Origin of the sequence: Affinundibacterium macrobrachii (assembly GCF_014652415.1) — a bacterium.
Taxonomy (GTDB): Bacteria; Pseudomonadota; Gammaproteobacteria; order Burkholderiales; family Burkholderiaceae_D; genus Undibacterium; species Undibacterium macrobrachii.
Genome location: NZ_BMYT01000001.1, coordinates 807,401 through 865,071 on the forward strand (window position 1 = coordinate 807,401; position 57,671 = coordinate 865,071).

Here is a 57,671-nt window from a genome sequence, read left to right on the forward strand (position 1 = left end):
CCATAGCCTAGCCACAACCAAAATCCTAAAACCAATGCGGGAATCATCAAGATGGTCATAAAGCGGTACAACTTACGTGCCATTAGCAGCAAACGTTCAATGCTGGGTTGATGAGTTTCCATCGCCAAATTGACAAAAATACGCGGCAAATAAAATAAACCGGCAAACCAAGAAGCGATAAACACGATATGAAATGCTTTAACGTAGAGCATGTGTGACCTTATTTCTGACTATATTTCTGTTATTGGCGAACTTCACCATGACCAAAGACCACGTATTTCAAAGAGGTTAATCCTTCCAAGCCAACGGGTCCGCGCGCGTGCAGTTTATCATTAGAAATGCCGATTTCCGCGCCGAGCCCATATTCAAATCCATCTGCGAATCGAGTCGATGCATTTATCATGACCGATGCCGAATCGACTTCGCGCAAAAATGCCATGGCACGACTATAGTCTTCGGTGATGATGCACTCGGTGTGCTTGGACGAATAGCGGTTGATATGTTCGATTGCTTCCTTCATATCAGCCACCACTTTGATTGCCAAAATCGGTGCTAAGTATTCGGTAGACCAATCAGCTTCTTGCACCTCTGCCAAATAAGGATAAGCGTGTAGGATTTGTGCTGCTTGTGCATCACAACGCAATTCTACTTTTTCAGTCAAATAACGCTCGGCTAACAAGGGCAAAACCTGTGGAGCAATTGCTTCAGCCACCAATAGGGTTTCCATCGTATTGCAGGTACCGTAGCGATGGCATTTTGCATTAAATCCTATATCGATGGCTTTTTGCAGATCTGCTTTATCGTCGATATAGACGTGGCAGATGCCGTCCAAATGCTTGATCATCGGCACAGTCGCTTCGCGCATCAAGCGTTCTATCAAACTTTTGCCACCACGCGGCACAATCACATCCACATATTCTGGCATGGTAATCAAAGCACCAACCGCAGCGCGGTCGGTGGTATCAACCACTTGCACCGCTTGTTCCGGCAAACCAGCGGCAGCTAGTCCCTCTTTCACCAATAATGCCAATGCGCGATTACAATGAATAGCTTCGGAGCCACCGCGCAAGATGGTTGCATTACCACTCTTGATACATAAACCCGCTGCATCCACCGTCACATTCGGTCGCGCTTCATAAATAATACCGATCACGCCCAGCGGCACGCGCATTTGTCCAACCTGTATGCCAGATGGGCGATATTTCATATTCGAGATTTCGCCGATGGGATCAGACAAGCGGGCAATTTGTTCTAGGCCTTCTGCCATCGTAGCAATCGCTTTATCGCTCAAGGCAAGGCGATCTAACATCGCGGCATCCATGCCTGCAGTTTTTGCGGCGGCCAGATCGAGTTCATTGGCGGCACGCAAAGAAGCGGCATCACGACGAATTGCTGTAGCTATAGCAAGCAGCGCTTTGTTTTTGGTGGCTGTGTCGGCCTTTGCCATCGCACGTGATGCTAAGCGCGCTTGCTGGCCTAGGGTTTGAATATAGATGGCGACGTCGCCAATATTTTTTTCAACGCTCATGTTTAGAACACATTAAATCAATTTGTTTAAATGACCCGCTATCGCCGAGCTTCACAAAATTGCTTTTTGGGATGCAGCGCTAGGCGCTCAGCGCAGCAATATGTCGATATTGCGAGCATGAGCAACAATGCGATGCGCCCAAATAAGCGATTTGGCGAAGCGTTAATTTGCTTTTGCTACGCGCAAACCCAGATGCAATAAAGCATCCCAAGCATCACCAGCAAATTTTGGCGCACGTAAGCCCTTCACCATTTTGTCGATTTGCGCAGCGTCTTGTAATGCTGCTTGCAGGGTCGCCAAACTCACACGACGTAATGCGGGTTCCATGAGTTTTTCTCTTGGCCCCCAGATACGGTACTCTTTTAAGAGTGCCCCCAATGGGCGTCCTTGTGCGACGCCGGATTTTAATTTGAGTAAGGTGCGTAGCTCTTCTGCCATCGCCCATAAGACCAAAGGTAGCGCTTCGCCCTCGCCTTTGAGTCCATCTAACATTCTGACCAAGCGTGCCACATCACCAACCAGCATCGCTTCGTTAAGTTTAAACACATCATAACGAGCGACGTTTAAGACCGCATCGTGAATCACGTCAAAACTCAATTTACCTTGTGGATGTAGCAAACCGAGTTTTTGAATTTCTTGATGCGCTGCGAGTAAGTTTCCTTCCACCCTATCCGCAATAAACTCCAAGCTTTGACGATCTGCGCTTTGGCCTTGTGCCGCCAATCGTTGTCCTATCCAATTCGGCAAGGCAACGCGTTCAATTAAAGGGATGTCGATATACACAGCAACCTGCTGCAACATCGTCACCCAAGCTGCTTTTTGCGTTGCCCAATCAAGTTTGGGCAAGGTAATTAAAGTGATGTTATCGGGCGAGAGATCACGTACATATTCTTGTAAAGCTGCGCCGCCGTCTTTACCAGGTTTGCCTGTAGGAATACGCAAATCAATCAGCTTTTTGTCGCCAAATAAGGATTGTGATTGGTTCGCAGCGAGCAGTTCGCCCCACTTAAAATAGCGTTCTACCGTGAGAATTTCGCGCTCTAAAAAACCTTGTGCTTTCGAGACTTTACGAATTTTGTCAGCGGTTTCTTGGACTAGCAAATGCTCATCGCTGGAGATAACATACATCGCCGCCAAACCTTTGGCGAGATGGGCATCAATAGCGTCGTAGCGTAATTGCATATTCTGTTTTGACTTTAGTTTGCTTAGTCTGCTTTGGCAGAAGCATCCATCTTCACAACGGCGAGACGACGCATAATCTGCTGGACCAATTCTGATTGCATATCGCGATACAACAAAGCTTCTTCCGCTTCTTTCGCGAGGACTTCATTTTCTTTAAAACTGAGATTGCGCTTCAAGCTAATCGTGGTTGGTTCTAATACTTCACGTCCGGCTTTATCGCGCAAACGAAATTTTAAGTTATAGATCAAATTAAATTCACGCACACGACCTTGGCTGTTCAGTGACAAGATCGTCTTATCACGCGACTCACCTAACACATCCAAAATCACATCCGCAACCGTCGCTTGAGAAGTGACTTCCGTTTTGCCGTTCGCACGTAGATTGCGTTTGAGTTCACCACCTAAGGCGGAACTGTCTGGCAAGCCGACGTAAATGCTTTGGAATGGAAACGCGACTGCGCCGCGCAGCGCGAAGCCGCACGCGCTAAGACCCATGATCAGAACAAAATAACTAACAATTTTTAGAAAACGCTTTATGCTCATGAGGCTTTCACTCTACTTAACAACTGGGATTTCAAACTCCCTTCTCCCGCAAGCGGGAGAAGGGTCGGGGATGAGGGTGGTTCAGCCTAGAATAAAATTATTGAAAACAAAAGACAGGGGCTTTTCACCTTCCTATGTTTTTCGACGACTATTTCAATTCTGAACCACCCTCACCCTAACCCTCTCCCGCTTACGGGAGAGGGGACTAAACATACGATATCTCTACGTACTCAGCATATCTGCGGCAATGCCGATTAAAGTTATAGCATCAAACTCAAACAACAATATTCACCAACTTACCCGGTACAACAATAATCTTCTTCGGTGCACCTTCGATAAAGCGCGCCGCGCTTTCATTCGCTACTGCTGCCGCTTCTATCGTCGCTTTGTCAGCATCTTTCGCTACCTTGATACTGCCGCGCAATTTGCCATTCACTTGCACCATCAATTCGATTTCATCTTGCACCAAAGCCGCTGCATCGACTTGTGGCCAAGGAGCGTCGATGATGTCACCGAGGTCGTTTGCGTAGCCAAGCTCATTCCATAAGGCATGTGTGATATGCGGACAAACTGGATATAAGCCGCGTAACAAAATACCAAAGGCTTCACGCATCGCGGCGGCGGAACCCTCTGCTTCTGACTTGAACGATTCAATTGTATTCAACAATTTCATCGCGCCAGAAACCACCGTGTTGTACTGCAAACGATCGTAATCGCCATCGATTTGTTTCAAGGTGCTATGCACTTCAAAACGTAACGCTTTAACGTCTGCTGCGTAGTTTGCTGCAGGGGTTGCGCCAGCGGCTATCGTCGCAGAGAATTTCAAGGCCGTCGCCCATAAGCGACGCAGATAGCGTGATGCGCCTTCCACACCACTGCTACTCCATGCGGCACTTTGATCTGGTGGGCCTGCGAACATGGTGAACAAACGCGCCGTATCTGCACCGAATTGACTGATGATATCTTTTGGCTCGACTACATTATTTTTGGACTTGGACATTTTCTCAATGCCGCCCATTTGCACAGGCTGTCCATCACTCTTCAAACTGGCGGAAATTGGACGACCTTTGTCATCATGCTGCACTTCCACTTCGTTCGGGTAGAACCATACTTTTTTACCGCTTGCATCTTCACGGTAGTAAGACTCATTCAACAACATACCTTGCGTGAACAAGTTCTTGAATGGCTCATCAATTTTCACCAAGCCCATATCACGCATGGCTTTAGTCCAGAAGCGCGCATACAACAAATGCAAGACCGCGTGTTCGACACCGCCGATGTACTGATCCATCGCCATCCAGTAATCGTTACGTTCATCGACCATCGTCGTCGCATCAGGGCAGGTATAACGCATGAAGTACCAACTGGAATCAACGAAGGTATCCATAGTGTCAGTTTCGCGATGCGCTGGGTTGCCACATTTTGGGCACGGCACGTTCAAGAAACCAGCATGCGTTTTCAATGGGTTACCAGAGCCATCTGGAATACATTCAGTCGGCAATACCACTGGCAAATCTTCGTAAGGCACAGGCACATCACCACAGTCATCGCAATGGATGATAGGAATTGGTGTGCCCCAATAACGCTGACGAGAAATGCCCCAATCACGCAAACGCCATGTGGTTTTCTTTTCGCCTACACCTTTAGCGACCAAATCAGCTGCAACGGCGTCGACGGCTGCTTTGTAGTTCAAACCATCGTATTTACCAGAATTGACCGTCACGCATTTTTGTTTATCGCCATACCATTCTGCCCAAGCATCGGTGGTAAAGCTCTCGCCCTCAACGGCGACGACTTGTTTGATCGTGATACCGTATTTTTTCGCAAACGCGAAATCACGTTCATCATGCGCAGGAACGCCCATCACAGCGCCATCACCATAACTCATCAAGACGTAGTTGCCGACCCAAACTTCAACTTGTTCACCAGTCAATGGATGCGTGACAAATAAACCTGTAGGCAAACCTTCTTTTTCTTTGGTCGCCATTTCTGCTTCTGTGGTACCACCCGCTTTGCATTCTTCAATGAATGCGGCCAATTTTGCATTGTTCTTTGCCGCGACAGTGGCAATGGGATGCTCTGCAGCGACGGCACAGAAAGTCACACCCATGATGGTGTCAGGACGTGTGGTGAAGACGTACATCTTACCGTCTTGTACCAATGCGCCAGTTTCATCTTTGATCTCGTGGCTGAACGCAAAACGCACACCTTCGCTCTTACCTATCCAATTGCGCTGCATGGTACGAACTTGATCTGGCCAACCTTCGAGTTGATCAATGCTAGACAAGAGTTCTTCCGCATATTGCGTGATACCAAAGTAGTAACCTGGAATCTCACGTTTCTCAACAATCGCACCAGAGCGCCAACCGCGACCATCAATCACCTGCTCATTCGCCAATACGGTTTGGTCGATCGGGTCCCAGTTCACTACTTGTGTCTTTTTGTAGGCAATGCCTTTTTCCAGCATCTTCAAAAACAACCATTGGTTCCAACGGTAGTAATCTGGATCGCAAGTTGCCACTTCACGTGACCAATCAAATGCCAAGCCCAAAGGCTGCATTTGCGATTTCATATCTTCGATATTGGCGTAAGTCCATTCTGCTGGGGACTTTTTGTAGGCAATCGCCGCATTTTCCGCTGGCAAACCAAACGCATCCCAGCCCATAGGCATCAAGACGTTATAACCCTTCATGCGTAATTGGCGCGCCAGCATGTCGTTGATCGTGTAGTTACGCACGTGACCCATGTGTAGTTTGCCAGATGGATATGGCAGCATCGAGCAAGCGTAGTACTTCCCTTTGGGGAAACGTGGATCGTTTTCTACCGTTTTAAACGCGTTAGTTTGTGTCCAATGCTGTTGGGCGGCTAATTCGACTTCTGCTGGGCTATATTTTTCTTGCATGACAATTCGATTGAAGAAATAAGTGAAATTGGTAAAAGATGAAGGCTACATTAACCTTAGATTATAAGGCTAAAGCGCGATGATATGAGGGAATACGCTGAGAAAAAGCCAGCTTTAACTTACTTTTTCAGGTTAGTGATGGGTGATTGCGAAGATAATTGCGAAGTTGCTTGCAAAGCTGATTTGGCGGAACTCGCAGCGGTCTTTGCTTCTGTCGCAAAGCCAATTTTATGCAAGCCATGCGCTTGCGCAGCAGACATAACTTGGGCAATTGACTCATATCGGGTTGACTTATCTGCACGCAATAAAATTTCTGGTTGCGGTTTTTGTTTTGCACTCAACTCAAAGCGCGAACCGATTTGTTCCAATGTGACTAACTCTGCATCCCAAAATAATTTACCCTCAGGATCAAAAGACAAAGTGATGGTTTTCAAATCTTGCGGTAAGGCTGACGATTCTGCTTGTGGTAACTCTAAGCGTATTGCATGATTGAGCAAAGGCGCAGCAATAATAAAAATCACTAACAATACCAACATCACATCGACCATCGGTGTGACATTAATATCGGCCATCGCCACCATCGGTTTACCAGAACGGCCACCAACACTTTTGAATTGACCAAATCCCATCAGTCAGACCTCAATCAATTCGCTTTGGTTAAATACGCGTGCAAATCGAAGGCGAAGCCATCTAATTCAGCGAAAGTAATTCGATTAACACGATTGAATGCGTTATAAGCAAGCACAGCTGGAATCGCCACGATCAAACCTAAGCCTGTCATGACTAGTGCTTCACCAACCGGGCCAGCGACAAGATCAATTTGAATCGCAGATGAGCCCGATACTGCAGTCAACGCGTGATAAATGCCCCACACAGTTCCCAGCAAACCAATGAAAGGTGCGGTAGCGCCAATTGAAGCTAGCAAAGTCAGTCCTGACTCTAAACGCACGGTGACGCGATTGAGCTCTTCTCGCAACACTCGCGTCACTAGATCACCAACATCCGTTTTTGCCATCAATGATTTAGCTCGGCTTGCTGGATTAACTGCTTGCAAACCTTGTTTTGCCAGCGGCGTATAAATGTCTTCTACATCGAGCGCATCTAGCAAGGTAACAGCATCCTCAATACTTGGTGCACTCCAAAACACTTGTAAAGCATGGGTACCACGTCGTATGCGCCAAAAAGACCAGGCTTTCGAAAAAATAGTAAACCAACTAATCAAGGACATCAAAATGAGAAAGACTGCAACGGCTCGACCTAACTCATCAAGTTGCATCCAATATTGGCTTAGTGTGATCGGCATAAACGAATCTCAACTTCCGTATTAAATTCAGTTCAAACCAAGCACATCGTACATATCGAACAAACCGGTTTGCTTATCCGCGAGGAAGCGTGCTGCACGTAAGCTACCGTGCGCGTAGGTCACACGACTAGACGACTTATGCGTAATCTCGACACGCTCACCAATTCCCGCGAACAATACAGTGTGATCGCCAACAATATCGCCACCACGTACCGTCGCAAATCCTATCGATGATGGATCACGCTCACCTGTTACACCTTCACGCGAAAATACGCCAACTTCTTTCAAATCACGTCCCAAAGTATCTGCAATAACTTCACCCATTTTTAGTGCAGTACCGGACGGGGCATCAATTTTGTGGCGATGATGTGCTTCAATAATTTCGATATCGTAGCCATGCGAAAAACTCTTGGCGGCCATTTCTAATAACTTCATCGTCACGTTAACACCAACGCTCATATTGGGTGAAAACATAATAGCGGTCTTCTTTGCCGCTTCAGCGATTGCAGCTTTGCCAGCATCATCAAATCCCGTGGTACCGATGATCATTTTAATACCGTGCTCGGCACAATATTTCAAATGCTCTAAAGTACCTTCAGGACGCGTAAAGTCAATCAAAAACTCAGCATCCGCCAAGCCTTTTGCTAAATCAGATTCGATTTGAATAGCGGTCGTTTTACCTAGCGACAATCCAGCATCTATACCCAAAAATGCAGATTGCGGAGTATCCAACGCACCAACAAGTTGCGCATCATCCGCAGCGACGATCGTTTCGATCAACATTTTACCCATGCGGCCAGATGCACCTGCCACAGCGATTTTCATACTAGACATAATTTTACTCAGTGAATTTTTAGCTTGTTTATTAGCTTATTTTTTAGCTGATTTATTGGCTTATTTTTTCTTAGGTGCTTCTTCTGTAGGCATCGATTCATTACGTGATGTAATTGCCGAACTCGTAATGTGCGCGAGATATTCTTTTTCAGTTGGCAAATTACCACCTTCAAAACGCGCTACCGTATTGTCTTTGAAGAAAATCGCCAAACGACTAGAGATCACTTCACCATTCGGTTTCAACATACGGAATGGATAATCCCAACGATCTTCGTGAAACATATCGGTCAATAAAGCAGTGCCCAATAAGAAACGGACTTGCTCACGTGTCATGCCTTCTTTCAATTGAGACACCATTTCTTGCGACACGAAATTACCTTGTTGAATCGAAATTCGATACGGCGAAATAAAACCAAACAACTTTTCAACACCAGTTGGCTTAACGATTTGTGTTCCTTTGACAGCATTTGCATCTGCTTCTGCAATTTCTGCTTTCTTTGTCGCACAACCAGACAGCACGACACACAAGGACGCCATGCCAACTAAAGCAAATCGATGAGAGATCTTTGTAAAACGGGTGAATTGCATAAACTACCTCAATTTTTCAAGCAAGAATGTCGAACTGGGAAACTTCATATAAGATAGCAGAAATTTCTTACGCAGCTCCAAAACCCGATATCATAAAGCACTTAGCCTTCTTTTGAATGAAAACATGACAAATAACACGCCTGACCTAAAAGCGAGCGGTTTAAAAGCGACTCTGCCACGTTTAAAAATCTTGGAAATCTTTCAAAGTAGCACAGTACGCCACTTAACTGCGGAAGATGTGTATAAGATCTTATTAACAGAAAACATGGATGTCGGTTTGGCGACTGTCTATCGCGTGCTAACGCAATTTGAACAAGCAGGTTTATTGCATCGCAATCACTTTGAATCGGGCAAAGCAATTTTTGAACTGAATGAAGGTTCGCATCACGACCACCTCGTTTGTTTAGATTGTGGTCGCGTCGAAGAATTTTTTGATGATCAAATTGAAAAACGTCAACATGCCATTGCTGAAGAGCGCGGTTTTGCCATTGCTGAGCACTCATTAGCTTTGTATGGAAATTGCACCAAGAAAGATTGCGCTAACAAGAAATAACTTGTACGCATCCAGAAAAGACAAAAGCGGGAAAAATCCCGCTTTTGTCTTTTCTACCGATGAAATTGATTTTTGCTATTTACTCGACAAAATCTTCAATCTTTAGAGAAGCTTTTCATCTACCTCAACCGCACTCAAGTCTGGGCTGGTTTTTGCTTACGATTAGCACGCACTTTACCAACCACATTTCCCACTGTATCGAGCACCTTTTTTGCATTAAATGGTTTAATAATATAGCCACTAATGCCACTTTTAACTACTTCAGATACAACTTCTTGGTCTGTACTTGCCGTCACCATTAAAACAAACACGTCTTGCATCACCATTCTGATGCTCTTTAATGCTTCGATACCACTCACTTTGGGCATCACCACATCTAGCAAAATAATGTCGGGCTTCAATCTAGTTGCCATTTCCAACGCAGCATCTCCATCCAAAGCCTCGCCGATGACGTTATATCCATCGTGACGCAAAATCACACGCAAAGTTTCTCGTGTCATGTCATTATCATCAACGATCAGCACAGATATGTCTTTATTGTCAGCCATTTTTTATACAAGATTTATGTTTAATCCAAGTGTGTCGAAGCTATCGACTCACTAACTCATCGTCGCCAATACCTTACAGTAGCTGACCCAAATTAAATACACCAATTAGTCATTAGAAAATTAATGATTCAGCGCATTTGATAAAAGTTTAGCAGTAATATCAACAATTTGAATTACTCGCTCATATGCCATCCGCGTTGGGCCTATGACCCCGAGAGTACCAACGATTTTACCATTGACTTCATACGGCGCAGTAACGACGCTCATTTCTTCCATCGGCACCAACTGCGATTCGCCACCAATAAATATTCGAACACCAGACGCATTACTTGATACATCCAGCAACTGCATCAATCCACTCTTTTGCTCAAACAAATCAAAAAGACGTCGCAAAGAACTCATATTCGACGACAAATCACTAACATTGAGTAAATTACGCTCACCTGAGATCACCATATCTTCGGCATTTTCTGCCATTGCCTCACTGCCCGCTTGCAATGCAGCATGCATTAGACGATTCATATCGCCTTGTAACTCACGTAATTCGCGCTTAATGTTGACCCGCGCCTGATCAAAACTTTGCCCGCCAAAATTTTGATTTAAATAATTTGCCGCTTGTATCAATTGAGTTGGCGTATAGTCAACATCGGTCAGTAATAAACGATTATGCACTTCATCGTTGGGAGTAACCACCACCAACAAGATGCGTTTTTCTGATAATCGTAAAAATTCAACCTGCTTAAACACCGATTCTTGCCGTGCCGTCATCACGACGCCTGCAAACTGCGATAAGGATGAGAGCACTTGCGCCGCATTGGCAATCATTTTTTGTGGCGAACCAGCAATAATTGACGATGGCATACGCGCGCCCAATGCATTCTCCAAAACAGTTTCGTCGAGCTCTTGCACGGTCAGTAATTGATCAACAAAAATGCGATAACCACGTGGGGTTGGAATCCTACCCGATGAAGTATGCGGACTCGTGACAAATCCCATGTCTTCTAAATCAGACATGACATTGCGTATCGTTGCTGGAGACAATTCCAAGCCCGAAATTTTGGAAAGTTCACGTGAGCCTACTGGTTGGCCATCTGCGATGTACCGTTCCACTAAGGCTTTTAATAAGGTTTGAGCGCGATTATCTAGTTGCATAGTTTTATTTTAGGCTAGCGGCCTCACAAACGGATCATTTTTTGCAAACCTCCAACAATCAATACGCAATTAACTTGAGTTCTCGCAATAATTCTTGCATATCGCGCACGATCAAATCCGGTTTGATGTTCGCATGCTCGCTCTCTGCCAAATTAATGCCCTTTCGATTTACCCATGTCGCCAGCATACCAACTTGCTGTGCACCGACTACATCCAAGCGAAGATCATCACCCAGATACATCACTTCCGCTGGATTTAACTGTAATTTTTCTAGCATTGCCAAAAAAATCCGTGGATCTGGCTTGGCACAGCCAAATGTATGCGCTGCTAACGATACAGAGAAATGCGTATCTAAACCTATAGACTCAAGATCAGCAAATCCGTTAGAGATGGATCCTAAAATGAAGCGTTGTTTTAAAATTCCAAGAGCTGGCATCACATCCTCATAAAACGTAACGCGATTCCGCGCATCGGCAAACACCTGCATCGCCTGATCTGCCAACTCTGGATGTGCATCGAATTCAGCAAATACTTGCTTTAGCAGCGTATGTCGCAAAGCCCATAAATCGTAAGAAAAACGATGCTCGGTCTTTTGTAAAATTTGTCTTTTTTCTCTTAACGCTTCAATTGAATAACGTGTCGTCAAGGTTGGCAATTGCTCAGCGATCCAATCATGCAAGCTTGCCTCGGCTTGCTGAATTACCGGTGCGACTGGCCACAAGGTGTCGTCTAAGTCAAAAATAAGTGCCTTGATCGTCATTTAAATCGCCTAAAAGAAAACCGTAAGTTCATGCATCAAAACAAGCGAGTGTAACCGAAGCGCCGCTGCCTATGCGACTCAATGCAAGCTAGTTTGATTCAATCTGACTTGATATGATTTGAATTGATAAAAATGCTTCAATGCGATTGAAATCAGTTCACATACAATATCAATCCAAACTCACGACTCTTGCCCAATTTAACTCCCCCGCCATTTATGACTATTCTTATCCAACAAGCCAATGCCAACGATGTAGAACGAATTGCTCCTGTATTTGACGCTTATCGCGTGTTTTACCAGCAACAGAGTGACCTTGATCTCGCGCGTCGATTTCTATTCGAGCGACTGAAAAATCAGGAGTCCATACTATTCTTCGCAAACGATGCATCTGGACAAGCTTTAGGCTTTGTACAGCTTTACCCCAGCTACTCTTCAGTCTCGGCACAACGCCTTTGGATACTGAATGACTTATATGTCCACCAATCAGCTAGAAGACAAGGGATCGCCCGAAAATTAATGGATAGAGCGCGAGATTTTGCCATCAGTACCAAAGCCAAAGGTTTGTTCCTTGAAACAGCGCACGACAATTATCAAGGTCAAAGCCTCTACACCGCATTGGGCTATCAAAAAAACAGCGAGTATTATTATTTTCTCGACTTACGTACCTACTAGGATACGCCAGAGACAAAGAATGCTTGAACCAGCACCAAAAGTAACGCGACCGGCAATTTGGTAAGTTCCATCAAAAATAAAATAGAAGAACTCAAACCAAACAACAGAACATATACATTCACCAACAATTTCTGCAAAGTGACTGAGAATTGGCTAAGAAGTCGCTGAGAATAGTGTAATCTTAAGAATTATTTAAACTTTGTTCCTACTCTATGACAACGATATCTAAAACCATAGCTTTGATCGGTAAGTACAATGCGCTTGGTATGGGAGAATCGTTAAATGAGTTAGCAAACTCTCTTGCCGATGCTGGGCATGTGGTTGTTTTCGATACCGACTCAGCACAAAATCTCGCTTTAAATAATTTCCCGGCCTTATCAGTTGCCGATATCGGTCGAAGTGCTGATGTGGCGATCGTACTCGGTGGTGACGGAACCATGCTAGGAATTGCACGGCAATTAGCGCCATACGATGTTCCCTTAATTGGAATTAACCAAGGTCGTTTGGGGTTCATCACGGATATCCCACGTGATCAAATGATTTCTGTGGTTGCGCACATCTTAAGTGGCAAACACATTGCGGAAGAACGTCGTATGCTGGAAGCGATCGTAGTGAGAGACGGCGAGCAAATATTCAGCGGTGTCGCGTTCAATGACATCGTACTGTCGCGCGGTGCAGGCTCTGGCATGATTGAATTGCGGGTCGAAGTCGATCAGCATTTCATGTACAACCAACGCTCTGATGGCTTAATCGTATCAACCCCTACTGGTTCAACTGCTTATGCTTTATCTGCTGGTGGTCCACTGCTACATCCTAGTTTAGGTGGAATTGCAATGGTTCCGATTGCGCCACATGCACTCTCGAATCGCCCTATTGTCTTACCAGACACAAGCGTGATCAGTGTTGAAATCGTTGCTGGGCGCGATGCTAGTGTGAATTTCGATATGCAATCCTTTGCCAATCTTAATCACAAAGATAAGATCATCATCAAACGTTCGACACATCATATTACTTTCTGGCATCCAGAGGACTGGAACTACTACCACACCTTGCGCGAAAAACTGCACTGGAACGAATACCCTTCCGTCGAAGGCGCGCTGAATTAATTCAGCGTCGCAAAATCTTGTCCCGCAAAGAACTGTAAATAAATACAGTGTTTTATCACACCCAGTACCTAGCACTACGGTAAAATATACCCACAAGTTGATACACTCACTTTAAATAATTTCGCTTATTCACCAATACTTCGATTTGATCCTATGCTTCGTACGCTTGCTATTCGTGACTTTGTTATCGTTGATGCGATTGAACTTGAATTTTCTGCTGGCTTTACCGTCTTTACTGGCGAAACTGGTGCTGGCAAATCAATTTTGATTGATGCACTAGCACTCACTTTAGGTGGTCGAGGTGATGCTAGCATGGTCAGAGAAGGTGCGCAAAAAGCGGATATTTGTGCAGAATTCTCTTGCAATAGCGCTGCTCTCGATTGGTTGAAAGAACATGATTTTTCTGCTGACGATGAGCAGCTATTGATTCGTCGAGTGATTGACAATGCCGGTCGCTCAAAAGCCTACATCAACGGCATCAATGCAACTGCAGCACAACTGCGGGAACTTGGTGAATTGCTGGTTGATATTCACGGCCAACATGCGCATCAATCTCTATTAAAAACCGAAGCACAACGCCAACTTCTCGATATGCAAGGCGGTCTGCAATCGCTCACAAACGAAATTGCTCAGCGCTTCAAACATTGGCGCAGTTTGGCAAAGCAAAGAGAAGAATTTGAGCAAAATGCAAAAAATATTTTGCAGGAACGCCAGCGCCTAGAATGGCAAGTTGGAGAACTAGATAAGCTACAGCTCAAACAAGGCGAGTGGGAAGAAATCAACCAAGAACATAGTCGCTTAGCGCACGCCGCCAGTTTATTGGAAGGCGCGCAAGAAGCTGCCGACGTTCTCGCCGAATCCGATCACCCAATATTGTCGCAAGTTTCTTCCACCCTACAAAGACTCAATAAACTAGTCGAGTTTGATAGCAAACTAACGCCAATTGTTGAATCACTTGAATCCGCCAGAATTAATTTACAAGAATGTGCTTATGCACTAAACGACTATATTGGTCGAGTTGAACTTGATCCAGCGAGATTAAAGCAAGTAGAACATCGGGTTGAAACCCTACACAGCACTGCGCGCCGCTTCCATGTCGAACCTGAGGGGTTGATTGGCGAACTCGCCAGTTTGCAACAACAACTTCAACAATTGTCAGGCGCGTCCGATATCGCGTCCTTAAAAAAACAAGAAGAATTGGCCTACCAAGCCTACCTAAACGAAGCGCAAAAGCTGAGCAAAAAACGCCAAGCATTGGCGCAAGAATTAGGACAAGCGGTAAGCGCAGCGATGCAAGACTTGAGCATGGCAGGAGGACGCTTTGCGATTCAATTAGTCAGTTGCGAACCAAGCTCGACGGGATTAGAAACGATCGAATTTATGGTTGCCGGACACGCTGGCGTGCAGTTACGACCACTGGCCAAAGTCGCTTCAGGCGGTGAGCTAGCGCGCATCTCTTTAGCCATTTCGGTGATTACTTCCTGTGCCACGGCAACGCCAACGCTGATCTTTGATGAAGTCGATAGCGGCATAGGCGGCGCGGTTGCTGAAGTAGTAGGACGTTTATTGAAGCGACTTGGGCAAGATAGACAAGTGTTATGTGTAACGCATCTGCCGCAGGTTGCAAGCCAAGCTAATCAACATTTTGAAGTGAGTAAAACACAGGAAAATAATCAAACCTTTTCCCAAATTACGGCGCTTGATAATAAGCAAAGAGTCGAAGAAATCGCAAGAATGTTGGGCGGTGTGGAAATTACCGCGACTACCCGCAAACATGCACGCGAATTACTCGCTTCATAAAAATAACGCAGCTACAAGATAGAAAGTTCAGAATGGCATTTCTTAAAGAACCTGATTATTCTCACGGTAAATTAGTCAATACCGCAGTCGTGCTGATCAACCTCGGAACACCCGATGCACCAACACCGAGCGCAGTAAAGCGTTATCTCAAACAATTTTTATGGGATCAACGTGTGGTAGAGATCCCACGCGCAGTTTGGTGGATGATTTTGCATTTAATTATTCTGCCATTTCGCTCAAAAAAATCAGCAGAAAAATATGCGACGATTTGGACCAATGAAGGCTCGCCTTTATTAGTTCACACCCGCAAACAAGCCATGCTGTTGAAAGGCTATTTGGGTGAACGCGGACACGAAGTAAATGTGGTGCATGCAATGCGATACGGCTCCCCTTCGATTCCCGACGTTTTGAGTCAACTAAAAACCGAAGGCTATGATCGCATTTTAATCCTTCCTGCTTACCCGCAGTATTCAGCGACAACTACCGCATCAAATTTTGATGCGGTCACCCAGCATTATCAACAAACGCGCAATGTACCTGAGCTACGTTTTATCAAGCATTATCACGATCATCCAAGTTATATCCTCGCCTTAAAAAATAAAATCCTGCAATCATGGGAGCAAAATGGCAAGCCAGAAAAACTGGTCATGAGTTTTCACGGCTTGCCCAAAGCCTTTTTGATGCGCGGCGACCCTTACCATTGCGAATGCTATAAAACCGCACGTCTACTGGGAGAACAATTGGGGCTAAGCAAAGAAGATTATGTGGTCACTTTTCAATCACGCTTAGGTCGTGCTGAATGGCTACAGCCCTACACAGAGCCAATTGTACAAGCACTAGCAAAACAAGGTGTAAAACGTATCGATGTGGTGTGCCCGGGATTTTTGGCTGACTGCTTAGAAACTTTGGAAGAAATTGCGATGGAAGTGCGTCAAGCGTTTTTAACAGCGGGCGGACAAAGCTTTCATTACATTCCTTGCTTAAATGAGTCCCCAGATGGCTTGCGCGCTTTAGCAGAAATCACCGAGCAGCATTTGATAGGATGGCCAACCATGATGACAAACAGCATGAGAGAAGAAGAGAAACAACAAGCACTAATTAGCAAAGCAGAAGCGAAACGTCTCGGCGCTGCGCAATAGCTCTCATGCATAGCACGTTCGTCATTGGCGATGTCCAAGGTTGCTACGATCAATTAGTCGAATTGATTCGCCTAATCGATACGGTCGATCCTCAGGCACGTTTACTATTTGCGGGAGATCTTGTTAACCGCGGGCCAAAATCATTACAGACGCTACGATTGATCAAGAATTTAGGATCTCGCGCTGATAGTGTGCTGGGCAACCATGATTTACACTTGTTGGCACTTGCGAATCAAGTTCGTCCCTCACATCGTAGCGATACCTTAGACGAACTTCTTGCAGCAAATGATTGCAAGGAATTATTAGACTGGTTGCGCCATCGACCGCTCGCCATCGATGTTGATCAACACCTATTAGTGCACGCGGGCGTGTTCGTTAATTGGACAAAATCTCAGACCCTCGCATTGGCACATGAGGTCGAAACACAATTACGCGGCGAGCATTACCTTCACTTGCTAAGTAGTATGTACGGCAATACACCAAAGCTTTGGCACGACCAATTGCAAGGAGCAGATCGCCTGCGCTGCATCATCAATGGCTTAACCCGCATGCGCTTTTGTCACGCCGATGGCAGTATGGATTTTGATGTGAAAGAAGGGGCTGAAAAAGCACCGCAAAACCTGAGACCGTGGTTCGATCTTGCCCAGCGTGCCACAAAAGTTTGCACCGTCGTCTTTGGACATTGGTCGACACTCGGATTAATTCAGCGTGACGACTTAATTAGTCTCGATACTGGATGCGTATGGGGCGGACAATTAACGGCAGTCCGTTTAGAAGACCGACTTGTATTACAGGTGAAAAGTCCGCAACATCAATCACCATTCTGACTTCAATGCGCAACGGATTTGACTCAAAAACCAAGAATCTTACAACGATACGCCCAGAGCTTTCGCCACCAATTCTCGAGAAACTTGTGCGACTTCTCGACGATGTGCTCCCTCGGTGGGAATCATTGGCAGTTGTATCAATTCTGCTGTCATCACATCTGACTGCAAAATCAGTTTCATACTTTCTGCAAACGTCATTTCGCCAATAAAATCGGCAGCTGGATGCAGCTGCCCTTGTGCATCCACATAGCGTAAAGCGAACGGTAAAACAGGCACTTCTGCTTCGATCGCTGCTTCAAATAAATTGGCATGAAATGGCAATATGCCGCCTTGCGCGCCGGTTGTACCCTCGGGGAAAAATGCAATTCGTTTATTGTCGCGTAGTTGATGCACCAATCCCTCATAGATGCGTCGAACTTCTCTTTGTTTTCCACGCGCCAAAAAAATTGTACCCGCTTGCGCACTGAGCCAACCTGCAATCGGCCAAGCACGAATATCTGCCTTGGCAACAAAGTGACAAGCCTGCCACGAATTAATCACAAAAATATCCAGCCATGACACATGATTCGCAATAATCAAAGCATGATCGGGAATCTGGCCTCCACTTTGGTCAAGCAAACGCACTTTCACTTCGCACAAAGTAAGAAGTTGCAAAGACCAGCGCTTAACTAAAGCCTCGCGTTTAACTGCCGCAACAAATGGAAAAATCAAGGCACACGTTAATACGCCCACGAACACATGCAAAAGTACACGGATAAATCGCAATTTAGGCATGCATCACCAAACCAATGAAATAAGGAAAACCATCAACAAAAAATCCCGCAAGTCTTACAACTTGTGGGATTTTCTTGAAACACAATTAAAGAGAGTTGTACGCAATTCGGCCGTGCACAATCGTCGCTTTGACGACAGCGGGCAATTCATACCCTAAGAAAGGCGTATGTTTACCTTGACTAACCAGCGCGTCTGCACGTACCGCCCATCGCGCATTCGGGTCGAAAAGGCATAGATCAGCAGCCGCTCCCAATTTAATTTGGCCACCAGCCAAACCAACTAATGCCGCTGGATCATGTGTAATTTTTGCGATTGCCTGCTTTAAGCTAATCGCCCCGCGACTATCATCGGCCCATTTGACTGCCAATGACAATAACAATTCCAAACCAGTTGCGCCCGCAGAAGCTTCAGCAAATGGCAAAGCCTTTTCATCATCATCAACCGGGGTATGATCTGAACAAATAGCATCAATTGTGCCGTCTGCCAATCCTAACAAAATCGCATCACGATCGCGCTGACTCCGTAGCGGTGGCGTTAGACGCGCATTAGAATCAAAATAGCCGATATCGTTATCGGTCAAATGCACATGGTGAATACCAACATCACAAGTTAAGGCGAGTCCTTCTTTTTTCGCCTGACGAATCAGTTCTAAACCTGCCGCAGAAGAAATACGGCATAGATGTACTTTTGCGCCTGTCGCACGCATCAACTCAAACAAGGTATGCATGGCAATCGTTTCCGCCATCACGGGTACGCCAGACAAACCCAAACGCGATGCTAACGGACCACTGTGTGCCACGCCACCTTTACCGACAAAGGCATCTTGCGGGCGCAACCAAACGATATAGCCGAATGTTGCGGCATAAGATAAAGCGCGTTGCAGCACATTGGTATCGACGATTGGCTCTTCCGCTTGCGAAAAGCCCACACATCCAGCTGCGGTCAATGCTGCCATTTCAGTCAAATTTTGCCCTTGCAAGCCGACCGTCAAAGCGCCCAAAGGATACACATTCGCCTTGTGCTGCATCTTGGCTCTTTGCTTTAACATTTCAACCAAGCCAGCCTCGTCGAGTACCGGATCAGTATCTGGAGGACATACCAAACTTGTCACACCACCACGCATTGCTGCTTGCAACTCGGATTCCAAGGTTGCCTTGTATTCAAAGCCAGGTTCGCGCAAACGTGCGCTTAAATCAACCAAGCCAGGTATGACCACCAAACCATTCGCATCAATCGTTTGTGTCGCGACAAATGCTGCTGGCGCATCGCCAATTCCGACAACTTTTCCAGCATCGATGAACAGATCTTTCACTGCATCTAAGTCACTTGCAGGATCGATCACTCGGCCATTTTTAATATGAAGATTCATTTAGCTTCTTTCCGAAAATTCTCGTCTTATCTTGCTGTTCGTTTTTTCTTGATCTACTGGGAAGACTGACTTAAGTATTGCTGCCAGAAACAATACTCATCACCGCCATCCTCACCGCAATGCCGAAGGTCACTTGCGACAAAATAACGGCCTGCGGACCATCTGCTACTGCAGAATCAATTTCCACACCGCGATTCATCGGACCCGGATGCATCACAATCGCATCTGACTTCGCTAATGCCAAGCGTTCTGGCGTTAATCCATATTGCTTGAAGTACTCTTGAGTCGAGGGCAATAATGCGCCATTCATACGCTCATTTTGGAGTCGCAACATAATCACGACATCCACGCCCTTCAAGCCCTCATTCATATCAGTGAACACACGCACACCCATTTGTTCTAAGCCACCCGGCAACAAAGTGCGCGGACCAATTACACGCACTTCGGCAACACCCAAGGTCGTCAACGCATGGATATCAGAACGCGCCACTCGGCTATGCAAAACGTCACCGACGATTGCTACCGTCAAATTACTAAAATCTTTCTTGTAGTGACGAATCGTGTACATATCCAACAAACCTTGGGTTGGATGCTCATGACGACCATCACCGGCATTCACCACATGGACATGACGTTGTTTTGTATCGTTCAAATGTTGCGCGATCAAAAATGGCGCGCCCGATGTCGCGTGGCGAACCACAAACATATCGGCATGCATAGCGGCCAAATTATCTATCGTGTCGAGTAAGGATTCTCCTTTACTCGCGCTGGAGGCTGCGATATTGAGATTAATCACATCAGCAGACAATCGCTTCGCCGCAATTTCAAACGTTGTTCTGGTTCGCGTTGAATTTTCAAAAAACAAATTGAACACACTTTTACCGTGCATCAATGGTACTTTTTTAAGCTCGCGTTCACCAATACTGACAAAAGATGAAGCCGTATCCAAAATTTGAGTAATGATTTTTTTCGGCAAACCGTCGATACCCAACAAGTGTTGCAGTTCGCCGTTCTTATTTAACTGTGGATTTTTCATCTTTAGTCTTCAAGTTATGTTTGATCAAAATATTGTTGCAAAATGACGGCAGCCGCTTGATCATCGATTCGTTCACCCTGCTTAGCGTGCAACACGGCGGACGAATAACGTTCATCAACCAACACGACCTGAACACCGTAACGTCCGTGTAATTGATTAGCAAAACGTTGACAACGCGTCGTCATTTCATGTGCGGTGCCATCTTGGTGCATCGGTAAGCCAACTACACACAATACTGGCTGCCACTCATGAATTAAGCTCGCAATCGCCACGAATTTACCGTCATTACTCGGTGCTTGAATAATCGTTAAAGCTTGTGCTTGACGCATCAAGGTATTGCCAACCGCGACACCGATCCGCTTTAGGCCAAAATCGAAGGCTAAAATTGTTCCACTGACATTGGCGTTATCGACAGTCGCCATCAAGCATGCCCCGCTTCGGCAGCTAACATCAAAGGATCAAAGCCCAGCAACTTCATCGCAGCATCAAAACGTTCTTCCACTGGCGTATCAAACATCACGCTTAAATCCGCCGGTACGGTTAACCATCCATTGGCCAGAATTTCTTTTTCCAATTGACCAGCATCCCAACCAGCATAACCAATACTTAGCAAAAGTCGTTGCGGCGCCTCACCAGCGGCGAGCGATTCCAAGATATCGCGCGAAGTGGTAAATGAAATTTCATCACTCACTTTTAATGATGAAGAAAACTTACCAACGTTCGCATGCAAAACAAATCCCCGGTCACTTTGAACCGGTCCACCAAATAAAACGGGGCGTTGTCCCAATGGATGGGAGTTCGGAATAATTTCTAATTGCAGGTCAATACGATCAAACAGCTCGGCAATCGTCATATCAGTTGGACGATTAATCACCATCCCCATCGCACCGCGTGAATTGTGTTCGCACATGTAAATCACGGTGCCACCAAAAATGGGATCCGCCATACCAGGCATAGCGATCAAAAAATGGTTACTCAGATTCAGTGCTTGCTCATTCACGACTGCGTCAGACAGGTTCATCCTTCGTTGAATTGCTTTTTCTAAAGTATCAGAGAAATCATGTACGAGGAGTTCAATTTCCTCGTCATCAAATTCTTCTTTAGGGGAATTTATTTGTGTTCGCTTCTTCATCCCGATATTTTATCAGTTTTAGTGTGCTTTTATGATCTGTGCTATGGTCACGGGCTAGGCTAACAGTGACACTTCTCTTTCCTATAAAAAACAAATCATTGGTTATTTGAAAATATGACCTATACAAAAAGCTTATTCTGGTTTCGTCGAGACTTAAGGCATTTTGATAATGCCGCCTTATATCAGGCATTAAAACAGTCGAGATCTTGCTATTGCGTATTTATTTTTGATACAACAATATTGCAAGCTTTACCAAAACAAGATCGCCGTGTTCAATTTATTCACCAAAGCGTACAAGAGCTACGGGAAGAACTAAAAAAAATAGGCACACATCTGATCACCTTACATGGTGATCCAGCCCTTGAGATTCCGCGTCTAGCGGCAAAGTTAGGTGTCAATGCTGTTTTTGCTAATCGTGATTATGAACCAACTGCCATCGCGCGCGATCAGCAAGTTCGTCAGCAATTAAGTCAATTCCAGTGCGACTTCATCGACTACAAAGACCAAGTTATTTTTGAACAAGGTGAGGTTCTGAGTCAGGCTGGGAAACCGTTCTCGGTATTCACACCCTATAAAAATGCTTGGTTAAAAAAATTAGCCTCAGAAACCGAAGGCGGAGCTGACTTTTATTTTCAATCCTATCCTGTCGCAAAATACGTCGACAACTTTGCAGAATATGTGGAGTCCCCCTTTCCCAGCTTAGCTGAATTAGGGTTTGAGGAACTCGATCAAGATGCATTGAAATTACAAGGTGGTATGTGCGCAGGTGCGACATTGCTTGATGACTTCCTGACTCGTATCGATCGCTATAGTCATGCGCGGGACTTTCCAGCGATTAAAGGTCCATCATATTTATCGGTACATTTACGCTTCGGTACAGTTTCAATCCGATATTTAGTAAGCCAAGCAATGCGGCACATTCGAACGGCGAGCGGCAACGACGGTGCCAGCGTTTGGCTATCAGAACTGATTTGGCGCGACTTCTATTTTATGATTTTGTATCACAATCCACGCGTAGTCGGAAATTCATACAAGCCAGAATACGATGCGATTCAATGGGAAAGCGGAAGCGAAGCGAAGCGCTTATTTGAAGCGTGGTGTGAAGGTAAAACGGGTTATCCCTTAGTCGATGCCGCAATGCTACAGCTAAATCAAACTGGCTACATGCATAATCGCTTGCGTATGGTCGTGGCCAGTTTTTTAGTCAAAGATCTTGGCATCGACTGGCGTTGGGGAGAAGCTTATTTTGCTTTGCATTTAAACGATTTCGACTTATCTGCAAACAATGGCGGTTGGCAATGGGCGGCATCCACTGGTTGTGACGCTCAACCTTATTTTCGGATCTTTAATCCGATCACACAATCGGAAAAATTCGACGCAGAGGGTAAATTCATACGTCGCTATTTGCCGCAACTCGCTAAACTCAATGCAAAACAAATTCATGCACCTTGGAATACTAGTCCTATCGAATTGCGTGCTGCAAATATCCAGTTAGGCGTCGATTATCCGCAACCAATCGTCGCACACGATGTTGCCCGCCTGCGAACATTAGAGCGATACAGCGTCGTGAAAAAAGTAAGTTAAACAAACCATAAAAAAACGCCTCGAAATTTTCGAGGCGTTTTTCTAAGTATCAAACTAAAACGTAATTTGACTTATTGCATCTGCTATCAGCTGACTAACTCCGTTTGCTTATTCACAAATCCACTAATCGCTGCCAACAAATCATCTTCGCGATAAGGTTTACCAAAGTACTCATTAACACCCAATTCAGCCGCATAGTTGCGATGTTTATCTGCGGTACGTGAAGTAATCATGATAATTGGAATATGATGAGTTCTTGAATCGCTGCGTACGTTGCGCGTCAAATCGAAACCATCCATACGTGGCATTTCAATATCAACCAACATCACATCTGGCGTGATTGATTGCAACTGTTCGAGCGCATCAATACCGTCTTTCGCCAACACGACCTGATAACCTTCACGCACCAACAAACGTTGCGTGACACGACGCACGGTCAAAGAATCGTCCACCACCATCACGATATGATGGGTACGCAAACCTTGCACTGGTTCGACGTTCGCTGGTGTTGCCTGCGTCTCCACCATTTCCGCCACGGCACCCATCTCTGGATTAGCGCTGTCAATGTGGGCGTCTGGTAATTTAGCACGTTCATGTTCGATCTTCTGCGCCAATGGAACTGGATTTAGAATCAACACGATATTGCCCGAACCAAGCACCGTCGCACCAGCAATACCAATCATACGCGCCAATTGCGGCCCAACGTTCTTCACCACCACCTCGCGGTTACCAATAATTTGATCAACGTGAATTGCAACACGTTCATTGTCGCTCTTCATAATCAAAATCGGTGTGTACTGTTGGGTGTCTGGCGTCGCATCACGTTCGCCCAACATACTTGGTAAGTAGTGTAAAGGCACGCGATTACCCTGCCACACAATCGCACCATCGTTGTAAGCACTTGCAAGTGCAGCGGACTTCAATTGCTGAACCTGTTCAACCAACACTGACGGCACCGCAAATGTTTTTCCACCTGCATTCAAAATAACTACTTGCGTGACCGCCAACGTCAATGGCAAGTGAATCGTGAAATGTGCTCCCTGCCCCTCGACAGTGCTGACCGAAACACGTCCACCCAAGGAGGCCGCTTCAGAACGCACAACGTCCATACCAACGCCACGTCCAGCTAATTCAGTGACTTCACTTGCAGTCGAGAAGCCAGGCTCGAAAATCAGATTGACGACATCCGATTCATTGACATAATTTTCGTCTGTCAACAGACCAACATTTTTCGCTTTCTCACGAATTCGATTGATATTCAAACCTTGACCATCGTCGGTGAAGTGAATAACAACCTCGTTACCTTCCTGACGAATTTCAATCAATAATTCACCAACTTCACTCTTACCACGTGCGATACGGTCTTGACGTGCTTCGATACCATGCACAATCGCATTACGTAACATGTGCTCGAATGGCGCAACCATTTTTTCCAAAACGCTACGGTCAATTTCAACAGAAGTACCGCGAATATCCAAATTGACACGTTTATCCATTTCCTTCGCGGTCTGACGCGCAATTCGGTACAAGCGTTCTGACACACTGGAGAATGGAATCATGCGGACGCGCATCAAATCTTGCTGTAACTCACGCGTTAATCGCGCTTGTGCATTCAAATCGATCGTTGCGCCTTCGATCGTACGATTTAATGCCGTTTGCACGGTAGCAACGTCGCTAACGCTCTCAGCCATCATCCGCGTTAATTCTTGCAAACGTGTAAAGCGGTCAAATTCCAAAGGATCGAATTCACGATCGCCTGAGAATGCCATACGTGAAGTAATCTGCGTCTCAGCTTGAATCTCTACTTCACGCAATTGATCACGCAAACGACTGACGTTTTCGGTCAACTCGGATAGAGACGCTTTTAGAGTATCAACTTCGTTTTCCAATTTAGAACGTGAGATAGAAACTTCACCGGCCTGATTCACCAAGCGATCCAAAATATCGGCACGTACACGTACCAAGGGAACTGGAGCGTTGCTCGCCGCGCCAACAGCCGTCGGCGTTTGCGGCATTGCTTGTCGTAAAGCGCGAGATACAATCGCTGGTTTTGTCGTTGCAACAGCCTCGACAGCTGGAGATTGAGCGATTGGCGCTTGCGCGTCGATCACTTGATCTACTGCTGGCTCAACTTCAGGCGATGTTTGATCCAATACTTGCGTCGGCACGCTAGTATCTTCATTAGATACTGCTACTACGGGCTCAGAATCTTGTGCTGAAGCACTTGGTTCTGCAAGTTCAAATTGATTTAATTCCTCGGTTGCTGACAAATTATGCAAGTCAGCTTCAGGCATCACCTGTATTGCCAAATCAGGATTTTGCAATCGCTCAAATAAGTGCATCGCATAATCGTGACGAGACAACAAATCTTCCAACAATGGTTGACGAATCGTGCTACCGGTGTGCATCAAGTTTTCGATGCGCGTTTCCATGTCATGCGTATGCTGACCCAGTTGCATCGCGCCAGCCATCCGCGCACTACCTTTTACCGTATGCATCAAACGCAAAATGGATTGAGGAATTGCATCATCATCCGGACTTTGCTGCCATGAACGCAATAACTGACCGATCATCGGCAACAGATCATTACCTTCTTCCAAGAACACTGGAAGTAAATCGTGATCAATCTCATCGCTAATTTTCAGCTCAATCTCTGAACTGGCACGATCTATCACAGCTTCTTGTTCTACATAAGCTGGAACTACTGTCGGCGTGATCAGCACAGGCTCGTCAGTGTTGTCTTCAGCAAGGAACTCTTCAGAAACAGGTGCAAGCTCAGGCACTTCTGCCGCAGTCACAGATGCTTGTTCCATTAAGGCTGGCTCTGCTTGAACTTCTGCCTCTACTTTTGCTTCAAGCTCTGCTTCAGCTTTTACATCATTTTCTAGCTGAACAGCATGTTCTTCCAATACTGGCAAACTGTCTTCTTGCACTGAAACAGCTATAGTGGATGGCTCTTCATCTATAAGCTCAATAGCCGAAATACTGAGTTCTTCAATATTTTCTACTGGCTCTGATGATAGTAACTCTGCTGCTGAATCAATCTCATCCGTTTCTATTGCAAGCAATAGCACATCTTGCTCAATTGCGTCTTGAATTAAGGATGTTTGCTCCGAATTTTGCTCGGAATTTTGCTCTGCGATTTGTTCTGAAACTGTTTCCGATACTTGTTCCAATTCAGACTGAGAATCGAGTAAAACCGGATCAAGGCGCTCATTTGTCGATGTAATGAACTCGCCATCATCACCAACTTTTGATCGCGCAATCACTTGTTCTAACAAGTGTGCTAATTGTAGGTTTTCTTGTGGAGCACGCTCTGCCATTTCCGACAAGGCAAACTTCTGCAGCATCCCTTTTACGCAATCGACAGCATGATCCAACAAATCAAATTCATTTGGCTCTAAATTGACAGGATGGCGCTCCAATCGTTGCAAGACATTCTCTAAACTATGCGCCAACTCTTGCACGGCGAACAAGCCAACCGTCGCAGAACTACCAGCTAATGAATGGGCAGCGTGAACAGCATGGCGAGAAACTGGGCGTGTTGGCTCATGGCGCCACTCTGCAAAATCTTGCGCAAGGAAACGCACAATCTCGTCGGTCTCTGCCATATAAATCGTATGTAATGGCAGACTAATTTCAATTTCACCAATTCGCTTCGTGTTATCAGCTTCGTTGGCGATTGGCATCGAGAAGTCAGGGAATTCAATAATCTGCGCCGTCTGTTGACGTGCAATATTGGGTTCAACTTCCGAAGTGGATTCTGGCTCGGAAGACGCTTGCAGATGCTCTTCAAGCTCAATCTCGCCATCAGTCACTTGCAGTGAATCTGATTCCCTCATTCCCACTTCAGGCGCCAAGTCTGGATTTATTTTTTGCTCAAAGTACTCAATTGGTGGCTCATTCAAATCTTGAGTTTCGTCCTGAGTATTGTCTTGAGCGTCGACTTGAATTTCGTCTTGAGATTCATCTACGTTCGCCAAAGAAATTGACTCAAGCTCTTGCGCTCCAGCTTGCTCGAGATTGCTAATTGGCTCAAGCAGGTCTGAAGTATCATCTGCCAAATCTAGCTTAGACTGTTCTTCAAATTCAAGAATATCATTCGACAAATCCAATGCCGGTAACATGACTTCAGAGGCAGGTTCAAGCGCATCTAGCTCTTCAGAGACATCTGTGAGCAATTCTGATTCTGGTATGTGAAGTTCCGGTATCTGGAGCTCTGCTTCTTCATCTGCAGGCAATTCCAATGCAACCGCATTGATTACTTCCTCGGTCACCTCACCCGATGCAAATTCCTCTTGCGAAGCAGAATCAATCGCAGGTGCAACAGCATCAATACTGAAATCCAAACCTTCTTTGACGCGCAGGGCCGCCGCAATAATTAAGTCGGAATTTCGATTCGAGCTACCTTTAGTTTTCAGCTCCTCAACCCAAGCATCCATTTGTTCTGTCGCGTACTCAAGCAGCTGATACAAGGCTTCTGTACCCGCACGCGATTCGGACAGCCACAAATTCATGACTTGTTCTATGTTCCAAGCGCCTTCACCGAACACCATCAAACCAACCATGCGTCCACTACCTTTTAAGGTATGGAAAGAGCGGCGTAGACGAATTAAGTACTCTTGGTTGCTGGTATCGTGTCTTGAAAGTGGAATGTTCTCACGAACTGCTCCAAGCACTTCATCGGCTTCCATCAAGAAGATTTCCAATAGCTCCGCATCAATTTCGGCTTCTGTTTCTGGAAGTTCTTGACTCAACTCGATAGCAGGAGCACTTTCTACATGAGTAGTCGCAGCGACGATTTCATCGAGCGCAGCTGCTTGACTTAAGTCCGCTTGAGCTAGTAGATCAATCGCGGTCTTTGCGCGCGCACTCGCCTCACTGTCATCTAACAAGGCTGCATACGAGCGCTCATGATCAAGTGAATCTTTTAATTTTGCTTGCAAATCAGAATCTTCTGGCGCTTCAACTAAGGAGGCTAATAAACGTTCAGATTCCTTTTGTTGCTGAATCAAATCTTGTTCTGCAGTTGCTTGCATCGCCTGAGGATTCGCTTCCAGCTCAATCGATGGCAATAGCTCTTTTTCTGGCGCTTTTTCTAATAGCTTCGATTGAAATGAGCCCGTTGCGGAATCAAAAACAAAGCGTTTCTTCGCCAATTCAGGCTGATTCTGCAAAGTCTCAATGAAGAATGATAAAGCACCGACATTTTGTGCAACCTTTTGGTGTAACGCATCTAAATCGGTAGGCGCTAAGTCACTATTACCATTCGCAAAAGAGTTCACTAAACCACGGGTATGATTAACCGCAGCTAATGCATCATCCTGATCCAAGATGGCTAAAGCTCCTCCTAATTGCGCCAAAATACCATCAACGGGAGCCAAAATCGCCGTATTGGAAACATCTCGAAAATGCTCATCTAATGCTTTTTCTGCTTGCTTCAAACTAGACTGCATTTCATTGACCAACACGCCCATGGTTTGACGCTGTTGCACCTCGCGAGAAATTTCGCCTATCCAAGTCACTTGGGCGTCTGGAATCTCACCGCTAACGACGGACAATAAGCGACCAGAAATTTCATCTGCACGCGCAGAAAAATTCGCTGGCAAGTGCGTAATTTGCTCTAAAGAGTTTTCCAAGAACAGTAAGCATGTGGCCAATTCCAAACCCATACGCTCTTTGTCTTGCGCGCGCACGGCATGGCTAGCGATACCATTTAATTCTTTTAATAGCTTAGTTAATGGTGGCGTTTGCAGGTTGACACCGAGATCCGCCAACTCCTTCATTTTTTGAAAGAACTTTTCGGATAAAGACATATCTCCATTTGAGATACGTCCCCACAAATTTTTGATATTGGCTAAAAGTTCCTTTGCACTTCCCAATACCTCGGGAGAGATTAAGCCATACCGTTTTTGGTCGTAATCCGTTGGTACATGGTGATCCAACTGATACGCTTTACGAATTTGAGTCACGAAAGCAGAAGGCTCACGAACTTGCGCAATAAAAAATAAAGCGTCTCGTAGCAATCGCTCAGGAATGCTACTATTACCTTCGACCAAACGACGAATCTGTAGATTAATCCGCCCCCAAATTTGCTTGATATGACGCTCATCTTTGGCATCAATCGATGCGGTAGATTCAGCAAAAGCGCGCATCACCAACCAAAATGCTTTTGATTGCGAAGTTGTTTGCGCTTGTTCAATCTCACGAATCAACAAACTCATTTGATTCGATGCTTCCAACTTTGCTTCGGGATTTTTGCTGGTTAACACCGTCAGCAGCAACTTCTCAAAACGCAAACGAATTGCACCGTAAGTGATTTCCGATACCTTGCCTGAAAGTGTCATCTCAGGAATTTTTTCCTGAACTGACAAAGAAGGAAAGAACAAATCTGCGGGATGGATGCGCTCAGCACCCTTTAATTCCAGCAAGGCGCGATACTCTGGAAACAAACGTACTGGCTGCTGAGGATTTCCAGCCAACAAATCTTCGAGATATCTAAGCACTGCATAAAATGCTTCGGTCATGTATTGAACAGCGGTGTCAGATACTTCTAACTTGCCGGCTTGCATACGTTCAATTAGCTCTTCAACTGTCTCTGTGACAATTGAAACACCCTCAACTTCAACAATTTGCAAAGCGCCATGCGCCTGATGTAAATAGCTTTTCGCCTGCAATAAAGCGGTCGATTGCGCATCAGCCTCCTGATTAAGCGCACCACTCAACAACTTACCTGCACTGGAAAGTGCTTCCCTTAATTCCGTCATGACCCAAGACAAGGGAGCAATATCAAATTGCTCTTGTCCTGAATCCAACGTTTTAGAAGAACCTGATGTCATTCTTAAACCCCGCGAACTCTTTGAGCGGAAGACAAAGTCTTCCGCGTTACGTGCATAATCAAGCTAACAACTGAGTAGCTTGCTGTCGAAAATTAAGCGGTCACTCGGAATCGTGATACTGAGTTTTTCAATTCTTCCGCTAACTTAGACAAGTCTTTAATGGAGAGAGAGGTTTGTTGGGTACCGTTCTGTGTTTTTTCGGTAATCGTCAAAATGTGTTGAATATTTTGCGCAACGCCGTTCGCGGATGTTGCCTGCTGTTCTGTGGAAAGTGAAATACCTTGAATCAGTTCCGCCAAGCGGTTTGAAACGCTACGGATCTCAGACAAAGCGGTACCCGCCGCGTCTGACAATTTAGCTCCTTCAACCACACCCTGTGTTGATTTTTCCATCGCGGCAACCGCGTCATGAGTATCTGTTTGAATCGTACGAACCAACGCACCAATTTGTTTGGTCGCTTCCGCTGAACGTTCCGCGAGACGCTGAACCTCTTCCGCAACAACCGAGAAGCCTCGACCAGCTTCACCCGCAGATGCCGCCTGAATCGCCGCGTTCAACGCCAAAACGTTGGTCTGTTCAGTAATATCGGAAATCAATTCTGTGATCTCACCAATCTCTTGTGAAGATTCACCGAGACGCTTAATACGTTTAGAAGTTTCTTGAATTTGCTCACGAATCTCGTTCATGCCCTTGATCGTGTTTTCCACCGCTAACGCACCTTGCTCAGCAGCAGCAACTGATTGACGCGCAACCTCTGCGGATTCATTCGCAGAGCGAGAAACTTCGGTAATATCGTTTGCCATAGTGGTAATCGCTTTACCTGCATCAACGATCTCGCGAGCTTGTTGATGAGAAGCTTCCAACAATTCATCTGAAATATTTTGCGCTTGAGAAGAAGCGGTTGTAACTTGTACCGCAGTTGTCGTAACACGACCTACCAGACCACGCAACTCTTCCACCGTGTAATTAACGGAGTCAGCAATCGCACCAGTAATATCTTCTGAAACCGTTGCTTGAACTGTCAAGTCACCATCCGCCACTTCTTGCAATTCATTCATTAAGCGCAAAATCGCAGCCTGATTTTGTTCATTAACAGCGTTCGCTTGTTCCTCTTGTTTCTGCGCCAATTGCATTTGCGCATCGGCCTCGAGACGACGTTGATTCGCCTCTTTCGCACGATTACGACTATCTTGCAACAACACAACTGCAATACCCGCTGCAGATACCAGCGCAACCGCTGCAGATAGCATCAAGAACCAGAAAGATAAGTTCGTTGAGTCTTGTTGTGCAGTGTAGGTTTTTTCCAATGTTGAAATTTTTTGTTTGAGATCTTCGTTCTCATTAAAAATTAACTGTTCAGAATTTTTCGCCGCAATAAACTCGTTATTTTTTGTCAAAATACTATCAACACTCTTTTTATAATCCACGAAAACTTTTTGCAACTCAACCAGCAATGAGCGAATAGCAGGGTCTTTCACGGCTGCCAATTTATTAATTTCACTCCCATTCAAGAAACCTTCAACCAATTCATAGAAAGTATTCGCATCTTTACCCAACAAGAAAGCCTTCTCTGGATTAATACCTTCAGGAGTCATAAATTCACTTGCGCTTCGAGCCAAACGCTGCGTCAACATAACTAACTGACCAGACGCGAAAATCGCCTGCGGAGATGCGCCGCCCTGCACTTCTTTGGTAGAAATATCACTAGTCAGGCTTTCCAAAGTCGGTGATAACAAGTTCATGTTTTCAAGATCTTCACGGAAACTCGCCAACTCTTTTTTCGTTTTGGTAATTGTTGTCGCGGCTTTATTAGAGTTTGCCCAAGCCGTTTTAGTAGCTTTCAAAATCGGTTCAACCGAAGAACTTGGCTTCGACACTGAACGCCCTTTGTATTCACCACCATTGAGCAAAATATCCAAGTTTGCATTAATCGTCTTTTGGCTCTCATCCAACTGAGAGAACGCGGCTGGTTTACCGTAAATCGCATTTGGCGCAGCTTTACCAATACGCTGGGAGTGCATCAAAATCTCACCAGAAATCTGTGCTTGAGTAGAAATTAAGGCAGATTGACTTGCGTTTAAATAAACGAACAATGCACTTAAACCCAAAGAAATCGCCATCGCACCAAGTAAATAACGAACTTGCTTTTGTAGTGGCAAATGTCCAATTAATGGCAAGCGAATATCGCGACCTGTCTCTAGCGCGTCGCCAATAATTGTCGCATCTACGCGATTGATCGTGCTATCAAAGTTTGGCTCTTTTTCAAAATTTAAGTTTGGCTTTGCTTCAGGCTCAGCAAAATCTTGTTCTGCGACCATGCGAACATTGTGGGCTTCTTCTATCGTTTCAATTGGCACAATCTCATTCTCATTCGATGCAACCGGTGTTTCTGAAGGCTTATTCGCAAAGTCTAGATCTTGGACTTCTTGATCCTCAGTCGAATGTGGTTGGTTATTCAATGCCATTACAAAATCTCCTAAACGATTGAAAAGCTAGGCTTTTTCTAAATTACTATTCCGTCAAATGCGTATTTGATACTTAAATACTTATAATCCGATTTGCAAAAACTCTTGATCTTGAACTAAAGACGAGAGGCTTAATTGCGACCAAATCTGACCATCTGAATCTAAAAAACGATTGATAATCCAAGTTTTTTTTTGCTGATCTGGCGTATTCATCGCTTGCTCATCAATCAGATCCATCTCATCCGCGTTACGCAGACCCAGAACTTTAGAAACCAACAGTCCACTATTGAAGGACAAAGAATTGGAAAAAGCCAGGATACGACACGACGAATCCACTGATGTAGGTTCACTTCCCTCAAAAAGCGAATAATCGATCACGCTCGTCAAACTGCCTCGCACATTCGAGAGACCGAGATACCAAGACTTAGTAAGCGGAACTTTCGTCAAATTACCAGCAGAAACAATTTCACCTGCCTCGCGTAAGTCAATCAAATACTTGTTCTTACCAATTTGTACACCTAGTTGATTTGCACGTATGTGAGCGCCTGATTTTGCAGCCTGCATTCGCTCCATCAACTGCGATTGGAAATCTCGCAATCGAGCGCGCCGAGTTACTGACGGCGACACCGCAGTCTCAGTACTCGTTATCGGTTTTTCGCTTGTGTTCTCTGTCATAAAATGACTCACTTAACCAAGCGCAGCAATTTTTGCAAGTAACTCTTGAGGATCAATTGGTTTCACCAGGTAATCTCTGGCGCCTTGACGCAAACCCCAAATCCGATCAGTTTCCTGATTTTTGCTAGTACAGATAATCACAGGAACATCTTGCGTGTCTGGATCACGAGAAATCGCGCGTGTAATTTGGAAACCATTCTGACCAGGCATTACGACGTCCATCAGGATTAATTGCGGCTTATCTGCTTTTATTTTCGCGAGCGCATCTTCGCCATTTTCAGCAGTGGAGACCGAGAAGCCATTTTTCACCAAGATATCAGTCAAAAAATAACGCTCAGTTGGAGAGTCATCAACGATCAGAATTTTCTGTATTGCCATATTCAACCTCAAAAAGTTTTTTGAATTTAACTAGAAATAGTCTCAGTGGTGTACTTTCGCACCGTCTTTAACAGACTATCTTTTGTAAAGGGTTTTGTGAGATATTCCTCAGAACCAACCATCGCACCACGAGCACGATCAAACAAACCATCTTTTGACGACAGCATGATGACAGGTGTGTCTCGAAACTTAGCGCTCTTCTTAATCAAAGCACAAGTTTGATATCCATCCAAACGTGGCATCAAAATGTCGCAAAAAATAAGATGTGGATGGGTATCATTAATCTTAGCAAGGGCATCAAAGCCATCTTCCGCTAACACCACTTTATAACCAACCTGACCCAAAAAGATCTCAGCAGATCGACGGATAGTACTACTATCATCAATCACCATAATTCTTAAATTTTCATTGCTAATGGATGTTGACATGCGACAATCTCAAAGTGGAAAAAATTTTACTATTCAGCACTTTATCAAAGTTTATCAAGCTTGCACCAACTTTTACGCGTTTCTTCACGACGAAACAACAAAGAAGCCTAGCGAGAGAATGAAAGGTAAGTAAATAGAGGGTTTTCCCTAGCCATTAGATGCAAACTTTAGCGTTTTTTATACCGGAACCATATCAAAGTCATCTTTTCTTGCACCACATTCAGGACAAGTCCAGTTCAATGGCACATCTTCCCACTTTGTCCCTGGCGCTATTCCATCCTCAGGCATACCCGCTGCCTCGTCATAAATCCAGCCACAGATAAGACACATCATTGTTTTATATTCCACGAGACAAATTCCTTTTTAATAACGACTTTCAGTTGGTGTTGGAGTAACATCAGCATTCTAATTTTTTCGAGATATATTTGAAAGCAATCTCCTTGAAAAAACTTGCTGAGAATAAAAACAACAACAAATCAAAATTGCTTCAACAAATAAAATTAGCGACGAATTTGAAATATAAACACTGACACCATTATAAAAATGCTCATGAACTAGTTTATATACCAGATATACCACCAAGTACACAGCCCCTCTTTTTTACTCTTCACGCAACGAGCAAATCCCTATGTCAAACAATGAAACACTATTCCAACGCGCTCAAATCACAACTCCAGGCGGAGTCAATTCGCCAGTACGTGCATTTCGCTCGGTTGGGGGCACACCAAGATTTATTAAAAAAGCACAAGGTGCGTACTTTTGGGATGCAGATGACAAACAATATATTGATTATATAGGTTCATGGGGACCTGCGATTTTAGGACATGCGCATCCAGAAGTGATTTCAGCAGTACAACAAGCTGCAAGCTTAGGACTTAGCTTCGGTGCACCAACGGAAGCAGAAGTTTTGATGGCGGAGGAAATTTGTAAACTGGTTCCGTCTATTGAGCAAGTTCGCCTAGTTTCAAGTGGCACTGAAGCAACAATGAGCGCTCTGCGTTTGGCACGCGGCGCAACCAAGCGCGATAAGATTATTAAGTTTGAAGGTTGCTATCATGGCCACGCCGACTCACTTTTAGTGAAAGCAGGTAGCGGCTTGCTTACTTTTGGCAATCCAACTTCTTCAGGCGTGCCAAACGACTTCACTAAACACACCTTGGTACTCGACTATAACGACTGCACACAGCTAGAGAACGCATTTAAAGAATTGGGTGATCAAATTGCCTGTGTAATCGTGGAGCCTGTTGCCGGCAATATGAATTTAATTAAAGCAAGCGAAGCATTCCTGCAAACAATGCGCCGCCTTTGCACCGAATACGGCAGCATCCTGATCTTTGATGAAGTCATGTGTGGCTTCCGTGTGGCACTTGGCGGAGCACAATCAATTTATAACATCACACCAGATTTGACTGCCTTAGGAAAAGTAATTGGTGGTGGACTGCCAGTCGCTGCATTTGGTGGCAAAGCTGAAATTATGGCGCATTTAGCCCCCTTAGGTGGCGTCTATCAGGCAGGCACCTTATCCGGCAACCCTGTCGCGGTCGCCGCCGGCTTAACCACATTGAAGCTCATACAAGCTCCTGACTTTTACACAAACCTAACCAACCAAACACAAAAGTTAGTTGATGGACTCAATGAAGTTGCGAAGGAACTCAATATAGATTTCTGCGCAGATGCGATTGGTGGCATGTTTGGTATCTACTTTTGCAAAGACGTACCAAGCAGCTTCAAGCAAGTGATGCAAGCAGATGCTGATAAATTCAAACAATTTTTCCATGAAATGCTCGAACTTGGCATATATCTTGCTCCATCCGCGTTTGAAGCTGGATTCGTGTCTGCGCAACACTCAAATAGCGTGATTGAAACGACAATAAGCGCTGCGCGTATCGCTTTGCAAAAATTGACATGTAAATAGATTTTGTGGAAAGTTTCTCTACGTTATTAGATGTGTTAATTTTTGAAAAATTAAGATAAAACCCTATAGATCTTCCTATGTTTGACGATAATTTTCTGATATCTTTCGCCCCAACATAAGTTTGACCTTTTTCCGAGAAAAACATGTCATTAAATCTAAAAACAATTAGTCTTGCGATCAGCTTACTCTCTTTAACAGTTTGGGCACCTGTCCAAGCACAAACACAAACATTAAAAGATTCGGCACAAAAAGCCTTGATGACCAATCCTGAAATTCAGGCAAAGTGGCACAGCTTTCAAGCAACAAAATCGGGAAAAGACGCTGCATTTGGTGCTTATCTTCCTAATGTAACATTGAGCGCGGATACAGGAAGAGATAATAGAGATAATCGTATAGGGAAATCAGAATTAAATCGTACCTCAACGGCGCTAAGCCTGAATCAAATGATTTATGACGGCTTTCTAACAAGTAATCAAGTAAAACAGCTTGATTATTTGAAGAGAGTTCGTTTTTTTGAACTGCAAGATGCTTCCGAGAATATCACTTTAGAAGTAGTCAGGGCTTACGCCGATGTTATCCGCTTTCGTAAACTGGTTCGTTTATCTGAAGACAACTATGTAAGACATAAAGCGGTGTTTGAACAAATTCAAGCAAAATCCAAGGCAGGTGTCAGCCGCAGAGTGGATCTTGAACAAATCTCTGGACGTTTAGCCTTAGCTGAAGCGAATTTAGTGACAGAGACCTCGAATCTACACGACGTTAGTGCGCGTTTTCAACGCTTAGTCGGCACGATGCCTGCTGCAGACTTAGAAAATCTAAACAGCCTCACCGCTGGTGTACCCACAAATATTGTCGGTGCGCTAAATACGGCATTTACTAGCCACCCTGGCTTGATGGCGAGCATAGAAAACATCGCATCTGTCAATAGCGGCCTTCAATCTAGACGTTCGGCTTACCAACCTCGCCTAGATTTTAAAGCACGTGCAGAACGTGGCAACAATATTGATTTCGTTTCTGGACGTACCAACAATAATTCTGCCGAATTTGTCATGTCATGGAATTTATTCAATGGCGGCAGTGATAAGGCAAGAATTCAAGAAGCAGCGGATCAATTAAATCTAGCCAAAGATCTCCGTGATAAAACTTGCCGCGATATTCGTCAAACTTTGGCGATCGCTTACAACGACACACGTAAGTTGACCGACCAGTTAAATTATTTAGATCAGCATCAATTATCGATAGAAAAAGCGCGTGACGCCTACCGTCAACAATTTGACATTGGACAGCGCTCGTTACTAGATTTATTAGATACTGAAAACGAACTGTTTCAAGCAAAACGTACCTTCTCTAATGCCGAGGTCGATTTATTCCTCGCCTATGCACGAACACATGCTGGCATGGGTAAGCTCCACTCTGCACTGGGTCTCGCCCGCCGAGACGATGGCAGTGATACCTTGAAAAATCTCGATACCAATACGAATGTGGGTGCAGCCAATTGCCCAATTGAAGCTCCTGAAGTCTACGTTGCGAACAAAGCACAATTAGACAAACGCGCTTTGGAAAGTCTAGGAAGCTTAGAACCTATCAAAGCACCTGCAACTCCCGTAGCAGAAGCTACTGTTCCAGCAACAAAATTAGAAGTGCCGCAAGATACAGTTGCTGCAGCAAGAAGCAATGTATTAAATGCATTGAAAGGATGGCGCGAAGCTTGGGTTAATATGAATCCAGATGCTTACTTCAGCTTCTACTCGACCAAATACACATCTAGAGAATCTTGGAAAGCAGCTCGTCGCGCTCGTTTATTGAATGCGCAAAAAATCAGCTTGGATTTGTCTGACATCAAATTTACGATGCAAGATATCAAGCATGCGACAACAATTTTCCAACAAGATTACCGTTCGAGCAGTTATCAAGATACTTTACAGAAAACACTGTACTGGGAAGAAGTGAATGGAAAATGGCAAATCGTGAACGAGATTGTGTCTGGCCCTCAGGCAAAACAATGGTAAGCGAAGTGAAATTTTGATCGAAAAAAAGCCCGCATAATTTTTTTGTGCGGGCTTTTTTCTGAACGCTTGCTTTTAAAAAGCAAAAATGCGTTTGCTAACAGCACCTGAAGAAAATGCTCAACATTTTTAGCAGGACTGTGTAACAAGCACAAATGTTTCCTAAGAGAAGTATTTTTTCTTGTAAAATCAAAGTTACACTATGACTCATGTCAGTATCTTTGCAATCGAGATGTACGATATGTGCATGACAGTAAGCAAGTAAAAACTCGAATATCCCATTGGAAGTAAGCGCGGTCCGTCGGATTATCGTTCATTCATACTTCTAGGTGAAAGTAAATTGGCCCCTGCTTTTCGTACACTTCGTGCGTTTCCTATTCGCTCTAAGCTGATCACGATTAGTTTTGTGATCGCTGCGAGCATGTTGTCGTTGACATCTCACGGCATCAACTGGGATCGCTTACGCACGAATATTCGCGCATTGAGTGGTGAAGAACAAATCTTCAACGACTGGTCGAATCTTATTTTAAGCAGTACAGAAAACACGACAGAGCTAAAACTTCAAAAGGTAAATAATTTCTTTAATCGACGATTAATTTATACCGAAGATATTGAGCTTTGGGGGCAATCAGACTATTGGGCGACGCCACTTGAGAGTCTCAGCAAGAAAAAAGCTGATTGTGAAGATTATGTGATCGCAAAATATTTTAGTTTAAGAAACTTAAATATTCCCGACGCACAATTGCGTTTAGTCTATGTTAAAGCACGTATTGGTGGCCCCAACAGCAGTGTTACCCAAGCGCACATGGTACTAGCCTACTACCCTTCTAGCGATGCAGATCCTTTAATTCTAGACAATCTCATTTCAGAAATTAGACCAGCATCAAGACGCAATGATTTGTCACCCATTTTTAGTTTTAATGGACAAGGTATTTTTGCAGGAGCAGCTGCCAACGCGACACTGGGCCCAGGTGGAACAGGTCGGCTCTCACGCTGGCAACAATTGCTAGAACGTGCAAAAAAAGAAGGATTTGAATAATGAAGCCAATCACCAAGCAAATAACGAAGCAAATAACGAAGCCAGTAATGAGACAAAGAATAAAACTAACTCAGTAATTAATATCAAAATCAGTCAGAGTAAAACTTTTTAGAAATCACCAAATAAACAAAGGAATCACCATGTCGATGTACCGCCAACTTTGGTTTGCTATCATCCTCAGCACTTTAATTGCGTTAGTAGGTAGTTTATTCGCATCGACGATGAGTTCGCGCGCCTACTTAAATGAACAATTAAGAATGAAGAACTCTGACAACGCGACCGTGCTTGCGCTCTCATTAAGTCAAAAAAATATTGATCCAGTTGAGCTTGAGTTGATCATTACTTCGCTTTTCGATAATGGCCACTACGCTTCGGTCAGAATGTTCGATCCCAATGGCAAAATCTTAGTCGAACGTCTTGCCCCTGATGAGCAATCCAATGTGCCATCGTGGTTCAAACAGTGGTTTCCTATTCAATCAATTCCTGGTCAGGCACAAATTTCAAATGGCTGGAAACAGCTCGGCTCGATTCACCTTGTTAGTCGCAGTGGCGGAGCTTACGAGACTTTGTGGAACTCAGTGAAGGACATGTTCGTCACACTATCAATCTCTGGCTTGATCGCCTGCTATCTCGGCGCTTTAATATTACGTCGCATCAAGCAACCACTAAAACAGGTCATTGATCAAGCTAAAGGCATGACCGAACGCCGCTTCATTATTACACCGGAATCCAGCGTGCCTGAGCTGAAACAATTGTCCAGCGCAATGAACTCAACCGTGACGCTACTCAAATCCATGTTCGCCGAAGAAGCGGAACGTTTAGAAGCGATGAGAATACGCGCCAATTCGGATGCGACTACCGGCCTGGCCAATCGAGCGCATTTTATTAGCCAATTACAAGCTAGCGTCGAGGAAGAAAATGCGCCATCTGGTAGCTTGATCTTAATTCGTTTAGCCGGCCTTGCCGCAGTCAATAAAACGCTTGGTCGCAATAAAACTGATGAGCTACTCAAGCAAATAGGACAACTCTTATTAGCGCACCAAGCTAAACTACCTGACGGTTTTGCCGCTCGCCTCAACGGCACTGATTTTGCACTGCTATTTAGGCAAAAAGAAGCCCGTCCTATCAGTCAAAATCTACTGAGCGAAATTCGTCAAATTTTCGCAGCAGTTGCTGACGATTTTATGGTTTCGATTGGCTTTGGTGATTACGAATATGGAATTAGTTCGAGTGGTTTGCTGGCGCAAGTCGATGCGGCATTAGCCAGTGCAGAGGCAAGTGGAATCAGCGACATTCATCAATCTGCACCGCTCAATATCGAACATGCTCCGCGTAGTGCAGAGGAATGGTCGAAATTAATTCTACGTGCGATTGAACAAAATTGGGTAAAGTTAGCCTACTTCCCTGTCACTAAATCAGACGGCGAATTAGTACACAAGGAATCAGCCCTACGTTTAATGTTTGGTGGTGAGTGGTTCCCTGCTGCGCGCTTTCTCCCCATCGCAGAACGCTTAGGGCTCACCGAAAAATTAGATTTAATCGCAATTAAACTTGCATTAGATGAGCTCAGCAAAACAAACTCGTCGGTCGATATAGCAGTCAATCTCTCAGCACAGTCGATACAAGGTGGCGAATTTAGAAGCAAACTCAAAGCCATCTTACAAAGCAAACCAGGCGCTGCAAAACACCTGTGGTTGGAGATACCAGAAAGTGGCGTCTTTGCGAATATTGATGCATTCCGCATGTTCCATACCGATATTGCCCCAACTGGTTGCAAACTTGGTTTAGAACATTTTGGACGCCAATTCGATAAGATTAATTTGCTGCACGATCTCAAACTAAGCTACGTCAAGATTGATGGCGGCTTCGTTCGAAACATTGAAGAAAATGAGGGCAATCAGGCATTTATCAAAGGCGTTTGCACCATCGTACATCGACTGGCACTCCTGAGTTTTGCAGAAAGTGTAACGAGCAATGCGGAATTTATCAGCCTGCAACAACTCGGCCTAGATGGTGCTACAGGTCCCGAAGTTGGACGACTGTTTCCGCTAAAAGATTAACAAATATTTTGTTGAACAAACACATCACTCGATATTTAAACTCATCGAGTGATGCAAAATGCATGTTCCGTTTTGCATGATTATGGCAAACGCAACCAAGCACGCTCTTGCACTCGAACTGATTGTGAGCGACCACCGTTGACTGAGTAAGTAAGCCAAAGTGTTTTTACGATGCCAGGAGCTGGATCGATCTGTCCTACTGTATCATTTTCAACGCGCATTTCTAATCGACCATCACGAGTGAGCAGGCGTAGTGCTGCAGTCACATCAACTTTGTATGACTCTGTTCCATATTGCGCGCTAATAATCGTCAACTGCGTGTTCGCTTGACGATCTGAGTTGCGTATCGATGTACGGTTTTCTCTACGTTCATCTTGCATTGAAAAATCATCGTTCCATCTAGACCCTTCATTACGACTTCCCCAATTTCCTCGCGACCAGCCCTTAAATAAACTGCCGTCGACCACGCTACGCTCGCGATACTCAAAAGTACGCATTTCTCCACGAGAACCACGTGTGTAAATCTTCAATGATTTGATACGATTTGGATGAGGATCAATGCCGAATGTGCGGTTACCCATACGGAATTGGCGATCACTACGCGCCAACTCTCGCAAACGATCAGTAACGTCAACATGACTCTCGGCAGTCCCATAACGCGCATTTAAGATCAGGTATTCACCATCGTCGGAAGCATAGTTACGACCATAATCTGAGCCGCCACGATGATCCCAACGGCCATGATAATCACCTTCCCGCCCCCAGTTTCCGCCGCGCCAACCGCGAAACATATTACCATCGACGACACTACCTTCACGATATTCGAACACCCGCACTTCACCACGCTGGTCTTTCGCATAGATACGTAATGTCTTTATGCGATTTGGATGTGGGTCAATACCGAAACTATGGTTCCCCATCCGAAAAGTGACATCACGTCGCGCTAAGTCTTTTAAGGTTTGGGTGACATCGACATTACTTTCTGCGGTGCCATATCGCGCTTGCAAAATTTGATAAGCACCGTCATCTCGCTGAGCGAAAGCGACACTACTTAAGCCCAACAAAAAGAACAATATCAAACAAATATTACGACTGGTGCTGTGCAAGTTCATTTTTATGCTCGTCAAAGAATTCGAATAATTCGATAACGGGCTTGTTCAAAGTTTGGTGCACCGCCTGCAAATAAAATTTGTTTTAGTAATAAAAACGATCAACCAGAATGACCGCCCACGTCGCCACCGCAAGCAGAAAAGTCAACAACACGGCAGCACTTCCAAAGTCCTTCGCATTCTTGGAAAGTGCATGGCGCTCCAACGAAACTCGATCTACCACCGCTTCAATCGCTGAGTTTAATAATTCGACGATTAACATTAAGACCAAGACTGCAATCATCAATAATTTTTCAAATGCTGAAACTGGCAACAATAGCGCGATGATAGAACCAATCACGACTAGGATTAATTCTTGACGAAAAGCATGCTCTTGCCGCCAAGCTGCTTGCAGACCATCTAAAGAATAAAAGAAGGCAGAAAAAATTCGTTTTAATCCACTCTTGCTTTTAAACTCACTGATTGCTTGTGGTGTCGTTTGTGTCGCTTTCATTACATTTTGTGGAGGTATCTCCGTTTGCTTTTCTGGAGCTTCGGGTTGTTGCGACGATGTACTCATGCGAGATCCTTAATCTTATGAAGCACTATTATTTGAGGAGTTAAAGGATTCTAACAGTTGCGTATGACATTATGAATAATCAAGACTCAACGCATCTAGCAAATAGATACGACCACTTGCCTTGAAAACCCACAGATTAATTTCATTTCTCGGCATTTTCATCTAAGCTTATTTGATCTTCAAGCACGCACGCCTACAAGGACAATCGCATGGAACACCGCCTGCAACGATTAGAAGCAGTACAAGCAATGGTTCTAGAAATTGGGAAAATTTCTGCTAATACAAGCGAGCTACGTGAGTTTTTGCATGCGATTCATGTTGCACTTAGTAGGATCATGTATGCAAAGAATTTTTACATCGCACTTTACAATCCTGATGATGAGTCAATTCAATTTGCTTATTTTCTAGATGAGGTCGATCCACCACCAGATCCCAACAAGCGATTTAAGCTTGAAGCGCCCGGCTCATCTCTAACCAAATGGGTGATCGTCAATCAAAAGCCCTTGACCGCTGGCAGCGCGGAAATGACGCGCATTACAGCGGAAGAAGTCAATACAATTACCGGTGCACCTTCAGAGCATTGGATGGGCTATCCCTTAATCGACCATCACAAGCGCACATTGGGTGCAATGGTCGTACAAAGCTATGACAAGAACGCACTGTATTCTGAAGAAGATCAAGCTTTATTTGAACTAATTGCCCTACATATTTCCAACGCTTTAGAAGCCTTTCAAAGTGTCGACAAACTTGAACGAGCAGTACAAGAAAGAACCGCACTCCTCGCCCACGAAATTGCTGAGCGGCGTCGTTCAGAAAAAATTCAAAGCGCACTGTACGCAATCGCTGAGCTTTCTTTTTCGACCGAAGATGCAAGCTACTTGTATCGCCGATTACATCACATCGTCGAAAACTTAATTGTTGCAAAAAATTTTGCAGTAGCGCTTTATCACGATGATACGGAAGAAATCAGTATTCAATATTTCGTCGACGAAAAAGACCCTATTCCTAGCCATTGTCGTTTCCCACTTGGCATGGGAATGACATCTTTTGTCGTGCATACCGGCAAAGCACAATTGATCGATCGCTTACGCCTACAGCAACTCATTCAAAATCAAGAAATCAAACAAGTATTAGGTGGACAAGATATTGAGAGTTGGATCGGGGTGCCAATTCTAATTAAAGAAAAAATTTATGGCGTCATCATTGTGCAAAGCTATGATCTCAATGTGACTTACGGTGTTCAAGATTTAGAGCTATTAACTTTCGTCGCTAGCCACATCGCGGTAGCAATTGCGCGCATGAATGCCGACCGTGACTTACGCCAAGCTAAAGCCAATTTAGAACAACAGAATAATGCCCTCAACGATGCATTACTCGCTTTAAAAGAGGCGCAATCAGAATTAGTCCGGCAAGAAAAACTCGCTTCTTTAGGTAGTTTGGTTGCAGGTGTGGCGCATGAAATTAATACGCCACTGGGAATCTGCGTTACCGCCACCAGTCATCTAATCGAAGAAGTAAGATTAACCCGTAAAGATATTCTTGCAGATCAATTCGATACTTCACAACGCGAACAGTTTCTCGACGTTCTGGATCAAAGCCTGCGCATCCTCAATACCAATACAAAACGGGCGGCTTCATTAGTAAAAAGCTTTAAGCAAGTCGCCGTAGATCAAACCTCCAATGACCGACGTAGATTTCAATTACTTCCTTACTTAAATGAAACCCTCGTGTCACTTCAGCCTAAGTTAAAAGGCCGACAAATTTCGATTCAAATCGATTGCCCAGAAGGCCTAGTAATCGACAACTATCCAGGTGCAATTTCACAAATCCTGACCAATTTCGTCATGAATTCATTACATCATGGATTCGAAAATTTAAATCAAGGTGAAATCCAAATCAAATTTGAAGTGGATGGGGATTATCTGAAATTTCTATATGCCGACAATGGTCATGGCATGAATGAAGAAGCACTAGGAAAATTATTTGACCCTTTTTACACCACCAAACGCGGCCAAGGTGGCAGTGGTCTCGGCACGCATATCGTCTACAACTTGGTGACAGGTCTATTACGTGGAACGATCAAAGCAAGTTCTATACAAGGTCAAGGTCTTCGCTATGCGCTGCGCTTCCCTATCAATCTTAGCTAGATAAATTCGACGAAGTTACTACCACAATCGAATCCAAATCGACTATACATCAATCAGGATAACGAAGATTAATTTCTACCGCTCGATCGACATTTTGCACAAGCAAATCGACGTATTGCGGATCGAGATGGCTACCACTAACACTTTTCAGATGCGCGATCACTTGTTCAACTGGCCAAGCAGATTTGTAAACGCGGGCATGCATCAATGCATCAAACACATCTGCCACTGCGACAATTCTGGCATAGGGGTGAATTTCTTCACCAACTAATCCTTGTGGGTAGCCAGATCCATCAAATTTTTCATGATGTTGGTGTGCGATAATCGAGGCCGCACGCAAAATGGGACGATGTGAGCCATCTAAAATCGACATCCCTACTTCCGGATGTTGTTTCATAATGTCCCACTCAAGCTGATCTAGTTTTCCAGGCTTAAGCAAAACAGAATCAGGGGTCGCAATCTTGCCGATATCGTGCATAGGTGCCGCTTGCTTTAAGATTGCCGCTTCGTCTGGATCCATGCCCGACGCAATCGCAATCAGATAGCATACTTCCGACATGCGTCGAACGTGGTTCCCAGCTTCAGATGAGCGCGACTCCACCACATCGCCTAAACGCATAATCAGCTCACCTTGCGTGTCGCTGATTTCTTGGTTAAGCAAAATATTATCAAAAGCAATCGCTACGCCAGAAGAAAACACTTCTAGTAATTTGGCGTCAATTTCGCTAACGCTTTCTACCCCTTTCAACACTAACAATGAAGCTTTACCACTTTCATTGGGAAAATATCCAACGTAAGTATCGCCAAACAAATGGGAAATTCGATTTACTGTGACTTGATGTAAATGATCGAGTAATTCTTGATTGAATAACTGGTCATCGTCATCGAAATTACCTATCTTTGCCAACACCTCATAGGAATTCTCACCCGATACTCCGCTCGCACCACGCAAGCGTAGTAGCATACTTTTTTCAAGGCGCAATAGAGCTACGACTTGCTGTAATAATCCATTCGCAAAATCGTGCATGTTTCTTTGTTGGTAAATATGTGCAGAAGCTTCGATAACTCGCTCAAGTCCCTCACGATAAGTAACTTGGAATCGACGTGCCTCTTCGACGGTATAGATATCTCGATATGCACGCAGAGCGGCAAAGGTGGTGGTAAATAATTTGGTGCGATCCAGCTCGGTTTTTTCTTTGTAATCATTGATATCATAATCAACGATCACACTCTCCTCTGGTGCCTGACCAGGCTGCCCGGTCCTCAAGATAATGCGTGTGAATTGATTCTTTAAGTCTTGACGCATCCAACGTGCGACTTCCAAACCGCTATTCTCTGACTCCATCACGACATCGAGAAACACTAAGGCGATGTCGGGCTCACGACTTAAAATTTCTTTCGCTTCTGGACCACTATAAGCATCTAAGAATTGCAGACGCCGCCCATCTAATTCAAAACGATGTAAAGTCAACTTCGTAACATCATGAATATCTGGTTCATCGTCGACTAGGAGAATTTTCCATGGTGCAGACTTAGAAGGACTTAATGAGGTGCTCGACATAAACTACGTTTCCTTAAAAGCTGAAGCAGTTAGTGTGATGCAAATGACAAAGAAGACTATCTGAATCGAAATCAACGAGTTACGAACGGCAAATGCGGTAACGACATTTCTAAGCTTGATCTTACACCGAAGCAACACGCGTGCGCAAAAAATGTAAGCTGCCAATCACCCGTAATGCATAAAGAATGTATGAAATATAGCCTGTGACGCTAGGCCTCATATCAAGATCAATTTCTATAAATTCAATCGAAATAACAACAAGTGAAGATTCACTATTCTGCTTTCGCTATATCCACTTACAACAGGTGACGAAAATAGAGAGTTCAGTTCAACACAGCCATTTCACATCGTGGTATAAAGGAATTTATTGCAATGCACCATTCACATGATGAAAAACGACGCTCCCATTTCCGCTGAAAAAACTTCGATACAAGTGATCGAACGCATGGTCTCATTATTGGACGCATTATCGCGCTATCACGACCCGGTCAGTCTGAAAGAACTTGCCAGCGTGACTGGCTTGCATCCATCTACTGCGCATCGCATCTTAAATGATCTCTGCATCACGCGATTTGTCGACCGTGCAGACACTGGCACCTATCGTCTAGGTATGCGTTTATTAGAGCTAGGTAACATCGTAAAAAGCCGCTTGGATGTGCGCGAAGCCGCTTTAGAATTCATGCGAAATTTACACCGGATTACCAATCAAACTATCAATTTATCGGTACGTCAAGGTGATGAAATTGTGTACATCGACCGCGCTTTTTCTGAGCGTTCTGGCATGCAAGTCGTACGCGCCATTGGTGGTCGCGCACCATTACATTTGACTTCGACCGGAAAATTATTTTTATCGATAGACGAACCAAAAGCATTGCGCGCCTATATCACTCGCACTGGTCTCGCTGGTCACAATAAAAATTCGATTACCGATGTCGCAAAATTAGAGCGTGAACTGGCTTCGGTGCGCAGTAACGGCTATGCACGTGATAATGAAGAATTGGAACTCGGCGTGCGCTGTATGGCCGCAGGTATACATGACGACAGCGGGAAAATGATTGCGGGCTTATCGATTTCCGCACCGGCAGATCGCTTGCAAGAAGCTTGGTTGGGAGATTTGTTAAGCACCGCTGAACAAATCTCAGCGGCACTTGGCTATGTGCCGAAATTGGCAAAATAAGTTAGACAGAATTTATCGCGGCCATGCTATTTGAAAAAATAGGATGGCAAGCTTATTGATCTAATTTAGCACCAATGCGTTCGATACGCGGCAAATAGTAATTGTCGTAATCAAGTGAAAACATCAAACGCTTGACCCGGCCCGTGATTAATTCACGTTTAACAAAACCATAAAAACGCGAATCATTACTATTGTCGCGATTATCGCCCAACATCATGTAATGCCCAGCAGGAACCGTCACCGCATCAAATGAGCGTAAGGCTGGACGCTCTGGCATCACGATAATATTGTGATGCAAACTGCCTAAGGACTCGGTGTACATCAATTGCTGATTCGGATATTCACGTGCCGGTGTTAAAAATTGCGGATCAGGCTGATCAATTTGCGCGTAATCCGCTACTTGTCCATTGATAATCAACTTTTGATCGCGCATCTCGACTACATCACCCGGCAAACCAACAACGCGTTTGATCAAACGCACACCATCAGCAGGTGAACTAAAGGTCACAATATCACCACGCTGCGGCTCACCAACGTGTTTTAAGATGACATCTGTGAATGGAAGCTTAATATCATAAGCAATACGATTAGCGATAACGCGATCACCTTCTAGCAAATGTGGATACATAGAACTTGATGGTACGACATACCAATCCGCCAATGCGCTACGCATCAAAATCATGCCCGCGACAAATAACAAGAAAGTCTTATTATCCGCAACTAACTTGCGTAAGTTTAAGTTCATGATCAACTCCTTAATTGAACAACAGATTCCTACTACCGTTTTGTACAAACAAAAGCCCCGGAACATCGGGGCTTTCATCTTACTTCATCTTACAACTAGTTGAATGCCGATCAAATTACTTCGCACTCATCAATGCAACAGTCGTGTCCAACATACGGTTAGAGAAACCCCACTCATTGTCGTACCAGCTAGATACTTTGACCAAACGACCATTTACTTTGGTCAATGTTTCGTCGTATGTGGAAGATGCTGGATTGTGGTTGAAGTCAACAGAGACCAATGGTGCTTTGTTGTAATCCAAAATACCTTTCAAGGCACCTTCTGATGCGTCTTTCAATACTTTGTTGATTTCTTCAACTGTGGTATCGCGCTTAGCAATAAACGTCAAATCAACTACGGAAACATTGATCGTTGGTACACGCATTGCGTAGCCATCCAATTTACCGTTCAACTCTGGCAATACCAAACCTACCGCTGCTGCTGCACCAGTTTTGGTTGGGATCATGCTCATGGTTGCAGAACGCGCACGACGCAAGTCTTCATGCATTACGTCTGTCAAGACTTGATCATTGGTGTAAGCGTGAATCGTTGTCATCAAACCGCTTTCGATACCGATTGCATCGTTCAATGGTTTTGCCAATGGTGCTAAGCAGTTCGTTGTGCAAGACGCGTTAGAAATAACGGTGTCAGTTGCTTTCAATACACCGTGGTTCACGCCGTACACGACTGTTGCGTCTACATCTTTACCCCCTGGTGCGGAGATAATGACTTTCTTTGCGCCGCCAGCTAAATGCGCAGATGCTTTTTCTTTAGTTGTGAAAAAGCCCGTGCATTCCAACACAACGTCAACATTCAATTCGCCCCAAGGGATATTCGCAGGATTACGTTCTGCGAATACTTTGATCTTGTCGCCATTAACGATCATGGTGTCGCCTTCAACACTCACTGTGCCAGGGAACTTGCCGTGTGCGGTATCGTAACGTGTCAAATGCGCGTTAGATTCTGCGTTACCCAAATCGTTAATCGCCACGATTTGAATTTCATTTTTAAACTTACCACCTTCGTAATGTGCACGTAGGATATTACGACCGATACGGCCATAGCCGTTAATTGCGACGCGAATCGTCATGGTTCAATCTCCAAAAAGACAAACAGCAACAAAAAATAAAACACAAAAAAACTTAAAATCCTTTGAACAAGGTTTATAGAAACCTCTTAGTCGGGATGCAGCGCTAGGCGCAATCCGGAGCAATATGTCGATATTGCGAGGAATTGCAACAACGCGATGCGCCCGAATATGAGGTTTATATAAACCGCTATTGCATAGCACGCGGAAACGGCATGGCATCCGCCGATGCCATCATCACGCTCAAATCATTCCAACCGTAACCCACCTCGGTCAGATCTAATCCATCCCAACTAAAATCTTGCTCGATGAGGATCTCTCCACCGAGTTCTTCGTAAAAATTGCGCGCTTGTGCATTGCCGTCAATCACCCAGATCACGCAACTCGTGCAGCCCATCGCTTGTAGAGAACGGGCTGCCTTATGCAACATGCGTTTACCGATGCCACAACGTTGCCATTGTGGGCGTATATAAATCGCATTGATTTCGCCATCTTTGCCCAGCTTTGGCTCAGGCAATTTCATCGCTGAGACGAAACCAACGATCTCATTATCACTCACCGCGACATACACACACAGACTGTCTTCTTTTACCGGCAACGCCTGCAAAATCGTACGCCAATGCAGTACGTTTTCGTTCATGTCCATCTCGTTGAGATAACTATCAGGAATCATGCCACGATAAGTCGTGCGCCAGCCCTCGATGCGGATTGCGGCGATCGCTTCCGCATCTGCGACTGTGGCACGACGTAATTGGATTTCCTTGATTTTATTCATATTGAGTTGGGTTCACTTGCGCGTAGTCAAAATATACTAAATTATTCAATCTACTCACGCTAAAACAGTTTTCACTTTCGCGACCACGTTTTCTACCGTGAAGCCAAAGTGTTTGAACAACACGCCTGCAGGAGCAGATTCACCGAAAGTATCGATACCAACTACCGCACCTTCCAAACCAACATATTTATGCCAGAACGCTGTAACACCAGCTTCGATCGCGACACGCGGCAAGCCTTTACCCAACACGGTCAATTGATAAGCTTTATCTTGGCGATCAAATACATCGGTTGAAGGCATAGACACCACACGTGCTGGAATGCCTTGCGCAGCTAATTCTGCTGCTGATTTCACCGCAAGTTCAATTTCAGAACCAGTCGCAATCAACACCACTTTCGCATCTGCTGCATCTTGCAAGATGTAGCCACCGCGAGCGATATCAGCAACTTGCTGTGCGCTACGCTCTTGGAAAGGCAAGTTTTGACGTGAGAAAATCAAGGTCGATGGACCATCGGTACGCTTGATCGCCTCTGCCCAAGCAACTGTGGATTCAGTCGTATCACATGGACGCCAGTTATCCAAATTTGGAATCAAACGCATGCTGGAAATATGCTCAACCGATTGATGTGTAGGACCATCTTCACCGAGACCGATGGAGTCATGCGTGAAGACAAACAAGCTACGAATCTTCATCAAAGCCGCCATACGAATTGCATTGCGGCTATAGTCAGAGAAGGTCAAGAAAGTCGCGCCGAATGGCAAGTAACCACCATGCAAAGCGATACCGTTCATGATCGCGCTCATACCGAATTCACGTACGCCGTAGTTGATATGATTACCTGCCTGGTTAGCGCGCACCGCGACGCACTCTTTCCAGTTCGTTAAATTGGAACCTGTCAAATCGGCAGAACCGCCGAGGAATTCTGGCAAGCTTGGAGCGAATGCTTGAATCGCATTTTGGCTAGCTTTACGGGTTGCAATCGTTTCTTTTTTCTCGACTGTTGTCGCAATCGCTGCCTTCACTACTTCATCGAAATTCGCTGGCAAACCATTGTTCATACGACGTGTCAGTTCGGCAGCTTTGGCTGGATGCGCAGCACTGTACGCAGCAAACGCGGCATTCCATTCTGCTTCTGCTTTCGCACCATCGACTTTCGCATCCCATGCACTGTACACATCGGCTGGCACTTCGAACGGTGGATAGTTCCAATCGATGTTTGCACGCACGGCAGCGACTTCTTTATCGCCAAGTGCAGCACCGTGCACATTGTGCGTACCTTCCATATTTGGAGAGCCTTTACCGATCACGGTACGGCAGCAAATCAAAGTTGGTTTGTCAGATGCTTTGGCTGCAATAATTGCTTGATTGACGGCAGCGACGTTATGACCATCGACACCGCGAATCACATTCCAGCCATAAGATTCAAAGCGTGCTGGCGTATCATCGGTGAACCAACCTTCTACGTGACCATCGATAGAAATACCGTTGTCGTCCCAGAATGCGGTTAATTTGTTCAGCTTCCATGTGCCAGCCAAGGAACAAGCTTCGTGCGAGATACCTTCCATCAAGCAGCCGTCGCCCATGAACACATACGTACGATGGTCAACAATATTCGCGCCATCCACATTGAATTCTGCAGCAAGTAATTTTTCCGCTAATGCCATACCAACTGCATTGGTGATGCCTTGACCAAGTGGGCCTGTGGTTGTTTCCACGCCTGGTGTGATGTGCACTTCTGGATGTCCAGCCGTTTTGGAATGCAATTGACGGAAATTGCTGATCTCAGACATCGGTAAATCGTAGCCTGTCAGATGCAACAAAGAATAATGCAACATCGAGCCATGACCATTCGACAACACGAAACGGTCACGATTCACCCATGACGGGTTGGTCGGATTGTGACGATAGTGCCCTGCCCACAGTGCCACCGCGATTTCGGCCATGCCCATAGGCGCACCTGGATGACCAGAATTGGCTTTTTGAACAGCGTCCATAGACAATGCGCGAATTGCATTGGCCATCTTAGAAGTATTTTCAGGCTGGAATGTGGATGTCATAGCGGCAGAGGAGAAAAGTTTATAAAAATCTTGCGGAACGCAAAACGATTAGGTCTTATAGGGCTCGGATTACCCAGTGTTACCAAATACCAAGCATTAGCCAAAGTGATCGTTTTACGTAATAAAGTCCGTTATTTTACCAGAGCAGCGCGCCACAGAATACAATTGCGACTTTCACATCATTCTTACTAAGATTTATGGAAGGTTTACACCTCACCGCAGATTGCTTTATGTGCCAATGCAATCCAGCACTTTTAATAGAAGAAGATCGCTTAAGCAATTTAGTTCGCCAAACAACTTTGCAGGCAGGTTTAACAATAGTAGGAGAAAAATTTCACGGCTTTACGCATCCGGATAGTAGTCCAGCGGGAATTACCGGAACTCTTTTATTAGCAGAATCACATGTAGCAATTCACACTTGGCCAGAACGCCAAGCCGTCACCTTAGATGTGTATGTTTGCAATTTTGAAAATGACAATAGCGCAAAAGCCATAGAAATCGTTGAACGTCTGGTGACTGCATTTCAACCGCAACAAGTCTCGCGGCAAAGTCTGCAAAGGGGAACACCCAGCGAAACAACAAAAAGTATGGCAATAGAGTATTTAAGTGCGCACACGGCGATGCAAACCCAAATCACTGAAGTTGTCGCAGAGGTACAAAGCCCATTTCAGCACATCCAAATCGCCATCTCGCCGGAATTCGGCAAGATCATGCGCATCGATGGCGCCATGATGACTTCAGAAAAAGATGAGTTTTACTATCACGAAGCTTTGGTCCATCCGGCCGCAATCACGCACGGTGGTCCGAGAACCGCCTTAATTATCGGCGGGGGCGACGGTGGCTCCACAGAAGAGCTACTCAAATACAAAAGTATTCAACACATCACCTTGTGCGAAATTGATGAAGAAGTCATTAAGCTATCGAAGCAACACCTAGCCTCAATACACCAAAACGCATTTGACTCAATCAAGGTCAATATCATTCATCGCGATGGCTTCGCCTACATTGAGGAATCTTCCGATCAGTACGATTTAATTCTCTTAGATCTGACTGATCCAATTACGGCAAATGGTAGCAATTTGGCGCAGTCTTGTATGACTGAGTCTTTTTTTCAGTCTTGCTATCAACGTCTAAATGAACATGGCCTCATCGTCTTGCATTTAGGCAGCGCGTTTTATCACGCAGAGCGTTACCAGACAAGCTTAGCGCGTCTGCGCGCAAGCTTCGATCATGTACAGACCTTCGACGTTTTTATTCCACTTTATGGCGCGATGTGGGGCATGGCGATGGCAGCTAAAGATGCGCAACATATGCCTACGCAGAATTATTTTCAGTTATCCAAACAACAAATCAATCAACGCATTCAGCAACTCGAACTTAATCAACTACAGTTTTACAACGCCGAACTACATCACCGCTTGCTAGCATAAAGAACTCGTCTCTTGAATTGAAAGACCTTGAAGCCTAAGCACGACGTTCAAAGAAACAACAAGTTACTGACAACGGTAAAACAAAAAGACGAAGACCGTCACAAGTCAGATAGGCAGTATTACAATGGCAACTCAAACAATTTGAATGTCTCAGAATATCAAGAAGGAATGCTGATGAGCACACAGCAAAAACATAAACGTCGCGCCTCACAAAGTTTGCCACTGATGTTAGTCACTTCAGCCACCGTCGCGAGCTTGACGGGCTGTGGCAGCAATGACCCAAACGCGCATCTCGCCAGTGTACGTGATGAATACCAAAGTTTAGAAGATTGCAAAGAGGATTGGGGAAGTACTGATCCCTGCCAACCGCAGCCAGCACCACCAAGTTCAAATTTAATTCCAACCACTGGCAATAGCTCTGGCGGACACATCTACACCGGACGTTATTGGGGGCCGACTTACTATGAGGGGCAACGAGATGCCGCTCAACGTAATTTTTTAGGTAGTCGATTTAATGGCAGTGCTGCGCAATTGAGCGACCGCGCTGTTAGCCGTAGCATCACACGCAGCGTTAGCCGTGGCGGTTTCGGATCAAGCTCACGTGGTTTTTCTGGCGGAGGCTAAACCGAATGATTCGAGAATCATTAACCCCACGCACGGCGTGGCAACGTCAATTCGAGGATCTTGGTTTTAGCTACCACTCCATTGATGGATTATATTGGGATGAACGCTACGCTTATCGTTTTACCGCAGATCAAATTGACATACTAGAACAAGCCACCATCGATTTGCATCAAATGAGTTTGCAAGCAGTTGAGCACGTTATTCGTCATGGTCAATTTGAACGATTTGCGATTCCACAAAGCTTTTGGTCCTACGTAGAAGAGAGCTGGCGCGAAAAAGAGTTCTCGCTATTTGGTCGTTTTGACTTAAGTTGGAACGGTACCGGCGCGCCAAAAATGTTGGAATACAACGCAGATACACCGACTGGCTTGGTGGAATCCTCAGTCGCGCAATGGTATTGGATGCAGGATGTCTATCCAAATGCGGATCAATTTAACTCTTTGCACGAAAAACTAATCGATCAATGGAAAAAGTTCGACGCGAAAGGTGTTGTGCATTTTGTTTGCGCGGATAGTGAAGAAGATGTTGGCAATCTTTCTTACTTGCGCGATACAGCAATTCAAGCTGGATTCGCAACCAAGCAAATGAGCATCAACGAACTTGGCTGGGATGAAGCCAACGCCGAATTGGTCGATGACAATGATGTCAAAATCGATAATTTATTCAAGCTCTACCCGTGGGAATGGCTATGTCGCGAACAATTTTCTAGCCATTTATTAAGCCGCCCTGCTCGCATTGTTGAGCCTGCATGGAAAATGCTTTTATCAAATAAAGCAATCTTGCCTGTACTATGGGAACTCTTTCCAGATCATCCGAATTTGCTGCCTGCCTATACCGAAGCATGGCGCATCAGCGGTAATTTTGTGAAGAAACCGCTGCTATCACGTGAAGGTGAAAATATTTCGATTTATGCAGATGGAAATGTCATACATACTGAAGGCGAATATGGACAAGAAGGTTTCATTTATCAAGCCTATGCGCCACAACCAAAGTTTGATGATGGCATTACACCAGCCTATACCTCGATTGGTTCATGGGTGGTAGGCGATGAGGCAGCTGGAATCGGAATACGCGAAGACGAAACGCTTATCACAAAAGACACTAGCCGTTTTATTCCACATTATTTTGTCGATTAAGTTTTATCCCCCAACACATTTTATTCATCGATTAGAAAGTACCTCATGAGCGCACAATTTTTAGCCTATGGCTTTCCAGCATTTATCAGCCACTTTGGTTCCGCACTCGCTTTTTTATTTCTCTTTATTGCGATCTATATTCGTATCACGCCCTATAAAGAAATTGCCTTAATCCGTGAAGGCAATACCGCCGCGTCTGCCAGCCTATCAGGTGCAGTACTTGGTTATTGCATTGCCTTAGCCTCATCGGTTGCGCATAGCGTCGATTTACCCGACATGCTTATCTGGAGCGCAATTGCTTTGGTCATTCAATTACTTGCGTTTGTAATTGCACGTATCTTGCTACCAGACTTAATCAAAGACGTACCGAATAACAAACTTGCTTCTGGCATTTTTCTGGGCGCCTTAAGCTTAGGTATGGGCATACTCAATGCCGCTTGCCAAACCTATTAATTTACATCGCTATTTTGCATCGATGAATTCATAAAGATTGTTAGAGCGCCACTTGTACAAACGCGCTCTACCTTCCCCTACTAGCTCGTACATTTACTGTCATCACATGCCTCGTTTTTATTGCTCTCTGCCCTTGTCTGTGGGCGCGATCGTCGATCTACCAAGCGATACCGCACATCATATTTTTGTTCTACGCTTAAACGTCGGCGATCGTGTTGAGCTTTTTAATGGCGAAGGCGGCAGTTATTTAGCAACACTGACAGCAATAAGTAAAAAACACGTCACTGCTGAAGTGAAGCTTTTCTTGCCAGAGGAAGTCGAACTACCATTTCATTTAAGTCTGGCACAAGCCTTACCAGAAGGCTCCAAAATGGATTGGATTATAGAAAAAGCGATAGAGCTTGGCGTGAATCACATCCAACCGCTCGCCGCACAACGTAGCGTCGTAAAGTTGAACCAAGAACGGGCAGAGAAAAAGATGGCGCACTGGCAAGGTATTATCCAAAGTGCTACCGAACAATGTGGGCGAAAACGCCTTGCACTTCTGGCTGAATTAATCGATGCACAAAAGTGGATGACGCAACAAGATATGCACAAACGCATCTTGCTCTCACCTCGTGCGAATCAATCATTAGCTGATTGGGCAAAGCATCACCCCGCGCAAGCATTAACCATCGCAATCGGACCGGAGGGCGGATTCTCAGAACAAGAAGAGCAACTAGCAGTAAATCAAGGAGCACTTATGTTAAGTTTAGGTCCGCGCGTGCTCAGAACCGAAACCGCAGGATTAGCCGCGATTACTGTAATTAGCGCTGCATGGGGTGGCATCTAAAACGAATGCCTCGTTTATTTGTTCAAATGGACCTGACTTTCAACATTCGAACTTTATCTTTCCAAATCGACTTGCCATATGAAAAAACATCTATTCACCGCCATCTTTGCAATCAGCATTGCGCAGATCAGCTCGGTTCAAGCGCAAATAAAACAAGAGGCACCATTGGTTTCTATCCCTAGCCATGATTCTTTCTTTGATCAACTACAACAATTATGTGGCAAAGCCTTCGAGGGAAAGGTCGTCGTTGATAATCCAAAATCAGATGGTTTTGAAGGAAAACTCGTCATGCATGTACGGAAATGCAGCGACACTCAATTGCAAATCCCATTTCATGTTGGCGACAATCACTCACGTACTTGGATAATCACAAAAACGGGTTCAGGTCTCTCACTCAAACATGATCACCGACATGCCGATGGCAGTCACGATGCACAAACCATGTATGGTGGGCACACCCTTGATGGCGGATGGAAGAATATCCAATCATTCCCTGCTGACCAGTATTCCAAAGAACTATTCGCACGTTTAGGCAGCGCTCAATCAATCACTAATACTTGGCAAATATTTATTTACCCGAATACTTTTAGCTACCGACTCATTCGCGAAGGACGTGAATTTAGAGTGAACTTTGATTTAACAAAACCAACAAGTATTCCACCTACGCCTTGGGGTTATTAAGTCCAAATTACCAGATAAATGAAATCAAAGCCATTGATGTACTTCACTAGTGCCGTACGCTAATAGTGCCGATAAGATTTCTATCGGCACTTGTCGATTATGTCAGTCAATTTGCTGCATAC

At 44.9% G+C, this 57,671-nt stretch carries 49 protein-coding genes (1 of these 49 cut by a window edge); 19 read left to right on the forward strand and 30 right to left on the reverse strand.

Annotation, left to right across the window (positions count from 1 at the left end):
• The 9 genes from IE103_RS03660 to IE103_RS03700 all read right to left on the reverse strand — a co-directional run.
• Positions 1-212, reverse strand: the 5' portion of a protein-coding gene (locus IE103_RS03660; protein WP_189344619.1) for a CopD family protein. The gene continues 211 nt to the left of window position 1, outside the view; 212 of the gene's 423 nt are visible here — the first part of the coding sequence; its start codon is at positions 210-212; the stop codon falls past the left edge of the window.
• A 29-nt stretch (positions 213-241) separates the two neighbouring features.
• The gene (locus tag IE103_RS03665) at positions 242-1,528 is read right to left on the reverse strand and encodes a glutamate-5-semialdehyde dehydrogenase (RefSeq protein ID WP_189344620.1); all 1,287 of its coding nucleotides are present in this window, start codon (positions 1,526-1,528) and stop codon (positions 242-244) included.
• A 162-nt stretch (positions 1,529-1,690) separates the two neighbouring features.
• The gene (gene holA, locus IE103_RS03670) at positions 1,691-2,710 is read right to left on the reverse strand and encodes a DNA polymerase III subunit delta (RefSeq protein WP_189344621.1); all 1,020 of its coding nucleotides are present in this window, start codon (positions 2,708-2,710) and stop codon (positions 1,691-1,693) included.
• A 23-nt stretch (positions 2,711-2,733) separates the two neighbouring features.
• Positions 2,734-3,252, reverse strand: a complete 519-nt coding sequence (locus IE103_RS03675) for an LPS-assembly lipoprotein LptE (RefSeq protein WP_189344622.1) — start codon at positions 3,250-3,252, stop codon at positions 2,734-2,736.
• Positions 3,253-3,526: 274 nt separating this feature from the next.
• A complete protein-coding gene (gene leuS / locus IE103_RS03680) occupies positions 3,527-6,154 on the reverse strand; it encodes a leucine--tRNA ligase (protein WP_189344623.1) in 2,628 nt (875 codons plus the stop codon).
• A 119-nt stretch (positions 6,155-6,273) separates the two neighbouring features.
• Positions 6,274-6,783 carry an ExbD/TolR family protein gene (locus IE103_RS03685; protein WP_308426964.1) on the reverse strand — a complete coding sequence of 170 codons (510 nt, stop codon included), beginning with the start codon at positions 6,781-6,783 and terminating at the stop codon, positions 6,274-6,276.
• A 14-nt stretch (positions 6,784-6,797) separates the two neighbouring features.
• A complete protein-coding gene (locus IE103_RS03690) occupies positions 6,798-7,457 on the reverse strand; it encodes a MotA/TolQ/ExbB proton channel family protein (protein WP_189344624.1) in 660 nt (219 codons plus the stop codon).
• Positions 7,458-7,484: 27 nt separating this feature from the next.
• Entirely contained in the window at positions 7,485-8,291 is an 807-nt protein-coding gene (gene dapB, locus IE103_RS03695; RefSeq protein WP_189344625.1) for a 4-hydroxy-tetrahydrodipicolinate reductase, read from the reverse strand.
• 60 nt (positions 8,292-8,351) lie between these two features.
• Positions 8,352-8,879 carry an outer membrane protein assembly factor BamE gene (locus IE103_RS03700; protein ID WP_189344626.1) on the reverse strand — a complete coding sequence of 176 codons (528 nt, stop codon included), beginning with the start codon at positions 8,877-8,879 and terminating at the stop codon, positions 8,352-8,354.
• A gap of 124 nt (positions 8,880-9,003) precedes the next feature.
• Between IE103_RS03700 and fur the strand changes: the two genes are divergently transcribed.
• Entirely contained in the window at positions 9,004-9,432 is a 429-nt protein-coding gene (gene fur / locus IE103_RS03705; RefSeq protein WP_189344627.1) for a ferric iron uptake transcriptional regulator, read from the forward strand.
• A gap of 134 nt (positions 9,433-9,566) precedes the next feature.
• Here fur and IE103_RS03710 read toward each other — a convergent pair whose 3' ends face one another.
• The 3 genes from IE103_RS03710 to IE103_RS03720 all read right to left on the reverse strand — a co-directional run bounded on the left by IE103_RS03710 (position 9,567) and on the right by IE103_RS03720 (position 11,892).
• Positions 9,567-9,980, reverse strand: a complete 414-nt coding sequence (locus IE103_RS03710; protein ID WP_189344628.1) for a response regulator — start codon at positions 9,978-9,980, stop codon at positions 9,567-9,569.
• A gap of 120 nt (positions 9,981-10,100) precedes the next feature.
• The gene (gene hrcA, locus IE103_RS03715) at positions 10,101-11,132 is read right to left on the reverse strand and encodes a heat-inducible transcriptional repressor HrcA (protein WP_189344629.1); all 1,032 of its coding nucleotides are present in this window, start codon (positions 11,130-11,132) and stop codon (positions 10,101-10,103) included.
• Between the two features lie 58 nt (positions 11,133-11,190).
• A complete protein-coding gene (locus IE103_RS03720; RefSeq protein WP_189344630.1) occupies positions 11,191-11,892 on the reverse strand; it encodes an HAD family hydrolase in 702 nt (233 codons plus the stop codon).
• A gap of 216 nt (positions 11,893-12,108) precedes the next feature.
• On the opposite strand from IE103_RS03720, the gene IE103_RS03725 reads away from it, so the two are divergent.
• The 5 genes from IE103_RS03725 to IE103_RS03745 all read left to right on the forward strand — a co-directional run bounded on the left by IE103_RS03725 (position 12,109) and on the right by IE103_RS03745 (position 17,436).
• On the forward strand, positions 12,109-12,564 hold the full coding sequence (locus IE103_RS03725) for a GNAT family N-acetyltransferase (protein WP_189344631.1): 456 nt from the start codon (positions 12,109-12,111) through the stop codon (positions 12,562-12,564).
• Between the two features lie 212 nt (positions 12,565-12,776).
• Complete coding sequence (locus IE103_RS03730; RefSeq protein ID WP_189344632.1) at positions 12,777-13,670, forward strand: NAD kinase; 894 nt, start codon at positions 12,777-12,779, stop codon at positions 13,668-13,670.
• Between the two features lie 153 nt (positions 13,671-13,823).
• Positions 13,824-15,470: a DNA repair protein RecN gene (gene recN / locus IE103_RS03735; protein ID WP_189344633.1), complete on the forward strand. Its 1,647-nt coding sequence runs from the start codon at positions 13,824-13,826 to the stop codon at positions 15,468-15,470.
• A gap of 32 nt (positions 15,471-15,502) precedes the next feature.
• Positions 15,503-16,609 (forward strand): ferrochelatase, encoded by a 1,107-nt coding sequence (gene hemH, locus IE103_RS03740; RefSeq protein ID WP_189344634.1) that lies wholly within the window; start codon positions 15,503-15,505, stop codon positions 16,607-16,609.
• Between the two features lie 5 nt (positions 16,610-16,614).
• Positions 16,615-17,436: a symmetrical bis(5'-nucleosyl)-tetraphosphatase gene (locus IE103_RS03745; protein WP_189344635.1), complete on the forward strand. Its 822-nt coding sequence runs from the start codon at positions 16,615-16,617 to the stop codon at positions 17,434-17,436.
• Between the two features lie 39 nt (positions 17,437-17,475).
• Here the strand turns inward: IE103_RS03745 and IE103_RS03750 are convergent, their stop codons facing one another.
• The 5 genes from IE103_RS03750 to IE103_RS03770 form a co-directional block, all read right to left on the reverse strand.
• Positions 17,476-18,210, reverse strand: coding sequence for a lysophospholipid acyltransferase family protein (locus tag IE103_RS03750; protein ID WP_189344636.1), 735 nt, complete (start codon positions 18,208-18,210; stop codon positions 17,476-17,478).
• Positions 18,211-18,295: 85 nt separating this feature from the next.
• On the reverse strand, positions 18,296-19,579 hold the full coding sequence (locus IE103_RS03755; protein ID WP_189344637.1) for a dihydroorotase: 1,284 nt from the start codon (positions 19,577-19,579) through the stop codon (positions 18,296-18,298).
• Between the two features lie 70 nt (positions 19,580-19,649).
• Positions 19,650-20,615, reverse strand: coding sequence for an aspartate carbamoyltransferase catalytic subunit (locus tag IE103_RS03760; protein WP_189344638.1), 966 nt, complete (start codon positions 20,613-20,615; stop codon positions 19,650-19,652).
• 14 nt (positions 20,616-20,629) lie between these two features.
• Positions 20,630-21,037: a Holliday junction resolvase RuvX gene (gene ruvX, locus IE103_RS03765; RefSeq protein WP_189344639.1), complete on the reverse strand. Its 408-nt coding sequence runs from the start codon at positions 21,035-21,037 to the stop codon at positions 20,630-20,632.
• Positions 21,037-21,636, reverse strand: coding sequence for a YqgE/AlgH family protein (locus tag IE103_RS03770; RefSeq protein WP_189345089.1), 600 nt, complete (start codon positions 21,634-21,636; stop codon positions 21,037-21,039). The genes ruvX and IE103_RS03770 overlap by 1 nt, the downstream gene beginning before the upstream one ends.
• Positions 21,637-21,861: 225 nt before the next feature.
• Here IE103_RS03770 and IE103_RS03775 point away from each other — a divergent pair, with 225 nt between their 5' ends.
• A complete protein-coding gene (locus IE103_RS03775) occupies positions 21,862-23,331 on the forward strand; it encodes a cryptochrome/photolyase family protein (RefSeq protein WP_189344640.1) in 1,470 nt (489 codons plus the stop codon).
• A gap of 86 nt (positions 23,332-23,417) precedes the next feature.
• On the opposite strand, the gene IE103_RS03780 is transcribed toward IE103_RS03775, so the two are convergent.
• From IE103_RS03780 to IE103_RS03805, 6 genes are all read right to left on the reverse strand, one after another.
• On the reverse strand, positions 23,418-30,170 hold the full coding sequence (locus tag IE103_RS03780) for a hybrid sensor histidine kinase/response regulator (protein ID WP_189344641.1): 6,753 nt from the start codon (positions 30,168-30,170) through the stop codon (positions 23,418-23,420).
• 92 nt (positions 30,171-30,262) lie between these two features.
• Positions 30,263-32,635, reverse strand: a complete 2,373-nt coding sequence (locus IE103_RS03785; protein WP_229827049.1) for a methyl-accepting chemotaxis protein — start codon at positions 32,633-32,635, stop codon at positions 30,263-30,265.
• Positions 32,636-32,716: 81 nt separating this feature from the next.
• Positions 32,717-33,310 carry a chemotaxis protein CheW gene (locus IE103_RS03790; protein ID WP_229827050.1) on the reverse strand — a complete coding sequence of 198 codons (594 nt, stop codon included), beginning with the start codon at positions 33,308-33,310 and terminating at the stop codon, positions 32,717-32,719.
• 12 nt (positions 33,311-33,322) lie between these two features.
• Positions 33,323-33,688 (reverse strand): response regulator transcription factor, encoded by a 366-nt coding sequence (locus IE103_RS03795; RefSeq protein ID WP_186890092.1) that lies wholly within the window; start codon positions 33,686-33,688, stop codon positions 33,323-33,325.
• A gap of 26 nt (positions 33,689-33,714) precedes the next feature.
• Positions 33,715-34,116: a response regulator gene (locus tag IE103_RS03800; protein WP_189344642.1), complete on the reverse strand. Its 402-nt coding sequence runs from the start codon at positions 34,114-34,116 to the stop codon at positions 33,715-33,717.
• Positions 34,117-34,293: 177 nt separating this feature from the next.
• Positions 34,294-34,464 carry a rubredoxin gene (locus IE103_RS03805; protein ID WP_189344643.1) on the reverse strand — a complete coding sequence of 57 codons (171 nt, stop codon included), beginning with the start codon at positions 34,462-34,464 and terminating at the stop codon, positions 34,294-34,296.
• A gap of 280 nt (positions 34,465-34,744) precedes the next feature.
• On the opposite strand from IE103_RS03805, the gene hemL reads away from it, so the two are divergent.
• The 4 genes from hemL to IE103_RS03825 all read left to right on the forward strand — a co-directional run bounded on the left by hemL (position 34,745) and on the right by IE103_RS03825 (position 41,136).
• On the forward strand, positions 34,745-36,031 hold the full coding sequence (hemL, locus tag IE103_RS03810; RefSeq protein ID WP_189344644.1) for a glutamate-1-semialdehyde 2,1-aminomutase: 1,287 nt from the start codon (positions 34,745-34,747) through the stop codon (positions 36,029-36,031).
• A 143-nt stretch (positions 36,032-36,174) separates the two neighbouring features.
• The gene (locus tag IE103_RS03815) at positions 36,175-38,040 is read left to right on the forward strand and encodes a TolC family outer membrane protein (protein WP_189344645.1); all 1,866 of its coding nucleotides are present in this window, start codon (positions 36,175-36,177) and stop codon (positions 38,038-38,040) included.
• Positions 38,041-38,377: 337 nt separating this feature from the next.
• Positions 38,378-39,076: a transglutaminase-like cysteine peptidase gene (locus IE103_RS03820; RefSeq protein ID WP_229827051.1), complete on the forward strand. Its 699-nt coding sequence runs from the start codon at positions 38,378-38,380 to the stop codon at positions 39,074-39,076.
• Positions 39,077-39,216: 140 nt separating this feature from the next.
• Positions 39,217-41,136, forward strand: a complete 1,920-nt coding sequence (locus IE103_RS03825) for a bifunctional diguanylate cyclase/phosphodiesterase (RefSeq protein ID WP_189344646.1) — start codon at positions 39,217-39,219, stop codon at positions 41,134-41,136.
• Between the two features lie 80 nt (positions 41,137-41,216).
• Here the strand turns inward: IE103_RS03825 and IE103_RS03830 are convergent, their stop codons facing one another.
• Positions 41,217-42,248, reverse strand: a complete 1,032-nt coding sequence (locus tag IE103_RS03830) for a hypothetical protein (RefSeq protein ID WP_189344647.1) — start codon at positions 42,246-42,248, stop codon at positions 41,217-41,219.
• An 82-nt stretch (positions 42,249-42,330) separates the two neighbouring features.
• Positions 42,331-42,738 carry a diacylglycerol kinase gene (locus tag IE103_RS03835; protein WP_189345093.1) on the reverse strand — a complete coding sequence of 136 codons (408 nt, stop codon included), beginning with the start codon at positions 42,736-42,738 and terminating at the stop codon, positions 42,331-42,333.
• 275 nt (positions 42,739-43,013) lie between these two features.
• Between IE103_RS03835 and IE103_RS03840 the strand changes: the two genes are divergently transcribed.
• The gene (locus IE103_RS03840; protein ID WP_189344648.1) at positions 43,014-44,951 is read left to right on the forward strand and encodes a GAF domain-containing sensor histidine kinase; all 1,938 of its coding nucleotides are present in this window, start codon (positions 43,014-43,016) and stop codon (positions 44,949-44,951) included.
• 49 nt (positions 44,952-45,000) lie between these two features.
• Here IE103_RS03840 and IE103_RS03845 read toward each other — a convergent pair whose 3' ends face one another.
• On the reverse strand, positions 45,001-46,512 hold the full coding sequence (locus IE103_RS03845) for a response regulator (protein ID WP_189344649.1): 1,512 nt from the start codon (positions 46,510-46,512) through the stop codon (positions 45,001-45,003).
• A 385-nt stretch (positions 46,513-46,897) separates the two neighbouring features.
• Between IE103_RS03845 and IE103_RS03850 the strand changes: the two genes are divergently transcribed.
• Positions 46,898-47,689: an IclR family transcriptional regulator gene (locus IE103_RS03850; protein ID WP_373295223.1), complete on the forward strand. Its 792-nt coding sequence runs from the start codon at positions 46,898-46,900 to the stop codon at positions 47,687-47,689.
• Between the two features lie 52 nt (positions 47,690-47,741).
• Here IE103_RS03850 and lepB read toward each other — a convergent pair whose 3' ends face one another.
• From lepB to tkt, 4 genes are all read right to left on the reverse strand, one after another.
• On the reverse strand, positions 47,742-48,434 hold the full coding sequence (gene lepB, locus IE103_RS03855; RefSeq protein ID WP_189344650.1) for a signal peptidase I: 693 nt from the start codon (positions 48,432-48,434) through the stop codon (positions 47,742-47,744).
• 115 nt (positions 48,435-48,549) lie between these two features.
• Positions 48,550-49,563 (reverse strand): type I glyceraldehyde-3-phosphate dehydrogenase, encoded by a 1,014-nt coding sequence (gene gap / locus IE103_RS03860; RefSeq protein ID WP_189344651.1) that lies wholly within the window; start codon positions 49,561-49,563, stop codon positions 48,550-48,552.
• A 187-nt stretch (positions 49,564-49,750) separates the two neighbouring features.
• Positions 49,751-50,335 (reverse strand): GNAT family N-acetyltransferase, encoded by a 585-nt coding sequence (locus tag IE103_RS03865; RefSeq protein ID WP_229827052.1) that lies wholly within the window; start codon positions 50,333-50,335, stop codon positions 49,751-49,753.
• A gap of 54 nt (positions 50,336-50,389) precedes the next feature.
• Positions 50,390-52,393, reverse strand: coding sequence for a transketolase (tkt, locus tag IE103_RS03870; protein ID WP_189344652.1), 2,004 nt, complete (start codon positions 52,391-52,393; stop codon positions 50,390-50,392).
• A gap of 197 nt (positions 52,394-52,590) precedes the next feature.
• On the opposite strand from tkt, the gene speE reads away from it, so the two are divergent.
• From speE to IE103_RS03900, 6 genes are all read left to right on the forward strand, one after another.
• Entirely contained in the window at positions 52,591-53,823 is a 1,233-nt protein-coding gene (speE, locus tag IE103_RS03875) for a polyamine aminopropyltransferase (RefSeq protein ID WP_189344653.1), read from the forward strand.
• Between the two features lie 174 nt (positions 53,824-53,997).
• Positions 53,998-54,447 (forward strand): hypothetical protein, encoded by a 450-nt coding sequence (locus tag IE103_RS03880; RefSeq protein ID WP_189344654.1) that lies wholly within the window; start codon positions 53,998-54,000, stop codon positions 54,445-54,447.
• Between the two features lie 5 nt (positions 54,448-54,452).
• Complete coding sequence (locus tag IE103_RS03885; protein ID WP_189344655.1) at positions 54,453-55,583, forward strand: glutathionylspermidine synthase family protein; 1,131 nt, start codon at positions 54,453-54,455, stop codon at positions 55,581-55,583.
• Positions 55,584-55,628: 45 nt separating this feature from the next.
• On the forward strand, positions 55,629-56,036 hold the full coding sequence (locus tag IE103_RS03890) for a DUF350 domain-containing protein (RefSeq protein ID WP_189344656.1): 408 nt from the start codon (positions 55,629-55,631) through the stop codon (positions 56,034-56,036).
• Between the two features lie 106 nt (positions 56,037-56,142).
• On the forward strand, positions 56,143-56,868 hold the full coding sequence (locus IE103_RS03895) for a 16S rRNA (uracil(1498)-N(3))-methyltransferase (protein ID WP_189344657.1): 726 nt from the start codon (positions 56,143-56,145) through the stop codon (positions 56,866-56,868).
• A 78-nt stretch (positions 56,869-56,946) separates the two neighbouring features.
• Positions 56,947-57,549, forward strand: coding sequence for a hypothetical protein (locus IE103_RS03900; protein ID WP_189344658.1), 603 nt, complete (start codon positions 56,947-56,949; stop codon positions 57,547-57,549).
• The last annotated feature ends 122 nt before the right edge of the window (positions 57,550-57,671 follow it).

Coding starts and splice junctions, on each gene's coding strand:
- IE103_RS03795 (WP_186890092.1), bottom strand. CDS start 33,688: ATGGCAATACAGAAAATTCTGATCGTTGATGACTCTCCAACTGAGCGT.
- IE103_RS03725 (WP_189344631.1), top strand. CDS start 12,109: ATGACTATTCTTATCCAACAAGCCAATGCCAACGATGTAGAACGAATT.
- IE103_RS03880 (WP_189344654.1), top strand. CDS start 53,998: ATGAGCACACAGCAAAAACATAAACGTCGCGCCTCACAAAGTTTGCCA.
- IE103_RS03895 (WP_189344657.1), top strand. CDS start 56,143: ATGCCTCGTTTTTATTGCTCTCTGCCCTTGTCTGTGGGCGCGATCGTC.
- dapB (WP_189344625.1), bottom strand. CDS start 8,291: ATGTCTAGTATGAAAATCGCTGTGGCAGGTGCATCTGGCCGCATGGGT.
- hemH (WP_189344634.1), top strand. CDS start 15,503: ATGGCATTTCTTAAAGAACCTGATTATTCTCACGGTAAATTAGTCAAT.
- IE103_RS03885 (WP_189344655.1), top strand. CDS start 54,453: ATGATTCGAGAATCATTAACCCCACGCACGGCGTGGCAACGTCAATTC.
- IE103_RS03900 (WP_189344658.1), top strand. CDS start 56,947: ATGAAAAAACATCTATTCACCGCCATCTTTGCAATCAGCATTGCGCAG.
- tkt (WP_189344652.1), bottom strand. CDS start 52,393: ATGACATCCACATTCCAGCCTGAAAATACTTCTAAGATGGCCAATGCA.
- leuS (WP_189344623.1), bottom strand. CDS start 6,154: ATGCAAGAAAAATATAGCCCAGCAGAAGTCGAATTAGCCGCCCAACAG.
- IE103_RS03755 (WP_189344637.1), bottom strand. CDS start 19,579: ATGAATCTTCATATTAAAAATGGCCGAGTGATCGATCCTGCAAGTGAC.
- IE103_RS03865 (WP_229827052.1), bottom strand. CDS start 50,335: ATGAATAAAATCAAGGAAATCCAATTACGTCGTGCCACAGTCGCAGAT.
- speE (WP_189344653.1), top strand. CDS start 52,591: ATGGAAGGTTTACACCTCACCGCAGATTGCTTTATGTGCCAATGCAAT.
- IE103_RS03690 (WP_189344624.1), bottom strand. CDS start 7,457: ATGCCGATCACACTAAGCCAATATTGGATGCAACTTGATGAGTTAGGT.
- IE103_RS03835 (WP_189345093.1), bottom strand. CDS start 42,738: ATGAAAGCGACACAAACGACACCACAAGCAATCAGTGAGTTTAAAAGC.
- recN (WP_189344633.1), top strand. CDS start 13,824: ATGCTTCGTACGCTTGCTATTCGTGACTTTGTTATCGTTGATGCGATT.
- IE103_RS03775 (WP_189344640.1), top strand. CDS start 21,862: ATGACCTATACAAAAAGCTTATTCTGGTTTCGTCGAGACTTAAGGCAT.
- IE103_RS03770 (WP_189345089.1), bottom strand. CDS start 21,636: ATGAACCTGTCTGACGCAGTCGTGAATGAGCAAGCACTGAATCTGAGT.
- IE103_RS03850 (WP_373295223.1), top strand. CDS start 46,898: ATGATGAAAAACGACGCTCCCATTTCCGCTGAAAAAACTTCGATACAA.
- IE103_RS03745 (WP_189344635.1), top strand. CDS start 16,615: ATGCATAGCACGTTCGTCATTGGCGATGTCCAAGGTTGCTACGATCAA.
- IE103_RS03785 (WP_229827049.1), bottom strand. CDS start 32,635: ATGGCATTGAATAACCAACCACATTCGACTGAGGATCAAGAAGTCCAA.
- IE103_RS03675 (WP_189344622.1), bottom strand. CDS start 3,252: ATGAGCATAAAGCGTTTTCTAAAAATTGTTAGTTATTTTGTTCTGATC.
- ruvX (WP_189344639.1), bottom strand. CDS start 21,037: ATGGCGACTGTCGATAACGCCAATGTCAGTGGAACAATTTTAGCCTTC.
- gap (WP_189344651.1), bottom strand. CDS start 49,563: ATGACGATTCGCGTCGCAATTAACGGCTATGGCCGTATCGGTCGTAAT.
- IE103_RS03665 (WP_189344620.1), bottom strand. CDS start 1,528: ATGAGCGTTGAAAAAAATATTGGCGACGTCGCCATCTATATTCAAACC.
- IE103_RS03830 (WP_189344647.1), bottom strand. CDS start 42,248: ATGAACTTGCACAGCACCAGTCGTAATATTTGTTTGATATTGTTCTTT.
- IE103_RS03710 (WP_189344628.1), bottom strand. CDS start 9,980: ATGGCTGACAATAAAGACATATCTGTGCTGATCGTTGATGATAATGAC.
- IE103_RS03760 (WP_189344638.1), bottom strand. CDS start 20,615: ATGAAAAATCCACAGTTAAATAAGAACGGCGAACTGCAACACTTGTTG.
- lepB (WP_189344650.1), bottom strand. CDS start 48,434: ATGAACTTAAACTTACGCAAGTTAGTTGCGGATAATAAGACTTTCTTG.
- IE103_RS03780 (WP_189344641.1), bottom strand. CDS start 30,170: ATGACATCAGGTTCTTCTAAAACGTTGGATTCAGGACAAGAGCAATTT.
- holA (WP_189344621.1), bottom strand. CDS start 2,710: ATGCAATTACGCTACGACGCTATTGATGCCCATCTCGCCAAAGGTTTG.
- IE103_RS03825 (WP_189344646.1), top strand. CDS start 39,217: ATGTCGATGTACCGCCAACTTTGGTTTGCTATCATCCTCAGCACTTTA.
- IE103_RS03840 (WP_189344648.1), top strand. CDS start 43,014: ATGGAACACCGCCTGCAACGATTAGAAGCAGTACAAGCAATGGTTCTA.
- IE103_RS03720 (WP_189344630.1), bottom strand. CDS start 11,892: ATGACGATCAAGGCACTTATTTTTGACTTAGACGACACCTTGTGGCCA.
- IE103_RS03700 (WP_189344626.1), bottom strand. CDS start 8,879: ATGCAATTCACCCGTTTTACAAAGATCTCTCATCGATTTGCTTTAGTT.
- fur (WP_189344627.1), top strand. CDS start 9,004: ATGACAAATAACACGCCTGACCTAAAAGCGAGCGGTTTAAAAGCGACT.
- IE103_RS03750 (WP_189344636.1), bottom strand. CDS start 18,210: ATGCCTAAATTGCGATTTATCCGTGTACTTTTGCATGTGTTCGTGGGC.
- IE103_RS03685 (WP_308426964.1), bottom strand. CDS start 6,783: ATGGGATTTGGTCAATTCAAAAGTGTTGGTGGCCGTTCTGGTAAACCG.
- IE103_RS03890 (WP_189344656.1), top strand. CDS start 55,629: ATGAGCGCACAATTTTTAGCCTATGGCTTTCCAGCATTTATCAGCCAC.
- IE103_RS03800 (WP_189344642.1), bottom strand. CDS start 34,116: ATGTCAACATCCATTAGCAATGAAAATTTAAGAATTATGGTGATTGAT.
- IE103_RS03790 (WP_229827050.1), bottom strand. CDS start 33,310: ATGACAGAGAACACAAGCGAAAAACCGATAACGAGTACTGAGACTGCG.
- hemL (WP_189344644.1), top strand. CDS start 34,745: ATGTCAAACAATGAAACACTATTCCAACGCGCTCAAATCACAACTCCA.
- IE103_RS03845 (WP_189344649.1), bottom strand. CDS start 46,512: ATGTCGAGCACCTCATTAAGTCCTTCTAAGTCTGCACCATGGAAAATT.
- IE103_RS03730 (WP_189344632.1), top strand. CDS start 12,777: ATGACAACGATATCTAAAACCATAGCTTTGATCGGTAAGTACAATGCG.
- hrcA (WP_189344629.1), bottom strand. CDS start 11,132: ATGCAACTAGATAATCGCGCTCAAACCTTATTAAAAGCCTTAGTGGAA.
- IE103_RS03815 (WP_189344645.1), top strand. CDS start 36,175: ATGTCATTAAATCTAAAAACAATTAGTCTTGCGATCAGCTTACTCTCT.